This window comes from Pseudomonas sp. DCB_AW (genome assembly GCF_026240895.1).
Lineage (GTDB): Bacteria > Pseudomonadota > Gammaproteobacteria > Pseudomonadales > Pseudomonadaceae > Aquipseudomonas > Aquipseudomonas kermanshahensis.
Genome location: NZ_JAPFCE010000002.1, coordinates 57,672 through 114,169, shown reverse-complemented (window position 1 = coordinate 114,169; position 56,498 = coordinate 57,672). Strand labels below are relative to the sequence as shown.

Genomic DNA, 56,498 nt, shown 5'->3' with positions numbered 1-56,498 from the left:
GGCTCGCCCGCGAAGAGGCCCTAAGCACCACCGCAACGCCTGTGTGACCTCAAAAACAACTACAACACCAAGAGATCGCTTGCCATGACCCCCGAACGCATTGAAAGCATCGCCAACCATCCCGACTTCCAGCACCTGGTCCGGCGCAAACGTCGCCTCAACGGCACCCTGACCCTGGCCATGCTGGTGATCTACTACGGCTTCGTCCTGTTGGTGGCGTTCTCCCCCAGCACCCTCGGCCAATCGCTCAGCGGTGGCGTGACCACCGTTGGCATGCTGGTGGGCGTGCTCATGGTGCTGCTGTCGTTCGCCCTCACCGGCATCTACGTGCACCGCGCCAACAACGTGCTCGACCCGCTGAACGACAAGGTCAAGCAGGAGTGCGCGCAATGAACTGGACTGCCATTTCGATGTTCATGGTGTTCGTCTGCTTCACCCTGCTGGTAACCCGCTGGGCCGCACTGCGGACCCGCTCGGCGAGTGACTTCTATACCGCGGGCGGCGGCCTGACCGGCATGCAGAACGGTTTGGCGATCGCCGGCGACATGATCAGCGCCGCGTCCTTCCTGGGCATCTCGGCCATGATGTTCATGAACGGCTACGACGGCCTGCTCTACGCCCTGGGTGTACTGGCCGGCTGGCCAATCATCCTGTTCCTGATCGCCGAACGCCTGCGCAACTTGGGCAAGTACACGTTTGCCGACGTCGTGTCCTACCGCCTGGCGCAAACCCCAGTGCGCCTGACCTCGGCATTCGGCACCTTGGTCGTCGCGCTGATGTACCTGGTGGCCCAGATGGTCGGGGCCGGCAAGCTGATCGAGCTGCTGTTCGGCATCAGCTACCTGTACGCGGTGATGCTGGTCGGGGTGTTGATGGTCGCCTACGTGACCTTCGGCGGCATGCTGGCAACCACCTGGGTGCAGATCATCAAGGCCGTGATGCTGCTGTCCGGCACCAGCTTCATGGCGTTCATGGTGCTCAAACACTTTGGCTTCAGCACCGAAGCGATGTTTGCCAGCGCCGTGGCCGTGCATGCCAAGGGCCAGGCGATCATGGCGCCGGGTGGCTTGCTGTCGAACCCGATCGATGCGATTTCCCTGGGGCTGGGCATGATGTTCGGCACTGCCGGCCTGCCGCATATCCTGATGCGTTTCTTCACCGTCAGTGATGCCAAGGAAGCGCGCAAGAGCGTGTTCTACGCCACCGGTTTCATCGGCTACTTCTACTTGCTGCTGATCGTCATCGGCTTTGGCGCCATCGTCATGGTCGGCACCGAGCCGTCCTACCGCGATGCGGCAGGCGCGATCATCGGCGGCGGCAACATGGTCGCGGTGCACCTGGCACAGGCGGTGGGTGGCAACCTGTTCCTGGGTTTCATCTCTGCCGTGGCCTTCGCCACCATTCTTGCGGTAGTGGCAGGCCTTGCGTTGTCCGGCGCTTCGGCGGTTTCCCACGACCTCTATGCCTGCGTGGTACGCAAAGGCCAGGCCACTGAACAGGAAGAAATGCGTGTCTCGCGTATCGCCACCCTGGTGATCGGCTTGCTGGCAGTGGTGCTGGGGCTGGTGTTCGAGTCGCAGAACATCGCCTTCCTCTCCGGCCTGGTACTGGCCGTGGCCGCATCGGTCAACTTCCCGGTGCTGCTGCTCTCGATGTTCTGGAAGGGCCTGACCACCCGGGGTGCAGTGTGCGGCAGCATGGCCGGTCTGTTCTCTGCCGTGGTGCTGGTGGTACTCGGCCCGGCAGTGTGGGTCAACGTGCTGCACAACGAACAGGCGCTGTTCCCTTACAGCAACCCGGCGCTGTTCTCGATGAGCCTGGCGTTTTTCGGCGCCTGGGTGTTCTCGGTCACCGACACCTCCGCGCGTGCCAGCGAGGAGCGTGGTCGCTACTTGGCGCAGTTCATTCGCTCCATGACCGGTATCGGCGCTGCCGGCGCCAGCAAGCACTGACTTCGAGAACAACCATGTCGGGTACAACAACAATGAACCGCACTCGCTTCTCTTCCGCCGCTTGGCTTGCCACGCTCGCCCTGCCCTTGCCGGCCATGGCCGACTTCGTCAGCGACAGCCATGCACGCCTGGAAATGCGCAACCACTACATCAACCGCGACTTCCGCCAGAGCAATGCCCCGCAGGCCAAGGCCGAGGAATGGGGCCAAGGCTTTACCGCCCGCGTGGAATCCGGCTTCACCGAAGGCCCGGTGGGCTTCGGCGTGGACGCCATGGGCCAGCTGGGTGTCAAGCTCGACTCCAGCCGCGACCGCCGCAACACCGGCTTGCTGCCCTTTGGCCCGAACAGCCACGAGCCTGTCGATGACTACAGCGAGCTGGGCCTGACCGGTAAAGCACGGGTTTCCAAGAGCACCCTGCGCCTGGGCACCCTGCAGCCGATCCTGCCGGTGGTGGTGTACAACGACACCCGTCTGTTGTCTTCCACGTTCCAGGGCGGCCTGCTGACCAGCCAGGAGCTCAATGGCCTCACCGTCAACGCCGGGCGCCTCACCAAGGCCAACTTGCGCGATTCGTCCGGCCGCGATGACATGGGCTACGGCGCAGCCAGCAGCGACCACCTGGATTTCGGCGGCGGCAGCTATGCCATCACCCCACAGACCAGCGTCAGCTATTACTACGCCAAGCTTGAAGACATCTACCGCCAGCAGTTCGTCGGCCTGGTCGATACCCGTCCACTGGGCGAAGGCCTGAGCCTGCGCAGCGACCTGCGCTATTTCGACAGCCGTAACGACGGCGCCGAGCGTGCCGGCAACATCGACAACCGTAACTTCAACGCCATGTTCACCCTCGGCGTCAGGGCGCACAAGTTCACCGCCACCTGGCAACAGATGTCCGGCGACAGCGCCTTCCCCTTCGTCAACGGCGGCGACCCGTTCACGGTCAACCTGGTGACCTACAACACCTTCACCCGCGCCGGGCTCGATTCCTGGCAGGTGCGCTACGACTACGACTTCGTCGCCGTGGGCATCCCGGGCCTGAGTTTCATGACCCGCTACACCGACGGCCGCCACGCCGAGACCGCCACGGTCAGCAACGGCCGTGAGCGCGAACGCGACACTGACCTCACCTACGTCATCCAGAGCGGCCCGTTCAAAGACGTCAGCCTGCGCTGGCGCAACGTCACCTTCCGTTCCGGCAATGGCCTGACCAATGCCGTGGACGAGAACCGCCTGATCATCGGCTACACCTTGGCGCTGTGGTAACAGCGCCCTTCCCCCATTAGAACAGCATGGAGAACAGCATGTCTGACGCCCCAACCCTGCAAAGCTTCATTGCCGGTCGCTGGATCGGCCAGCACGGCGCCCAGGCCCTGCGCAGCGCCTTGAACGGTCACGTTCTGGCCTACAGCCATGAAGAGCGCCCGGATTTCGCCGAAGCCGTGGACTTCGCCCGCGCCCGTGGCCTGGCCGCCCTCATGGCCATGGACTTCCAACAGCGCGCCGCCCGCCTCAAGGCCCTGGCCTTGTACCTGGCCGAGCGCAAAGAGCAGCTGTACGCCTTGTCCCACCACAGTGGGGCCACCCGCGCCGACAGCTGGATCGACATCGAAGGCGGTAACGCCACACTGTTCGCCTATGCCGGCATCGGCAGCCGCGAACTGCCCTCCGGCAACCTGGTGCACGAAGGCCCGGCCATACCGCTGGGCAAGCAAGGCCACTTTGCCGGCAGCCATATCCTGGTGCCGCGTGCCGGGGTCGCCGTGCACATCAACGCGTTCAACTTCCCGATCTGGGGCATGCTCGAGAAGTTCGCCCCGACCTTCCTGGCTGGCATGCCGTGCATCGTCAAGCCCGCCACCTCGACCAGCTACCTGACTGAAGCCGTGGTTCGCCTGATGAATGCGTCGGGCCTGTTGCCCGACGGCAGCTTGCAGTTGGTGATCGGCAGCACCGGCGACTTGCTCGACCGCTTGCAGGGCCAGGATGTAGTGACCTTTACCGGCTCCGCCGATACTGCTGCGAAATTGCGCGTGACGCCGAACCTGATCCGCAACTCGGTACCGTTCACCGCCGAAGCGGATTCGCTGAACTGCGCGATTCTCGGCCCGGACGTGACCCCGGACAGCGAAGAGTTTGACCTGTACATCAAGGAGGTGGCCCGCGAAATGACCACCAAGGCCGGGCAGAAATGCACCGCCATCCGCCGCGCCATCGTCCCGGCCAAGCACATCGATGCCGTCGCTACCCGCCTGCGCGAGCGCCTGAGCAAGGTGGTGGTGGGTGACCCTTCAGTGGAAGGCGTGCGCATGGGCGCCCTGGCCTCGCATGACCAGCAGCGCGACGTTGGCGAGCGTGTACGCAGCCTGCTGCAGAGCTGCGACCAGCTGTTCGGCGCCAGTGACGGTTTCGCGCCGCGTGGTGAGGGTGTTGCCGAAGGCGCGTTCTTTGCGCCGACCCTGCTGCAGGCCCGCGACCCACACGGTGAAGGGGGTGCGCACGATATCGAAGCGTTCGGCCCGGTCAGCACGCTGATGGCCTACGATGACCTTGACGAAGCCCTGGCCCTGGCTGCCCGCGGCAAGGGCAGCCTGGTGGCGACCCTGGTCACTGCCGACCGCGCCGTTGCCGCCAAAGCCATCCCGGTGGCGGCTGCCTGGCACGGCCGCCTGCTGGTGCTGGACCGCGAAGCCGCGCTGGAATCCACCGGGCATGGCTCGCCGCTGCCACAACTCAAGCACGGCGGCCCCGGCCGCGCGGGTGGCGGTGAAGAGCTGGGCGGCCTGCGCGCAGTCAAGCACTATCTGCAGCGTGCGGCCGTACAAGGCTCACCGAGCATGCTCACGGCAGTAACGGGCGAGTACGTGCGCGGCGCAGAAGTGATCGAGAGCGAAGTGCACCCGTTCCGTCGCTACTTCCAGGACTTGCGTATCGGCGAGTCACTGTTAACCCACCGCCGTACGGTAACCGAGGCGGACCTGGTCAACTTCGGCTGCTTGTCGGGTGACCACTTCTACATGCACTTCGACGAGATCGCCGCCAAGGAATCGCAGTTTGGCAAGCGTATCGCCCATGGCTACTTCGTGCTGTCGGCAGCGGCGGGCCTGTTCGTATCCCCCGGCGCCGGCCCGGTGCTGGCCAACTACGGCCTGGATACCCTGCGCTTCATCAACCCCGTAGGCATTGGCGACACGATCCAGGCCCGCCTGACCTGCAAGCGCAAGATCGACCAGGGCAAGGCTAGCCCGTTGGGGCAGCCGCAAGGTGTGGTGGCGTGGGACGTTGAGGTTACCAACCAGCTGGGTGAGCTGGTGGCCAGCTATGACATTCTGACCTTGGTATTGAAGAAGATTGACTGAGTAGCCTACCTGCCAAACGATGGGCTGCCTCGCAGCCCATCGCTCATTCGTTCATCAACCCACCACGGCTGGGTCACCCACCGATTGATTGGGCTTGCTCCCGGAAATACGCCAGCTCACGGCGGTAATCCCATATCGTTCGGCCATTGGCCTGCTGACTTTCTTGATCTTTTCCCGCCCGAATTTCGGAATGATGCCGATGCCCGCATCACAGCTGGCCCAATGCCAGGCCTCGGCATTGTCCAACCGTTCCAGGCGGATGATGAAACTGCGCGGTTGGCCATGCAGTTGGTAGTCGATGATGTACAGCTGTGGACCAGGCATCGCAGGGGCCTCCTCTTCTCCATGGATGACCTTTTGATTGATCTGGGCAGTGCCAGAAAATTCAAAAAATTTGCCAACCTAGGTCAATCGCTACGGTCGCCGTCCGCCGCCATGGCTGTTCTGGCCACCCTTGCGGCCGGCTTCAGCGGCGCGTTCACGGTCGTTGGCGAAGTTGCCGCCCGACACCTTGCCGCCTTTGTGCCCGGCGCGGGAGGCTTTTTCCCGGTCGTTGGCGAAATTGCCCGAGTTGGTTTCCTTGGTGCCGCCGCGCTGGCTGGTACGTTCCTGATCACGTGCCATGTGGTATCTCCTTGCGATGGAAAGGTTGCTGGGCCGTACCTTGATTCCGAGCCAGCAAACACGGGCAATGCTCAATCGAATTGCACACGGCTGACGGGTGGCGCCAAACGTCCCCAGGCCAAATGCTTGCGTGGCGGCATTAGGCATGCACGCTCCACTGGGTGGAATCGGACTCGATCGGCAGTTCGTCGATGGCATGGATCAGCCCGCTCTCCAGTGCCTCCTCGGGCCCCAGTATCCGCGGGTAGGCCATCAGGTAACGGGGCACGTCCAGCACTTCGGCACTGCCTTCGGTTCGCTCTGCCACGATTTGAGCGTACAGCCGCAGGTCGTAATCCAGGCTCATGGCGTATTCGGCCATCCTGGCGTGGTCGACCGACCCGTGCAGCGTCCAATGGAAGGGGTGAAACAAGAATTTGCTGAACGCGCAGGCGGTGCGATGCTCGCCCGCCAGAAACAGGATGTTGCCCATCGATTCCACCGTCCCCAGGTTGTGGGTATGCAGCGGAATCGGCAGCGCCCGCAGGAAGTTGTACAAGGTAAACCCGTAGCTGCACTCCCCGCCCATGGTCGCGATGTTCAGTTGCAGCAGCTGTGCGCCCTGCTGCATGGCGCGCGAACAGGTGTTGATCAGGTTGCCGCAGGTGGATGAGTTGATCGGCCCGGTGAAATGGATGATGTGTCTGGCCATGTTTGCCTCCAGGGTTGGCGGTTCATGCCGGTGAATGGCCAATCCGTCATGGGGTGTAGTCGTCTTTTGCACCCGCTATGCGGTGGAGACGCCAACTGCGGCAAAGTTCAACTCTGCGTGCATTCCCCGTTGGTCAACCGTGCTGAACCTCACGGCCGCGCATCAGTCGCACCTTCAGAGCGACCTCTCAAAAAGCTGGCAATGAGGAAGGCAGCGTGAGCGAGATCCGTATTGGTATATCAGGTTGGCGCTATGGCCCTTGGCGCAAGGATTTCTACCCCAAAGGGCTGCGCCAGGACAATGAACTCGCGTTCGCCTCGCGGGCAGTCAACAGCATCGAGATCAATGGCTCGTTTTATAGCCTGCAGACGCCCGAACGGTATCGGGGGTGGCGTGAGGAGACGCCAGACGGCTTTGTATTCTCGGTAAAGGCACCGCGCTACATCACCCATGTACGGCGGCTCAAGGACATCGAAGCGCCGGTGGCCAATTTCTTTGCTTCCGGGCCTTTGTTGCTGGGCGACAAGCTGGGCCCGTTTCTGTGGCAGTTCCCACCCAACATGAAGTTCGACGAAGCACGCTTTGCGCGGTTTCTGGCGCTGCTGCCGCGTAACCGAAAAGCGGCGCGCGAATGCGCACAAGGGTGTGACGAGCGGCTCAAGGGCAATGGCGGAACTGACATCAAAGGCAACGCACGCTTGCGCCACGCCGTGGAAATCCGCCACGAGAGCTTTCTTTGCGAAGCCTTCGTGAAGCTGTTGCGCAAACACCGTGTGGCGCTGGTCGTGGCCGACAGTGCAGGGAAATGGCCCTATGTCGAAGATGTCACGGCCGATTTCGTCTACATGCGCCTGCACGGTGATGTGGAGCTCTACAGCAGTGGCTACACGGCGCAGGCCTTGCGCCGCTGGAAACAGCGCATTCTGCGCTGGAGCCAAGGCAGCCAGGCAGACGACGCACACACCGTGCTACCCGGCGCACCGCCCAAGCGGGCCACGCGTGATATCTACTGCTACTTCGACAACGACCAGAAGGTCCATGCGCCCTACGATGCCCGGCGCCTTCTGGAGAAGTTGAAGCTGGACTATGACCTGCTCACCGAACCCGGTGTCGACCCGGAGGTTGAGCTGTGAACAAGACCTTGCCCACACCGCGCTGCATTATCGACAACGTCACCACGGTGCAAAGGCTGACCGTGCTGACTCTCAACGTGCACAAGGGCTTCACCGCCTTCAACCGGCGTTTCATCCTGCCTGAGCTGCGCGATGCCGTGCGCGCCACCGGCGCCGACCTGGTGTTTCTTCAGGAGGTGCACGGCAGCCACCAGCAGCATGCCGAGCGCCACGCAGCCTGGCCGGAAACGCCGCAGTACGAGTTTCTGGCCGACAGCATGTGGCCGCAGTTCGCCTATGGCCGTAACGCTGTGTACCCCCATGGCGACCACGGCAATGCCTTGCTGTCGAAATTCCCCATCAGCCAGTTCGACAACCGGGATGTTTCCATCGACGGCAATGAGCAGCGTGGCCTGCTCCATTGCCGCCTGGAGGTGCCTGGGCATAAAGAGGTGCATGCAGTGTGCGTGCACTTGGGCCTGCGGGAATCACACCGCCAGCGCCAGGTGCGCCTGTTGCTCGAGCTGCTCGACAGCTTGCCGCCCGATGCGCCGGTGATCATTGCCGGCGATTTCAATGACTGGCGCCTGAAAGCGGATGTGGCGCTGTCCGAACACTTGGTCGAAGCCTTTGGCGAGCGTTTCGGCACCCCGGCGCGCAGTTTTCCGGCGCGCTTGCCGCTGCTGCGGCTTGACCGCATCTACCTGCGCAATGCCATGCCGAGCAAGGCGCAGGTGCTGTCGAAATACCCATGGTCGCACCTTTCCGACCATGCCCCCCTCACTGCGGAGATCAGCCTATGAACCGACCTTGGCTAGAGGGCAACAGCGTGCAGTTGTTGATCAATGGCGAACAGTATTACCCACGCGTGTTTGAAGCGATGGCCCAGGCGCGGGAGGAAATCCTGCTGGAGACGTTCATCATCTTCGATGACAAGGTCGGCCAGCAGTTGCAGCAGGTGCTGATAGACGCCGCGCAGCGCGGCGTGCGCGTCGAAGTGGCGGTCGATGGTTACGGCACTGCCGACCTGCCCGACACGTTCATCTCGGCCATGACCGAAGCCGGCGTCAACTTTCATGCCTTCGACCCACAGCCCCGGCTGGTGGGCATGCGCACCAACCTGTTCCGCCGCCTGCACCGCAAGATCGTGGTCATCGATGGGCAGCGCGCGTTCATCGGCGGTATCAACTACAGTGCCGATCACCTGGGCGACTACGGCCCCATGGCCAAGCAGGACTATGCCGTGGAGGTTACCGGCCCGGTGGTTGCGCAGGTGCATGCCACCAGCCGTCGCCTGATGTCCCCCGTGCTGCAGCCACCCAGTGAGGTGCGGCCTGTCACCGAGCCCACCGGGGCTATCACTGCCCTGCTGGTCGAGCGCGACAATGGCCAGCGCAGAACGGCCATCGAAGCCCAGTACCTGCAAGCTTTCCGCGCTGCCCGGCAGCGTATCGTGGTGGCCAATGCCTATTTCTTTCCGGGTTACCGGTTGCTGCGGGAGCTGCGCAATGCGGCGCGGCGTGGGGTGGACGTGACCTTGATCTTGCAAGGCCAGCCAGACATGCGCTGGGTGCGGGCCTTGTCGCGGCTGCTGTACAACTACCTGCTGCGTGACGGTGTGCACATTCATGAATACTGCCGCCGACCTTTGCATGGCAAGGTCGCGCTGGTCGATGATCAGTGGGCTACTGTCGGCTCGAGCAATCTCGACCCCTTGAGCTTGTCGTTGAACCTTGAAGCCAACCTGTTCATCCGCGATCACGGCTTCAACCAACAGTTGCACCAGCACCTGCAGTCGCTGGCCAGCGAACAGTGCAAGGCCGTCACCCTGGAGCGCATGGTGCGCGGTTACTGGTGGCGGGCGCCGCTGATTTTCCTGTGCTTCCACGCCATACGTCACTTTCCGCGCATTGCCGGCTGGTTCCCGGCGCACCGCCAGCGCCTGCGCTCGGTGCAGCCGGAGGTGGAAGCCCACGGCGATATGCATGAGGGCCAGACGTGATGGCCCGTAAACGTTGGCAAATCTGGGCCAAGCGCCTGTTCACCTTGCTCTTCCTTTTGTTGATTCCAGCCTTGCTGTTCATGCTGGCGCGCAACCTGGACTGGAACGAGGTGCGCCAGTCGCTGCTGGCCTACAAGCCTGGCACTTTAGCGATCGGGTTGGCGGTTGCGCTGTTCAGCTACCTGACGTTTGCCAGCTACGACCTGCTGGCGCGTGCCTATACAGGCCACAACCTGCCTGCCAGGCAGGTGTTGCCTGTGGCTTTCGTCTGTTATGCCTTCAACCTTAACTTCACCACCTGGGTGGGCGGCGTCGCGTTGCGTTATCGGCTGTACGGCCGGCTAGGTCTGGATACCGCGACCATCACCCGCATCCTGACCCTTGGCTTACTCACCAACTGGATGGGCTACATGCTGTTGGCGGGTACGGTATTCGCCCTGCGCCTGGTAGACCTGCCGGACAGCTGGGCAGTCGGGGCAACGGGGTTGCAACTGATCGGCTTTGGCTTGCTGGCAATCGCCATCGGCTACTTGCTGGCCTGCGGCTTTGCGAAAAAACGCACCTGGCAATGGCGTGAACACGAAGTCACCTTGCCTGGCTGGCGTCTGGCGCTGGCCCAGGTTGCCCTTGGCGCCAGCAACTGGGCGTTGATGGCCCTGCTGATCTTCTGGTTGCTGCCTGGCGAAGCCTTCTACCCGTCGATCCTCGGGATACTGCTGATCAGTTGCGTGGCGGGCGTGGTTGCGCACATCCCGGCTGGGCTTGGCGTGCTTGAGACGGTGTTTCTGGCATTGCTGCATGGCCAGATGCAACAGGGCACGCTGGTAGCGGCGTTGCTGGGGTATCGCACGCTGTATTACCTGCTTCCGCTGCTGTTGGCAGTCATCACGTACCTGATTCTGGAGAAACGCGCCAAGGCCATGCGCCAGCGTGATAATCCGGCCTAGCGCTCTACAGGGCCTCGGCGCGGGGAATTGGGGCTGCTGCGCAGCCCATCGCAGCGGTTCGGCGCCCCGACAAGCCAGCTCCTACACGGAATCTCGCTCTCCTGTAGGAGCTGGCTTGCCGGCGATGGGCCGCGCAGCGGCCCCGATCAATTAGGACTTATCCTCCTCATCAACCACATCATCGGTCCACGGCTCACCGTCCAATGGCGCCGAACGCGCCAGTTCAGCCTCATCCAACCCAAAGCCGCCGCCAATCTCGTTAGCATTGACCTGCCGCAACGACTGGTCTGCCGGCCCTTCGCCGTCACCCTCTTCAAACGGGTCGCGAGCACCGGTCTCGTCCAGCAAGGTATCCGGGCTCATGTCGTCATAAGTGACGTTGTCTTCGTGCAGGCTGTCGCTCAACGCTTCGCCACCCGTCATGCCGCTTTCTGCGACGCGCTGTGGCGGAAACGCGTGCTCATCTTCACGGGCAGGTCGTTCGTCGCCCACCCGCCCTTCGCGTTCGTCGTGACGGTCACTGAAGTCCAGCTCATGGACACTGCCCATGCGGTCTTCGGTGTCGTCGATTTCGGTAGGTGTGTAAGGCTTGGGTTCATCGGGGCTAGACATGTGCGTACTCCGTCAGTGGGCTATACACGGTCGACTGCGCCCACCACGGGAAAATTCAGAGTTTTTACGCCGCGGGCTGGGCCGCTTGTTGCGCACGGTGCAGTTCATTGGTCAGGTGCAGCCGCATCGCTGCCCGGGCGGCATCGGCGTCCTGGTGCGCGAGTGCAGCATAAATCTGCTCGCGCTCACGCACCTGTTGTGCGCGTTGCTGTTGGGTGACGTTGCTCTGCGCGCCACGCATCAAGGTATCGGCCAGGTGGCGCATGGCATCGATAAAGAAGCTGTTGCCGGTGCACAGGGCAATTTGCAGGTGAAACTCGAATACGATACGCATGCTGTCCTGGTGCAACGGCCCCACGGCATTGGCTTCGCCCAAGGCGTCGGCAATGGCCTGCAACTGGCTTGACGTAGCACGCTGCGCAGCAAGCGCGGCGCACTCCACCTCCAGGCTCAGGCGCAATTCGATGAGCGCCACCGCATCGAGGGCGCTGCCCTTCTCGTGCTGGCTGTCCTGAAAGTCGCCTGGCCGGGTGGTGTCGACCACGAACGTGCCGATGCCTCGGCGGGTTTCGACCAGGCCCTCTGCCTGCAGCCGCGACATCGCTTCGCGAACCACGGTACGGCTGACCTTGCGCGCCTCGGTAAAGGCTTGTTCGGTCGGCAACTTGGTGCCAGCCGGTAGCTCGCCGGCCAGTATGCTACGTGACAGTTCAAGCACCAGTTGCTGGGCCAGGCTGACACGTCGTTCAGGGTTGACGCGCTCCATCAGAGGATCCATTCAAAAACCAGACGATGAACGATTGTAACCGCAGTTTTACGTCAAAACGCACTATAATGCCCGCTGATCTCACAAGAGCACGATGATGTCTGACCTCACGGCTATTGCCCGAATCAAACCTCGCCGCCTGGCCGAATCGTTGGTCGAACGCTTTGCCCAACGCATGCGTGACGGCACCCTCAAACGCGGCGACAAACTGCCCACCGAAACGCAGATCATGGCCGCCGAAAGCGTCAGTCGCTCGGTAGTGCGTGATGCCTTGTCGCGCATGCAGGCGGCAGGCCTGGTCGAGACCCAGCATGGCGTCGGCACCTTCGTCCTCGACATGCCGGCCCCCGAAGGCTTCAACGTCGGGCCCGCCACCATTGTGCTGTTGTCCGACGTCCTCGACCTGCTGGAGTTCCGCCTAAGCCTGGAAGTCCAGGCTGCAGGCATGGCCGCCGAACGGGCCACGCCGCAGGCCATCGACGAGCTGGAACAAGCATTGCACGCGTTGCTGCAAGGCCCGGAAAAGTCGGGCAGTACCACCAACGCCGACTTCCAGTTCCACCTGAAGATCGCCAAAGCGGCCGGCAACCCGTACCTCATCGATATCATGAAACACCTGGGCACCAAGCTGATCCCGCGCACCCGGATGAACTCCGCCTATACCGGGCAGAGCAACCGCAGCACCTACCTGGCGGGGATCAACGCCGAACACCAGCAAATCTTCGACGCCATCGTCAGCAAGCAGGTCGATGCGGCGCGTGCGGCCATGTTCCTGCATTTGAGCAATAGCCGCATGCGCCTGCGCGAGGCGCAGAAACACCAGGCTGTCTACAGCGAGTGAGCCGCTTCAGGCGCCGGTTGCACATCCTCGAAGACCAATCCGTCGCTGGCACTGACCTGCCACGGGTTGGCACTGCCGGTTTCGCTGAAGTGGACCGTGTCGAACCGTGAGCCCTTCAAACCATCGATCTTGGCCTTGGCCGGCCCGCTGAAACGCACGCGCTCGAAGGACAGGCCTTGGTGATAAGCGCCGTGCAGGCTGTCGCCCTTGACCTCGATCGCCGCCAGTTGGGCATTCTCGACCGTGACATTGCTAACCCGCACATCGCGGAACTGGCCGGCGATGGTCGACTTCTTGTAGTCCAGCTTGGCGTTCGGGTCGTTGTAGTCGAGGGTGAAGATGAACGCCTGCTTGACCGTGTTGCGCATCGCCGAATCGCGGAACACCACATTACGCGCGCCACCGCCCATGAAGTTGGTGCTCTTCATGCGTAAGCCGGTATCGGTGCCGTCAGACACGTTATCTTCGGCCAGGATGTTCTGGATCCACGCCCCCGTGTGGCTGCCGGCCACGACCATGCCGTGGCCCTTGCGGAAGTAGTTGTTGAAGATCCACGCGTCTTCCTGGGGCTTTTGCTTGACCGCATCGGCGCCGGTGCCGGCTGCGAAGTTGACGCAGTCATCGCCGGTGTCGAAGAAGTTGTTGAACACCAATGCGCCGCGGCTGTTGGCGAATTCGATGCCATCGCCGTTGTTGGCGTCGTAGGTCTTGTGCGTGGTGTTGGCCAGCACCACGTTTTCGGTCTCCAGGTTCATGATGCCGTGATAAGCCGGGTTGAGGACCGTGAAGCCGCCATAGAACACGTTCTTGACGTTGCGCAAGGTGACCAGCGACGAGCGCATTTGGCCATAGGCGTCCTTGACGTTCATGCCTTCGGCCACGGCGCGAGCGACCTGGGCCTTGGCCAGCACGCCGTCCTGCAGGTAGCGGGTGTTGTCGCTCGGCAGGTAGAACGGCAGCGGTTGGCCACGTTCATCGACGATGTCGGCGTTGCGCTTCCAGCCATTACCATCAATGACCCCCTTGCCGACGATGCGTATGTTCTCGAATGCCTGGTGCGCACGCGGGTCACGCGGCAAGGCGTTGATCAGCGAGGCCGGGCGTACGGTGGTGGAGTACGGGTACTGGATATAGCCATCGCGGGGGTAATCTTCGGCGCGCTCGGACCCGAGCAGGGTCGCGCCCTCGGCGATTTCCAGGGTCATGTTGCTTTTGAGGTACAGCGCGCCGCTTTTGTAGGTACCTGCTGGCAGCAGCACTTTGCAGCCGACGGTACAGGCGTCGATGGCCTTCTGGATGGCGGCGGTATCGAGGGTCTGGCCGTCGCCCTTGGCGCCATAGTGGCGCACGTCGAACAGTGCCGGCACGGCGGTAGTACGTTGGACGATTACCGGGCTGTCGGCCGATTCCTTGCCGGCGTGGTCCACCGACCGCACGGTGAAGCGGTATTCAGTGTCGGGGGCCAGGCCAACTGCGGTGTAGCTGTGGATGGCGATACGGTGGTGGAAATTGCGCGTGTCCTGCTCGTAGAAGCGGTCGATATAGGGTTTGGCCGGGGACACGTGCCCGTTGTTGGCGTTGCTGCCACCGAGCAGCTTGCCATTGGCGTAGACGTGGTAATCGGCGATGTCGGCAAGGTCGGCGGGTTTCTCCCAGACCAGAATTATCTGCTGGTCGTCGTAGGCCAGCGTCGGGACCAGCACTTTGCTCGGCGCTTCGAGTGCCCAAAGGGGTGAACTGAAGCCGAGTGCCAGGACAGTCAACAGTGATCGGGTGGTCGCGGTGTTTGCATGCGGCATGGGGTTATCTTCCTTGTTATAGCGCTATGCACAGTCGTTGTAGGAGCAGCCTTGTGCTGCGAAGAGGCCATCCCAGCCAAAGAAAACGGTGGGTAATACCGGCCTCTTCGCAGCGCAAGGCTGCTCCTACACAAAGCGTGTGTCAGCTGACGTTACGTACTGATTCAGCACTGAAATCGCGGCTGGCCTGCACCAGCATGCGGGTGTAGTCGTGGCTGGCCAGGTCCTGGCTCAAGGCTTGGCTGTCCAGGCGCTCGACAATCCGCCCCTGTTGCATCACCGCGACCTTGTCGCACAAATGGCTGACCACACCCAGGTCGTGGGTCACCATCAGGTAGGTGAGTTTCTCGCGCTGACGCAGGTCCGCCAGCAGGTTGAGAATCTCTGCCTGCACCGACACATCGAGCGCCGACGTCGGCTCGTCCAGCAGCAACACCCGGGGTTCGAGAATCAGCGCCCGGGCGATCGCCACGCGCTGGCGTTGCCCGCCTGACAGCTGGTGCGGGTAGCGGTAACGGAAGCTGTCGTTCAAGCCGACCTTGACCAGGATGTCGTTGATGCGGTCATCGCGCTCGCCCAGGCCATGAATGGTCAACGGCTCGCGCAACGCGGTGTCGATGGTGTGCCGCGGGTGCAGCGAACCGTAAGGGTCCTGGAACACCATCTGCACCTTGCGAAAGTGCTCCTTGGGCAGCTTGTGCTGCAGCGGGACGCCGGCAATGCTCAGCGCCCCGCTCCAGTGCCGGTACTGCCCAGCCAGGCAGCGCAAGACCGTGGTCTTGCCCGAACCCGACTCGCCCACCAGGCCGAACGACTCGCCGTCTTCGACCGTCAGGTCGACATCGTGCAGCACCTGGTTGCAGGCGGCGCCCACACCAAAACTCAGGTTCAGCGATTGTGCTTGGATCATGCTCATGTCAGTTCCCTCAGCAGGTGAGCCACAGCGGGTCGCGTTGCAGGACCGGCAGGCGTGGGCGGCGGTTGTCCATGCTCGGCAGGGCCGCCAGCAGGCCACGGGTATAGGGGTGTTCGGCATATTGCAGGTCGCAGGCGGCCAGCGACTCGACCACCCGTCCGGCGTACATCACCAGCACTCGGTCGCAGTAATTGCGAACCAGGTTGAGGTCGTGGCTGACGAAAATCAGCCCCATCTGCTGTTCCACCACCAGTTCTTCGAGCACATTGAGCACCTGCTGGCGTACCGACACATCCAGCGCCGAGGTCGGTTCATCCGCGATGATCACCTCCGGGTTGGTGATGACCATCATGGCGATCATGATGCGCTGGCCCATGCCGCCGCTGACTTCATGCGGGTACAGGTTGTAGACCCGCTTGGGGTCACGGATATGGACCTTTTCCAGCATCAGCAAGACCCGCTCGCGGGCCTCGCTGCGGCTGGCCTTGTGGTGCGCCAGGTAGGCTTCGGCAATCTGATCGCCCACCTTGACCACCGGGTTGAGCGAGTACTTGGGGTCTTGCATGATCATCGAAATGCGCTGGCCGCGAATCTTCTGCATGGCCTTTTCGCTGGCACTGAGCAAGTCGACATCGCCGAACTGCAGGGCCTTGGCAGTGATCTGCGTGCTATTGGGGTGCAGCTTGAGCAGGCTGCGCCCGACGGTGGACTTGCCCGAACCGGACTCGCCGACAATGGCGAGCTTCTCGCGGCCCAAGGTGAACGACACATCGCGTACCGCGTGCATTTCTTTCTTGCCATTGACGAAGCGCACATTGAGCGAATCGACAGTGAGTTTGAGCGTCGACATAAAGCCTCCAGTTACTCGCTACGCGGGTCGAGAATGTCCCGCAGGCCATCGCCCAACAGGTTGAACGCCAGGCTCACCAGCATGATCGCAGCCCCCGGTACGGCCACCAGCCACCAGCATTCGAGCATGTAGCGTCGGCCGGTGGAGATCATCGCGCCCCACTCCGGCAACGGCGCCTGCGCGCCCAGGCCAAGAAAGCCCAATGCAGCCGCGGTGAGGATGATGCCGGCCATGTTCATGGTCAGGCGGATGATCACCGACGACAGGCACATCGGCACAATGTGCCGCAGGATGATCCGCGTCGACGACGCGCCCTGCAGCTCGACCGCAACGACGAAGTCAGCCTTGCGCAGCGACAGCGTTTCGGCCCGCGCCAGGCGAGCGATTGGCGGCCACGAGGTCAGCGCGATGGCGACCACGGCATGCTCCAGGCCAGGGCCGAGCGCAGCGATGAACGCCAGCGCCAGCACCAGGCTTGGGAACGAGATGAAAATATCGGTGATGCGCATGAACACGGTGTCGACGACGCCACCGAAATACCCCGACACCGTGCCGATGAACAACCCGATCGGGCCGACGATCACGGTCACCAGGGTAATGATGTACAGGGTGATACGTGAGCCATACACCAGCCGGCTGAAGATGTCGCGGCCGTACTCGTCGGTGCCGAACCAGTGCGCGGCACCGGGCGCCTGCAGGGCGTTGGCGAGGTTTTGCACGACCGGGTCATGGGTGGCGATCCACGGCGCGAAGGCGGCGACCACCACCAGCAGCAAGGCCACCAGCAGGCCAGCCAGGGTCATCGGGTTGCGCAGCAGGTGGCGCAGCACCCGCAGGCTGCTTTTGTACAGCGCATCGACACTGGACGCAGGTGTGTTGTCGGCCTGCGGCTTGTCGCTTGAAACGGTAGAAGACAGGTTGGCAATCATCGGCATGTTCTCGATGTGAAATCATGGCCACCTGGGGCGCCCGCAGACGCCCTCGGCAGTGTTCAGCGTTGCTTGTAGACGCCCAGGTATCGGGTCGCCTCGGCGTCGTCGCCGGTGAAGCCCTTGACGTCCACTGCACTGACGGCGGTGTCGGTCATCTGCGAGATCATCATGATCGGGCCGACCTGTTGGTCGTAACGCTGCTGTGCCTGGTGGTACAGGTTCAGGCGCTTGCCGGCGTCACGCTCGACCCCAGCCTGGTCGATCAGCGCATTCAGCTGTTGGTCGAAGAACGATGCGCGCCAGCCCTGGAAGTTGGGCAGCCCGGCGGCATCGCTGTTGTCGGGGTTGTAGACGAAGGTGCGCAGGCTGAAGTACGGGTGCGGGTAGCGTTCGGCCCCACGGGCCACGATCATTTCGAAGTTGCGCGCACGCATGGCGCCGTACACCTGGTTGCCGGTGCCGGTGACAATGCTGGCCTTGATGCCGCCTTCGGCCAGGGTCGATTGCATGCGCGCGGCAATGTCGATAAAGGGCGGTTCGGACAGCGTCCGCAGGGTGGTGCTGAAGCCTTGCGGGTAGCCGGCTTCGCTCAGCAACGCCTTGGCTTTGGCCACGTCGAGCCGGTAGCCAGGGTCTGGCAGGCGCGCGTCCAGGCCCAGTTGCATCGGCTGCTGGTTGAGCATGCCGTAATGCGGCATGACCTGTTCGTCGATGCCTTTGTAATCAATCAGGTAACGCACGGCTTCACGTACCTTCGGGTTGGCGAACTCAGGCTGCTTCATGCTCATCGCCACGTAGTACATGGTGCCGCGCTGCAAGGGCTGCACCTGCAACTGGTCAGAGCGCTCGACGGCTTTGATATCCGGTGCGGCCATGCCGTAGGCGAGGTCCAGGTCACCGCGTTCGAGCATCAGGCGCAGCGATTGTGACTCGGTCATGTGCCGCACCAGCACCCGCTTCATTTTCGCCGGGCCAGCCCAGTAGCCGTCAAAACGGTTCATCACCAACGCATCGTTGGCACTCCACTTGGCCAGCGTGAACGGGCCGCTACCCGCTTCATGGGTGACCAGCCAGGCGGCGCCGAGGTCGCCGTTTTTTTCGTGCTTCAGCACTTCTAGGCGGTCGACGATGACCGCACTGGGCGAGGTCGCCAGCGAGTCGATCAGCAGCAGCGGGTCGGTCGGTTGTGGCAAGTCGACCACCAGGGTCTGTGCATCGGTGGCGCGAATCAGCGCCTGGATGTTGTCGACGTTGTAGCCGTAGGCCTTCCAGGTGGTGGCCAGGCCGAAGTTGAGCTTCATCACCCGGTACAACGACCAGGCCACGTCCTCGGCGGTCAGCGGGTTGCCGGAATGGAATTTGACGTCGTTGCGCAAATGGAAGGTGATCTGCTTGCCGTCTTCGCTGATGTCCCAGCGTTCGGCCAGCTGTGGCAGGTGTTTTTCCGGGTTGCCCTGGTCGCGCTTGACCAAGGTGTCGTACAGGTTGGCGTTGACCCCGGAGGCATCCAGGCCCGGCGCATTGGCTGGGTCGATGGAAAACAGGTTGACCATGCTCATGCCGACGATCAACTGGTCGGCAGGGGTCTTGGCCTGCACGGCAGCCATCGGCGCCAGGGCCAGGATTGCACCCAGCAGGCTCATGTGCAGCGGGGGAAGTGCAGTCTTCATGTGGGCGTCCTTCTTTTTATAGTTATGCAATGTGTTCACGCAGCCCCTGGGGGCTTAGCGGGTCCTTGGGTCGAACACCTTGTACAGGGCATCGCTGATCAGGTTGAGGGCGACGAAGATCAGGCCGATCACCAGCACGCAGCCCATCACTGCGTTCATGTCACCGAGCATCAGGCTGCTGGTGAGGTATTGGCCAAAGCCCGGCCAGGCGAACACCGTCTCGATCAGCACCGCGCCTTCGAGCAGCGAGCCGTAGGCCAGCGCCACCACGGTCAGCAGTTGCACGAGGATGTTGCGAAACGCATGGCCCCACACCACCTGGCGCCGCGACAGGCCCTTGACCCGCGCCGTGATGATGTATTCCTGCGACAACTGCTCGAGCATGAAGCTGCGCGTCATGCGGCTGATATAGGCCACCGAGTTCAAGCCCAGGATCAGCCCCGGCAAGATGATGTGGCGCAAGGCACTGCTGAACGCCTCCCAGTCACGCGCCAGGGCGGTGTCGATCAGCAGCAGGCCGGTCACGTCCGGGACCATGCCGTCGTAGGCGAGGTCGATACGCCCTGCCCCGCCCGCCCAGCCGAGCCAGGCGTAGAACACCAGCAGGCCCATCATGCCCACCCAGAAAATCGGCGTGGAGTAACCGAACAAAGTGATCACCCGGGCCACATGGTCGCCCAGCTTGCCCTGGTTGCTGGCGGCAACCACACCCAGCGGCAGGCCGATGAGGATGCCGAACAGGATCGCCAGCGTGGCCAGCTCGATGGTCGCCGGGAACACCCGCTTGATGTCCTCCAGCACCGGGTGGCCGGTGAGCAGCGCATTGCCGAAATCACCGTGCAGCAAATCGTTGAGGTACAGCCCGAACTGGGTCCAGATCGGCTTGTCCAGGCCCATCGCCTGGTAGACCTGATCATAGGTGGAGCTGTCGGCGTCCGGCCCGACCACGGCCAGCACCGGGTCCAGCGGCATCACCCGACCAATGAAAAACGTCAGCGCCAACAGGCCGAGCAAGGTCACCAGGACCGTGCTGGCGCGTCGGGCAGTGGCAGACACGCGCGTGCCCAGCACAGAGGCAGTCGAAAGCAACATAACAGGCTCCTGAAAAAGCGTTCAGCAAACACCGAGGCGTAAGGGGCGCGGGCGCCCCCGTCCCGCTCATCGCGACTTGTAGACGTCTTTGTAACGGGTGGTGGCCGCGCTGTGGGCCTGATAGTTCTGCACGTCGTGGTACAGCACCACGGTGTCGGTCATCTGCGACACCGGCAGAATCGCGCCCACCTGGGCGTCCAGGGACGTCTGGATCTGCTGGTACTGGGCCAACTGCCGCGCCTTGTCCGGTTCCACTTCGGCCTGCTCGATGAGGGTGTTCAACTCAGGGCTGTAGAACGACGTGCGCCAGCCCTGGAAGTTGCTCAGCTTGGCTTCGTCACGGTTGTCCGGGTTGTACACCAGGGTGCGCAAGCTGGAATGCGGATGCCGCTCGGCACCGCCGCCGCCGCGGCCCACCAGGATGTCGAAGCTGCGTTCGCGCATGGCGCCGTAGATCTGGTTGCCGGTGCCGGTGACGATGGTGGCCTGGATGCCGGCCTGGGCCAGGGTGGCCTGCAGGCTGGAGGCAATGTTGATGAACGGGGGTTCGGTGAGCACGCGGATGGTGGTCTTGAAACCATTGGGGTAACCGGCTTCTGCCAGCAGTTTTTTCGCTTCGGCCACGTTCAGGCTATAGCCAGGGTCGTCCAGGCGTGCCGGCAGGCCTAGTGGCAGCGGGCGCTGATTGAGCTGGCCGTAATGCGGCATGACGGTCTGGTTGATGCCCTGATAGTCGATCAGCGAACGCACGGCCTTGCGCACGCGGGCGTCGTCGTAGGGTTTTTGTTTGACGCTCAGCGCCACGTAGTAGAGCGTGCCGCGCTGCACGGTCTCGGTGCGCACCTTGTCGGACTTCTCCAGCGCTTCGATGTCCGGGGCGGACATGCCCTTGGCCAGGTCCAGGTCGCCGCGTTCCACCATCAGCCGCAACGACTGCGATTCGGTCATGTTGCGCATGACGATGCGCTTGAGCTTGGCCGGGCCACCCCAATAGCCGTCGAAACGGCTCATCAGGATCACGTCGTTGGCACGCCAGTCGTTGAGGATGAATGGGCCGCTGCCAGCGGCATGGGTGGTCAGCCAGGCGGCGCCCATGTCGTCGCCCTTCTGGTGCTGCTGAACGACCTTGCGGTCGAGGATGAACGCGCTGGGCGAGGTCGCCAGGGTGTTCAGCACCAACAGCGGGTCGGTCGGCCGCGGCAGTTCGAGGACAAAGGTGTGTTCATCGCTGGCGCGCATGTATTGGGCGACGTTGCCCGCCGTGAAGCCGTAGGCCTTCCAGGTCGAGGCCAGGGCCAGGTTGAGCTTGAGGATGCGCTGCAGTGACCAGGCGACGTCCTCGGCGCTGAACGCGTTGCCGGACTGGAACTTCACGCCTTCGCGCAACTTGAAGGTGAGGGTCTTGCGGTCATCGCTGACCTGCCAGCTTTGCGCCAGCGCCGGCACCAGTTGGTCCGGTTGCTGCGCGTCCTGCACCAGCAGCATGTCGTACAGGTTGGCGTTGACCTCGGAAACGTCCAGCCCGGTGGCACCGGCTGGGTCGAGGGACAACAGGTTGATCATGCTCATGCCGACGATCAACTGGTCGGCCGGCGTCTTGGCGAAAGCAGCAGGTACCGAGGTCATTGCCAGCGATGCAGCAAGGACCCCTGCCCAGAATGTGGGGAGAACGCTCATGTGAGATTGCCTTTTTATAGTTATTGGACTCTCGGGCGGCACGCGAGGGCGCGTGCCGCCATGCACGAATCAGAAGCGTTGCAGCGTGTGGGTCTCGACGTAGTCGAAATCGATCTCTTCACCCAGGCCCGGCAGGTCCGACAGGTGCACGAAGCCGTCCTTGTCCATCGGGTCGACCAGGCGCTTGAGGTAGGCCGGTACTTCGTCGTAATCGAGGAACGGGTGCAGCAGGCCGCGCTCGTACCAGGTGCAGTTCTTGATCGCCCCGACCACGGCCAGGTTGGCTGCGCCGTTGCCGTGGATCTCGCAATCCATGCCAAATGACTCGGCCATGTGCGCCACCTTCAGGCATGGGGCGATGCCACCGACCCCGGCAACCCCGGCACGCAGGATGTCACACACATCGTTCTTGACCCAGCTGGCCCGGCTCAGGTGCTTGCCACCCAGGCTTTCCGGGCCCAGTACCGGGATGTCCAACTGGCTGGACAGCCAGGCATAGGATTCGGCGGAGTCTTCCATCATCGGCTCTTCGAACCAGGCGAAGTCGAGCTTTTCCAGGGCACGGCCGATGGTCAGGGCGTCGGTGCGGCTGTACCAGTGGTAGCCGTCGATCATCAGGGCGATGTCCGGGCCGACTGCCTCGCGCACCGCGGCGCAGGCCTTGATATCCATGCTCACGCTGGGCGCGAACGACACAGGCGGCATCCAGGTGTGCAGCTTGATCGCTTTATAGCCGCGCTTGACCAGGGTTTCGGCAAAGCGCCCGTATTCCTCAGGGGTCGACAGGCCACCTTCAAGCTCATCGCCACACATGGTCGAGCCGTACGCAGGCACCTTGTCGCGGTAGCCACCAATCAACTTGTGCACCGGCACATTGAGCTTGCGCCCGGCCCAGTCCCACAAGGCCTGCTCGACCAACGCCAGGGCGCGATCGGTCAACTGGCTGGCACTGCCGCGCTGCCAGTGGGCGAGGTCGTGCCAGATCTTCTCGCGGTCGAAGGCGTTTGCGCCGACCAGCACCTTGCGCACGAAACCGTCGAGCACGTAGGGGCGGATCAGTTCAGGGGCACCCAGTGCATAGCCTTCGTTACCGCATTCGGTGGTGATGCGCAGCAGCGCCATCTTGGCCTGGGTTACGTCACCGGGGTGGGCATGGCCGGCGCTGTCGACAGCACGGCGCGTGGGGTAGGAAAAAACCTGGACGTTTACAGCAGTGATGATCATGGACGTCTGAGCCTTCTTATTGGATTTGTGGCGGGTGAGTCACGCTCTGGAGGTCATCCTACGTCATCATACAACTTTTGAAAAGCACCCCTTAAAAACTTTCAAAAATGGCTTTTACGTATGCTTTTTTACCTCTTTTGGGATGCCGATCGCATTCCAATGGTTGCACTAAAGCCTCTATATCAGGCATTTCAAAGGCGATCCGAAAGGTCATCCGACAACCACTGAAGAAATCGTAGACAACCGAAATGTTGTACGATAACTTTGCCGCATCTGATCGCGGCGCCCTGCCCCTACCGCATCCGATCGTGACCACCCGCTTCAAAACGACCTCAACAAAAACAAGAAAAGAAGATCGAATGAACACCACACTCCGCAATCTCATTGCTGTCAGTACACTCGGCCTGTCGTTTTATGCCTGCGCAGACTCGGCCAGCATCAACTACCGCCACGGCTACACCGAAGACGACAGCATCCATTCCGACCGGATCAAGCTGAACTACCGGATGGACACTGGCCTGGGCTTCGCCGCCGAGATCAAGTACAAGACCGCCGGCGACCGCGAGGACGTGGCGTACGACAACATGGTCAACAACGGCCATGAGTTCACCGTGGACTACAACTACAAGCTGAGTCCCAAGTCGACCCTCACCCCCGCGTTCCAGATGGACAGTTCCAAGGACGCCACCACCTACAAGTTCGGTTTGAAGTACAACTACAAGATCAGCGACACCTGGTACGTCGCCACCCGTGTGCGGCACGACGCGCGCAACCTCGACCGCGACCAGATCGACCACTCCAAGGCAGACCGCGCCAAGGACAACCAGAACACCACTCGGCTCGAAGGCTGGCTCGGCTACACCCCGAAAGGGCCGTGGGCCTTCGAGTACCAGTACATTTATTTCGACACCGACTACATCCGCTACGACAACAAGAAGAGCGACTACGAGCAGAACCTGATCGTCAAGTACAAGCTCAACAAGCAGTGGGCGCCGTTCATGGAAGTGGGTGACATCAAGGTCAACGCCTACACCGACGACCGCCAGGCCCGCTGGCGCCTGGGCATCCAGTACAACTTCATGTAATGCCGCGCTGCCGGGTGCCTGCCAGGTGGCCCGGCGTTGTCGCCCAACTACCCCCCAACCACCCCTCACGCCAAGGCGCTCGCCATGACCACACCCTCCTCGCCCACCCCGGGCAAACCGTTCAACCGCCTGCTGCTGACCGGCGCCGCCGGCGGGCTCGGGCAGATCCTGCGCGAAGCCCTGCAGGCGCACGCCAACGTCGTACGGGCTTCCGATATCAATGCGATGGCGCCCGCAGCGGGCGCACATGAAGAAGTGATCAGTTGCAACCTTGCGGACAAGGCCGGTGTACTGGCGCTTGCCCAAGGCGTGGATGCCATCGTCCACTTGGGTGGGATTTCCACGGAGCGTGCGTTCGAAGAGATTCTCGACGCCAATATCCGCGGCACTTTTCATATCTATGAAGCGGCACGCAAGCACGGGATCCCACGGGTGGTGTTCGCCAGCTCCAACCACGTCACTGGGTTTTATCCGCAAGACGAGCAGGTGGATGCACAGTCTGTGCGTCGCCCAGACTGTTATTACGGGTTGTCGAAATCGTATGGCGAAGACCTCGCCACCTTCTATTTCCACCGTTACGGCATCGAGACCGTGAGCTTGCGCATCGGCTCGTCATTCCCAGAACCGCGCAACATGCGCATGCTCTCGACCTGGCTGAGCTATGCAGACCTTTCACACCTGGTAGAACGGGCCTTGCTCGCTGAAAACGTTGGCCACACCGTGGTTTATGGCGTGTCGGCCAACCGCGAGCTGTGGTGGGACAACCGCTATGCGGCGCACTTGGGCTTCAATCCGCAGGACAGCTCGGAGCGCTTTCGCGCGAAACTCGAGCAACAGCCAAAACCTACTACTGACGATGCCAGCGCGCACCTGCAAGGTGGCGCCTTCACCGTCGCCGGCCCATTCGGCGACTGACCCCGCGGTCTGCCACCCTTTAAAGCCCCTTGCACCCGAGCGGTGCAGCGGGCTCAGGCCATCAGAATGCTCACCAGCATCTGTGCAGGCCGGCTCAACTCCACGCCCTTGCGCGTGACCACTTCGTACGGCTCGCTGCGCGACTTCAGTTGCAGCGGCAGGCGCACCAGCATGCCATGGTCCAGTGCGACCTTGGCCACATCCCACGGCATCACAGCGAGCAAGCCCGGGTCCTGCAGCAGCATCGACAACGTGGTGAAGGTCGAGGACGTTTCAATCGGGTATTGCGGAAAGCTCAGGCCCGCTTCGCGGAATTCGCGCTCCAACGTCAAGCGCATGGGCATGTTGACTGGGAATACCACCCAGCGTGAACTGGCCAACTGCGCAAGGTTCAAGGTCTCGCTGCCGGCCAGGGCGTGTGCAGGGTTGGCCACCAGCACCAATTGCTCCTGGTGTTTCGGCACACTGTCGTAGGCGGCGGGCCGCGGGCTGACACTGGTCCGGCAGATCACCACGTCCAGGCGGCCCTGGTCGAGCAGGTTGAGCAGGCGGTCGCTGGTGTCCTCAACTACCGACACCGACAGGTCTGGCTGGCTTTCACGCAAGCGCGCCAACCCCTCCACCAATATCGGCACCGCCCCCATAATCGTGCCGACCGACAAACGACCCCCATGGCCCTGCAGAATACCCAGCATCTCTTCACGCAGGTGTGCCAGGTCGTTACTGATCAGGCGCGCGTAGCGCAGCACGCAACGGCCCAGGTCATTGGCCTCGAGGCCCTTGCTGGTGCGCTCGAACAGCACCGCGCCCAGGGTCGATTCAATCTCGTTGAGGGCTTTTGTCGCCCCCGGTTGGGTGATCGACATAGCCTCGGCCGCTTTATGAATCGAGCCCAGCTCATCCAGGCTGATCAATAACCGCAACTGGCGCAGGCGAAGGCGCGAGGCCATGGAACTCAGGGGTGGCAGCATAGGGGATCACTTAAAGTTATCACGGGGTCAGCAGGTCTCATTAGGCAGCAACGGCGGGGAAAATTAAAGTGACCTGCATCTTCAACAAGAACAACACAGGAACCCGCATGCGCCTGATCCAATTTGAAACCGCACCCGGCCAACGCCACGTCGGCGTGGTCGAAGGCGACCTGATCCAGGTCGTGCGTGATACCCACTCCATGCGTGAGCTGGCCTTGGCCGCGATCCGCAACCACACCAGCCTGGCCGCAGAAGTGCTCGAACGCGGCCTGGACAGCACGCAACACAGTTACAGCCAGGCCCTGAGCGACTGCCGCGTACTGCCCCCGCTGGACCACGAAGACCCAGCCCATTGCCTGATCAGCGGCACCGGCCTGACCCACCTAGGCAGTGCTGCCACCCGCGACAAGATGCACCAGCAAAAAATCGACGATGCGGCGGCGTTGACCGACACCGCGCGGATCTTCCAGTGGGGCATCGAAGGTGGCCGCCCGGCACCGGGCACCGCAGGTGTACAACCGGAGTGGTTCTACAAGGGCGACGGCTCCATTGTGGTCCGCCCTGGCCAGGCCTTGCAGCGCCCGGCCTTTGCCGAAGATGCCGGTGAAGAGCCCGAGCTGGCCGGCCTGTATGTGATCGGCGATGATGGCCAGCCCTACCGCCTGGGTTTTGCCATCGGTAACGAGTTTTCCGACCATGTGATGGAACGACGCAACTACCTGTACCTGGCTCACTCCAAATTGCGCAGTTGCGCCTTTGGCCCTGAACTGCGGGTCGGTGAGCTGCCGCGCCACCTCGATGGCATCAGCCGGATTCGTCGCGGCGACCAGGTGATCTGGGAAAAGGCCTTCCTCAGCGGTGAGGACAACATGTGCCACTCGCTGGACAACCTGGAGTATCACCACTTCAAGTACGCCCAGTTCCTGCGCCCAGGCGATGTGCACGTGCACTTCTTCGGCACGGCGACCTTGTCGTTCGCCGACCAGATCAAGCCCGCCGAGGGCGATGTGTTCGAGATCAGCCTGCCTGATTTCGGCGCCCCTTTGTGCAATGGCATTGCCGGGACGCCTTCGGCCATCTCACCTGGCGAGGTGAAGACGCTCTGAACCGACGGCGGCGCAGGGCCGCGCCGCCGCGGCATTTCATAACAATCACAACAGTGAGATGAGCATGAAACACACCCCTTACCCGGCGGCCACAGCCGCCACGGCCAGCACAGACACCGCCAAGCCGACCACCGTGCGCTGGCGGATCTTCTTGATCCTGCTGTTGCTGGCAGCGATCAACTACATCGACCGGGCGTCGCTGTCGGTGGCCCTGCCCTTGATTTCTGCCGAGTTCGAACTCACCCCAGCACTTGAAGGGTTGATCCTCAGCGCGTTCTTCTGGTCCTACGCCCTGATGCAGATCCCGGCCGGTGTGCTGCTCGACCGCTTCCAGGTGCGCAACATCATTGGTGTCGCCACCATCGGCTGGGGCGCCTTCCAGGCGCTGGGCGGCTTTGCCCACAACTGGATTACCCTGCTGGTCACCCGCATTGGCCTGGGCGTGGCCGAGTCGCCGATCATGCCGGCGGGCGCCAAACTCAACGGCGCTTGGTTGACCCCCAACGAACGTGGCCGCGGCGCCACCCTGGTCGACGGCGGCGCGCCGCTGGGCACAGCGTTTGGCGCGATCATCATCGCCGGGCTGATCACCTGGTTCGACTCCTGGCGCATCGCCTTCATCATCGCCGGTGTCGGCACTGTGGCGGCAGGCATCTGGGCCTGGTGGTACATCCGCAACCACCCCAGCGAACACCCGCAGGTCAACGCCGCCGAACTGGCCTACATCACCCAAGCCAACGACGCCGCGACCCAGGCCAACGGCAACCGCAAGGCGGTACTCAAAGAGCTGCTGAAAAGCCGCTCGGTGCTGTGCATGTTCGCCGGCTACGCCTGCTACAACAGCGTGTTCTATGGCCTGCTGACCTGGATGCCAAGCTACCTGCACCAAGCCCACAACCTGGACATCAAGGCCATGGGTGGCGCGACCTTCCTGATCTTCATGTGCGGTTTTGTCGGCGAGCTGGTGGGCGGCTGGATCTCGGACAAGTGGAAAGCCAATGGCGGCCAGCCGAACACGGTCATGCGCAGCATGTTCGCAGGCTCCGCTGCCGTCGCCGCGCTGTGCATCCTGCTGGTGGCCTACACCCCCGATGCTGCACGGGTGATCGCCCTGCTGTGCGTGGCGCTGTTCTTCATCCGCTGGTGCGGCATGTACTGGTGCCTGCCGGCCATTCTCGGCGGTAAATCCAAAGCCGGCGTTCTGGGCGGCAGCATGAACTTCTGCGGCAACATGGTTGGCGTGCTGGTACCGATCCTGATCGGCCTGATCGTGCAGTTCACCGGTTCGTACTTCTTGGCCCTGATCTTCTTCGTGGTCATGGCCTTCGGCCTGATGCTGTTCTCTGGCCTGATCGACTATCGCGAGCGCGGGCTGGCCTGAGCCACGCGCCCTATTGAGGTAACTGTCATGCAACTCATTACAACAACAGGCAGTGAACGCGCTGCCCACGCCGTGATCCGTCTCAACCCGCTCGACGACGTGCTCATCGCCCGCCAGGCCCTGCCCGAAGGGTTGCTGCTGGACGAGGGCATCACCGTTCGCCAGCCAATCCCTGCCGGGCACAAGGTGGCGGCGCGCGACATTGCGGCCGGCCAGCCGCTGCGCCGCTACGGGCAGATCATCGGCTTCGCCAGCCAGGCCATCACCGCAGGCGAGCATGTGCACGTGCATAACCTGGCAATGGGTGACTTTGCCCGTGACTACGCCTTTGGCGTCGATGCCCGTGGCGCGCAGGCGCCCAACGACGACACCTTCAGGGGGATCGTCCGGGCCGATGGCCGGGTCGCCACGCGCAACTATGTCGGCATCCTCACTTCGGTGAACTGCTCGGCCACCGTGGCCCGGGCAATCGCCGACCATTTTCGCCGTGACATTCACCCCGAAGCGTTGGCGCCGTACCCGAACGTCGACGGCGTGGTGGCCCTGACCCACGGCGTCGGTTGCGCCGTCGACCCCTCTGGCGAGGCTTTGGCCATGCTGCGCCGGACCTTGGGCGGCTATGCCGTGCATGCCAACTTCGCCTCGGTGCTGCTAATCGGCCTGGGTTGCGAAACCAACCAGATCCCTGAGCTGCTCGCCGCCCAAGGGTTGGAAAGCAGTCACACCCTGCGCACCTTCACCATCCAAGGCACCGGTGGCACCAGCAAGACCATCGCCAGCGGCATTGCCCAGGTCAAGGCGTTGCTCGCCGAAGCCAACCAGGTCGAGCGCCAGCCAGTCAGCGTGCGCCACCTTACCGTGGGCCTTCAATGCGGGGGTTCGGACGGCTACTCGGGCATCACCGCCAACCCTGCGCTGGGCAATGCCGTGGACCGGCTGGTAGCCGCAGGCGGTACCGCAATCCTGTCGGAAACACCCGAAATCTACGGTGCCGAGCACCTGCTGACGCGCCGCGCCGTAAGCCAGCAGGTTGGTGAAAAGCTGATCGCCCGCATCCAGTGGTGGGAAGCCTATTGCCAGCGCATGGGCGCCGAGCTGAACAACAACCCCTCTGCCGGGAACAAGGCCGGTGGCTTGACCACCATCCTGGAAAAATCACTGGGTGCGGTCGCCAAGGCCGGCTCCAGTGACCTGGTGGATGTGTACGAATACGCAGAGCCGGTGCGCGCCCATGGCCTGGTGTTCATGGACACCCCCGGTTATGACCCGATTTCGGCCACTGGCCAAGTCGCCGGGGGGGCCAACTTGATCGCTTTCACCACCGGCCGCGGTTCCGCCTACGGCTGTGCGCCCTCGCCGTCCATCAAGCTGGCGACCAACACGCGCCTGTGGGAAACACAGGAAGACGACATGGACGTCAACTGCGGCGGCATTGCCGACGGCAGCATGACCATCGAAGAGCGCGGCGAGCACATCTACCAGATGATGCTGCGCATCGCATCGGGGGAGCGCAGCAAGAGCGAACAGCATGGCTACGGGCAGAACGAGTTCGTGCCGTGGCAGATCGGCGCCATTACCTGACTGCTTGCCTTGATGTACCTGCCTCAACGTTTATCGGAGCCCTCATGACCCAGATCCTTGGTCACAATTACATCGGCGGCCAGCGCTCGGCGCAAGGCAATACGCTGCTCAAGAGCCTAGATGCCAGCACTGGCGAAGCGCTGCCCGGCGCATTCAGCCAAGCCACCGAAGCTGAAGTGGATGCGGCCGCAACGGCTGCTGCCGCGGCCTTCCCGGCCTACCGCAACCTGCCGGCCGAGCAACGTGCAGTGTTTCTGGAGGCGATTGCCGACGAACTCGATGCACTGGGTGACGCCTTCATCGCCACGGTATGCCGGGAAACGGCCCTGCCCGCCGGCCGAATCCAGGGGGAACGTGCCCGCACCAGCGGCCAGATGCGCCTGTTCGCCACGGTGCTGCGCCGGGGTGATTTTTACGGCGCCCGCATTGACCGCGCGCAGGCGCAGCGCCAGCCGCTGCCGCGCCCGGACATACGCCAGTACCGTATCGGGGTGGGCCCGGTTGCCGTGTTCGGGGCCAGCAACTTCCCGCTGGCGTTCTCGACCGCAGGCGGCGATACCGCATCGGCCCTGGCCGCCGGCTGCCCGGTGGTGTTCAAGGCGCACAGCGGCCACATGGCCACCGCTGAAGGTGTAGCGGATGCCATCTTGCGCGCTGCGACGCGCAGTGGCATGCCGGCGGGCGTCTTCAACATGGTCTACGGTGCGGGCGTCGGCGAGTGGCTGGTCAAGCACCCGGCCATCCAGGCCGTCGGTTTCACCGGCTCGCTCAAGGGCGGTAACGCGCTGATGCGCATGGCTGCGGAGCGGGCACAACCGATCCCGGTGTTTGCCGAGATGTCCAGCATCAACCCGGTGATCCTGCTGCCTGAAGCGCTGGCTCAGCGAGGCGCTGCACTGGCCCGCGAGCTCGCCGCGTCCGTGACCCTGGGCTGTGGCCAGTTCTGCACCAACCCAGGCTTGGTGCTGGGCATGCGCTCTGCTGCATTCAGCCATTTTGTCGAGCACCTGCAAGCACATATGGCCGAGCAAGGCGCCCAGACCATGCTCAACGCCGGCACCCTGGCCAGCTACCGCCAGGGCCTACAACACTTGCACGCGCACCCCGGCATCACCCACCTGGCCGGCGCCGAGCAAGGCGAGCGGCAGGCGCAGCCGCAACTGTTCAAGGCCGATGTCAGCCTGCTGCTGAACGGCGACCCGCTGCTGCAGGAAGAAGTGTTCGGGCCCACGACCCTGGTCATTGAAGTTGAAGATCAGGCGCAACTCAGCGCCGCCGTGCAAGCCCTGCGCGGGCAACTGACCGCCACGGTCATTGGCGAAGCAGCAGAACTGACAGGCTTCAGCTGGTTGAGTGAATTGCTCCAGGAAAAGGTGGGCCGCGTGTTGTTCAACGGCTACCCCACCGGCGTCGAGGTGTGCGATGCGATGGTCCACGGCGGCCCATACCCTGCCACCTCGGACGCCCGCGGCACCTCGGTGGGGTCGCTGGCGATCGATCGCTTCCTGCGGCCAGTGTGCTTCCAGAACTACCCTGATGCGATGCTGCCCCCTGCGTTGCAGAACGCCAATCCACTGGGTATCTGGCGCTTGATTGATGGTGAGGGTAGCCGCTCAAGCTGCTAGAGGGGCCTTGTGCCCCCCGTCGAGCCGTCAGGCGCTCGACGGGGGGAAATTTTGAACTCCCCTCACCGCACCCTCTCCCACCTGAAGAGCCCCCGCGATTCTTCAGGACCCCGCCATGGCAAAGCCCCTGCAGGAATACCAGCGCAAACGTGACTTCAATGCCTCGCCCGAGCCGAGCGGTAAACATGGCCGGGGCCGGAAGCCTCATGCCCTGCAGTTCTGCATCCAGAAGCACGACGCCAGCCACCTGCACTACGACTTCCGCCTGGAGCTCGACGGCACGCTCAAGAGCTGGGCCATCCCCAAGGGCCCGTCGCTGGACCCGAAGGTGCGGCGCTTGGCCGTGCACGTCGAAGATCACCCGCTGGACTACGCCGATTTCGAGGGCAATATCCCCGAAGGTCATTACGGCGCGGGCGATGTGATCGTCTGGGACCGTGGCATCTGGGAGCCTGAAGGTGATGCGCAGCAGGCCTACGCCAAGGGCAAGCTGCGCTTTCGCCTGCAAGGCGAGAAGCTCAACGGCGTCTGGAACCTGTTCCGCACCCACCTGGCGGGCAAAAAAGAGCAATGGATGCTGGTCAAGTCGCACGATGGCGAAGCCCGTAGCGAGGCCGATTACAGCATCGTCGAGGCCCAGCCCGACAGCGTGCTCAGCGAGCGCACCCTGGTCCCCAGGCGTAGCAAGCCTGCCGAAAAAGCGGCGCCGCGTACCCGCAAACGCAAGGCAGGCGCACAGAAGGCCCCGTTACCCGACACACTGCAACCGCAACTTGCGACCCTGGTCGACTCGCCACCCGCCGGCGACTGGTTGTACGAGGTCAAGTTCGATGGCTACCGGATTCTCGCGCGCATCGACGGCGATGACGTGCGTCTTTTTACCCGCAATGGCCACGATTGGACCGCCAAGCTGCCCCATCAGCGAGATGCACTACGCACGCTGGGCCTCGACTCGGCCTGGTTGGACGGCGAAATGGTGGTCAATGACGAACACGGCGTGGCCGACTTCCAGGCCCTGCAGAACGCCTTTGACGTGGAGGACGACCAGCACATCCTCTATTACCTGTTCGACCTGCCCTTCCTGGGCGGCGAGGACCTACGCCAGTTACCGCTGCAAGCGCGGCGCAAAACCCTGCAGCAATTGCTTGAACAGGCCGACTCGCAGTGGCTGAGGTTTTCCGAAGGTTTCGATCAGCCGGTCGACTCCCTGCTCGACAGCGCCTGCCGCATGAACCTGGAAGGCCTGATCGGCAAGCGCGCCGACAGCCCTTACACCGGGCGCCGCAGCGCCGACTGGGTCAAGCTCAAGTGCCAGCAACGCCAGGAGTTCGTGATTGTCGGCTACACCGACCCCAAGGGCAGCCGCAGCGCTTTTGGCGCCTTGCTGCTGGCCGTGCACGACGACAGCGGCGCGCTGCGCTATGCCGGCAAAGTCGGTACAGGGTTCAGTGCTGCCACCCTGGAAACCATTCATGCGCGGCTCAAACCGTTGGAAACCCCCAAGCCGATGCTGAGCAAACCGCCGACCGGCGCCGAAGCCCGGGGCGTGCACTGGCTTAAGCCGGCGTTGCTGGCCGAAGTCGCCTACGCACAGATGACCCGAGACGGCGTGGTGCGCCATGCGGTGTTCCACGGCCTGCGTGATGACAAACCCGCGACCGCGATCGACCTGGAGCACGCCATGCCTGGCAAGTCCGTGGCTAAAACCAAGGCTCAGCACAAGCCCGAGGCGTTGGGCGAACTGCGCCTGACTCACCCTGACCGCGTCATCGACGCCACCCGCGCCACCACCAAACGCCAAGTCGCCGAATACTATGCGCAGGTGAGCCAATGGATCCTGCCCCAGCTTAAAAACCGCCCCGTGGCGCTGGTACGCGCGCCCGATGGCCTCGGTGGCGAGTTGTTCTTCCAGAAAAACGCTGGCCAACTGCACATCCCCAACGTGGTCAGCTACGACAAGAAACAGGCCGGCCAGGCCGCCATGGTCATCAACCGCGCCGATACCCTGCTGGGCGCGGTGCAGATGAACATGCTCGAACTGCACACCTGGAACGCCACCGACAAGGACTTCGACAAACCGGACCGCTTCGTGCTCGACCTGGACCCGGACCCGGCGCTGCCCTGGAAGGCCATGCTGGAGGCCACGCAGCTGACCTTGACCCTGCTCGACGAACTTGGCCTGAAGGTGTTTCTGAAGACCAGTGGTGGCAAGGGCATTCACATTGTCGTGCCGCTGACCCGAAAAGCGGGCTGGGACGAGGTGAAGGACTTCAGCCATGCGATCGTCGACTACCTGGCCAACCTGTTCCCCGATCGCCTCAGCGCCGTGTCGGGGCCGAAAAACCGGGTCGGGCGGATTTTCATCGACTATCTGCGCAATGGCAAAGGCGCCACCACCGCCTGTGCCTACTCCTTGCGTGCGCGGGAGGGCCTGCCGGTGTCCGTGCCGATCTGGCGTGAAGAGCTGGCCGGGCTCAAGGGTGCCAATCAATGGCACATCGGCAACCTGCACGAGCGCCTGGCCGAGGTGGACGACCCCTGGGCCGACATGGGCAAGACCCGTCAATCGATCACTGCGCGCATGCGCAAACAGCTAGGGCTGGGCTGATGAGCATCATTCAGGACTTTGATTTGAACACCCTCGACCGCCTGTTGCGCACCTTCACCGAAAGGCCGCAGGCGCTGAACCTCGATACCCAACTGCCAGCGCTGATGCAGGCGCTGCAGGCCGACCACCTTGACCTGCTGCCCCTGCCCGGCCAGGGCAACACGCTGCGCCGCTGGCAGAGCCTGGCCCGCATTGCTGGCTGTGACATGGCCTTGGCCAAGCTCTACGAAGGCCATACCGATGCCTTGGCGATCCTGGCCGAATGTGGCGCCGCGCACCATGCGCAGGATGGCATTTGGGGTGTATGGGCGGCGGAACCGCCAGATGCCCGCGCACGTATCGTCGAGCGCCAGGGCGAGCAGGTGCGGCTTTCGGGCCGCAAGGCGTGGTGCTCGGGCGCCTTGCAAATTGACCGCGCACTGATCACGGCATGGGGCGAAGACGACCAACCGCAGCTGGTGGCCATAGAGCTGTCCCACCCCAGCCAAGGCTTGCGTATCGAACAGTGGCAGGCGGTCGGCATGGCCATTACCGCGAGCGTCGAAGTCGAGTTCAACCATACGCCTGGTATCGCCATCGGCAGGCCCGGGCAGTACCTCTCCAGACCCGGCTTTTGGCACGGTGGCGGGGGTATCGCGGCGTGCTGGTACGGCGGCGCCGAGGCCCTGGCGGACTACCTGCGCGAACACTGTCGCAACCCGCGGCCAGACCCGCACGCCGACGCGCACTTGGGGGCTGTGGACGCCGCCTTGTGCGGTGCCAGGGCGGCGCTGCGCGAGTGTGCGGGCTGGATCGACCGCCAGCCGGGCGCAGACGCCTGTTTCGAGGTGCGGCGTACCCGCGCACAGGTCGAGCAGGCCGTCGAGCACGTCATCCATCACGTGGGGCGCGCCTTGGGCGCCTCGCCGTTTTGCCGCAGCAGCCACTTTGCCCGGTTGAGTGCCGACTTGCCGGTGTTCCTGCGCCAGAGCCACGCCGAGCGTGACCTGGCCGCCCTCGGACAGCAGCTGGCTACCCTGCCGGCAGGAGCCTGGCAACTATGAATTTGATCGAGTCGAGTAGCGGTACCCCCTGGTCGGCCTGGCAGCACGCCGCGCACCTGGCCAGGGCCACCTGGATCGACCCAGAGCAACTGTGCCCGCCTGGCCGCCGGCTTGTACTGATCGCCCCGCACCCGGATGACGAAATTCTCATGGCGGGTGGTTTGCTGGCAGGCTTTCATGGGCGCGAGGACGACCTGGTGTTGGTCTCCGCTACCGATGGCGAGGGCAGCCATCCAGGCTCCAGCCACTGGACCGAGCACCGCTTGCGCAGGCAGCGGCCGCTGGAGAGCCGCCACGCCCTGCAACAGCTCGAACTTGACCTCAACCGGCTGGACTGGCGCAGGTTGCACCTGAAGGACGGCGCGCTGCCGCGGGACGAGGCCTTTCTGGTCAACCACCTGAGCCAGTTGCTCAAGCCTGACGACGTGCTGATGGCGACCTGGCGCAACGACGGCCACTGCGACCACGAGGCGGTGGGTAGGGCCGCCGCGCAAGCGGCAATGGCGCGCAAGGTGCAATTGGTGGAGGTGCCGGTCTGGGCCTGGCACTGGGCGCAACCTGACGACCCTCGCCTGCCCTGGCCACGGGCTCATCGCGTGCAGCTGGATGAAACCCGCCTGGCCCGCAAGCGCAAGGCCTTGGCCGCGCACATCAGCCAACTCGAGCCAGATGAAGGCCAACCGCCCGTGCTGCCAGCGAACTTGCAGGAGTGCCTGCTACAGCCTTTCGAATTGGTGTTCTTGTAAAGGGAGTTGTCATGAGCCTCGACGCACAGTATTTCGCCGACCTGTACGCCAGCAGCGAAGACCCTTGGGCCTTTCGCACCCGCTGGTACGAAAAGCGCAAACGCGAGCTGGTCATGGCCAGCCTGCCCCGCCAATGCTATGAGCGCGTGTTCGAGCCTGCGTGCGCCAATGGCGAGCTGAGTGCCTTGCTGGCCGAGCGGTGTGCAGACTTGTTGTGCCAGGACTTGAACCCAACTGCCGTAGGCCTCGCGCGGGAACGCTTGGCCGGGGTCAGCCACGCCTCGGTCGAACTCGGCAGGCTTCCGGGTGATTGGCCCGGTGGTCGCTTTGACCTGATCGTGCTGAGTGAGCTGGGTTACTACCTTGATACCACCGATTGGTTGCAAGTGATCGAACAGTCAGCCACTAGCCTCAGCGACGACGGCGGCCTGCTGGCCTGCCACTGGAAACACCCGATCGCGGGCTGCCCCCAGGACGGGCGTGAAGTGCATCGCATGCTGGGCAAGCATCTGCCGCTGTACCCCGTCTATCGCCATGAAGAAGCGGACTTTCTGCTCGAGTACTGGTCTTGCCAGCCCAGCGTGGTCGACCTTGACGAGACCTGCCCATGATTGCCGTGGTCATACCCGCCCACAACGAAGCGCGCCGCCTGGGTCGTTGCCTCAAGTCCGTGCGGGCGGCTGCAGACCAGGCTGAGTTGGCGGGCTATCGGGTCGAAATACTGGTGGTGCTGGACCGCTGCAGCGATGGTAGTGCGGCGGTTGCCAGGCGGCACCAGGTGCAGACACTGGAAGTGCACGCAGGCAATGTTGGCATGGCGCGCAGTGCCGGCGCGGCACAGATGATCGAACAGGGCGCCAGCTGGCTGGCCTGTACCGATGCCGACAGCCAGGTGCCGCCGCATTGGTTGCTGTCGCAACTGGCGTGTGGTGCGGACGTGGTCTGTGGCACCGTGCATGTGGAGCGCTGGCAGCCCTGGCAGAAAGCCGCGCTGCGCCGGTTGTACCTGAGCCATTACCAGGCGCGAGAGGGGCACCGGCATATCCACGGCGCCAACCTTGGGGTCAGTGCACAGGCGTATTTGCGTATCGGGGGGTTCCAGCCGTTGCCGGCGCATGAAGATGTACAGCTGGTGCGCGACCTGGAGGCGCACGGTGCGCAGATCTCCTGGACGGCACGGCATAGTGTGGCGACCAGCAGCCGACGCGACAGCCGCGCGCGGGAAGGATTTGGGGATTTTCTGGCAGGCCTTGAAGCCTCCCCGTTCTGAATCGCCGGCTTATGGAGATCCTTTTGTGGGAGCGGGCTTGCCCCGCGATGGAGTGCGAAGCGCTCCTGTACCCGATATCGACTAGCGTCAAAGTCGCCGCGAATTCAGGCTTTGCTGCCGCGTTGCGGCAGATCGCGGGGCAAGCCCGCACAACGATGGATGACCATACTTTTCGTACAAAACTAGTGTGGTGTTTCAGAAGTACCACTGAAAATTACTGGCCCAGTGCCCGAGCCGTACGGGCGACTGAGGCAAGGATGTTCTCAGCCTTTTAATGCCACCGAAATGGCTTCGGGTTTTGGTTGTAGGTTTCCATGTAGTACTCGATCGACGCCTCAAGATCCTTGACGCTAACATGTGCCAGGCGCTTGATCCACTTCCCGCTCAGCATTGAGAAAAACCGCTCAACCAGATTCATCCATGACGCCGAAGTCGGCGTGAGATGGATGTTGTAGCGCGCCTCGCCGCATTTTCGGTTTTGAGTGTTGCGTAGCTGTTCATGATCAGGTGAATCGGCATCTCAGCAGAGACTGATGCGTCGATTTCCCTCAGGAAAGCGAGGAATTCGGTGCATCGATGCTGGCGCTTCAGCCGGCCGATGACTTCACCGGTTGCCACACCCAGTGAGGCGAATTTCAGTTCAAAGCTTGGATCTGACTCTTCTCATCGACGCACAGCTCAAGCGCTCTCTCGGGCGGGTTTAAGTACAACCTAACGATGTCGTGCACCTTGTCGACAAACAGCGGATCAATAGCGTTGGCGCCAGCGTGACACGACATCCCCTCGTTGCCTGATTCGCCTCCGCATAGACAAGGATTATCTCGGCGCGCAGGCGTGCATCTTGGGCGCCCTTGCGGAGCTTTACCGACATAACAGCTCCGCTTTTTCGGTTTCAGAAAGGGTAATAACGGTTGCTGGTCGGCCCATGTCGATACACAACTCTTGATGAGTGAGCGTCTATAGAGCATAACCAACATCTTCAATGATACTTCTGAAACACCACACTAGATCGAAATCCCGCGCTTCGGCCTTGTGGGGTTGCTAGGCTTGGTTTCATCCAAATATTTTGCCCATCTGATGAGCTTGTTAGAATCGCCCGGCTCGAGTTCTAAGTTGTTGTTGAACCCATGCTCAAGTACACTTTGCACACGCACCAGGACGCTGTCTTTTTGTATATGCGCTAAATATTCGCCTGAAGGATGCTGAGCTGTACGCTGAAACTCATCAAAACGGGTAGCTATTCCCTTATGTTTTGATAAAATAGCGCCTGATTCAGGGTGCATCCAAGGCCCCGAAATGGCTTCCATGCGTGAGTAGAATTTTACGTGGGTCTTTAGATGTGGGCTTGATTTTAATACTTCATCTGCGGATTTATATTGTATAAGCTTATGATGGTACTCCATACGCCCACCCTCAACCCTAGGTGTCGGTTCCAATCTAAACGAAGATTTTTGCTTGACCGTAAAATAGTCACTTGGAATTAATTCCGGGTTGTCTTTTAATATACGCTTCGCCAGGTTTTGCAGCGTTGGCACCCTCCCTGTGGTATCCATATAGTTCACAGGATCTCCTAGGCAATACGCATAGCAATTTATCCCGCCGCGTAAAAATGGGCTAAAATCGTCGGGCGATGTAAATCGCATGATAGTAGGCAAGTAAAGTCTTTTTCCTTTACCTAAATGATAGCCGTCATTCAACTTATCCCGCATTTCTCCATTAAACTTTAGCATGGACGATTCAGGCCGAGATCCGCCCCATCCATAGGGGGGATAGCTTAATAAAAAAACCATGTGTGGTTCCTGGCTGTAAGGTTTGAGCCTTCATTTTAACCACTCACCAACAATATGCGACTAGCAAATATATCAGGTGCGAGTCAGCGATGGTTCTGCGTGAAGATATTTTCCATTTCTAGCGGGCCGTGAGCGGGAGTTAGAATATGGCGGCGTAACTTTTCGCGTGCTTGTCGAAGCGCGTCACTATGATTGTCTGGCCACCGCAACTGCGGCCTAGAGCGTGATCGGCAGGCTCGTCAGGTCCCCTTTTTTCCCGGCGCCAGCAGAGGCTCGGGTTGCGCGTACAGCGGTTGCAAGCGTTTAAGCATCAAAGGCTTTTTGTACAGAGCCTAGGCAAAAATCTGGGGCCGCTCCGACAGAGCTGCTAAACAGATGGAAGATCTGATCAAGAAACCTTGCGGGTCCCCTTGGTAGGTTTCTTCTTCCCAGTAGCCCCACCCTTGCCCCCCAAACTGCGCTTGAGCAACTCGGTAAGGTCGATGATGTCGGCACTTTTCTCCGCACTGCCGCCCTCGCCCTTTTCGACCACGCTGATCTTGCCTTTACTGGCCTTCTCTTCCACCAGGTCCATGATCGTCTGGCGAAACGCATCGTGGTATTCATCCGGCTGCCACGGCCCGCTCATGTCCTCCACCAGCCGCTTGGCCATGTCCAGTTCACGCTTGTCTACCTTGGTGTCGGTCACGCTCTTGTCCAGTTCCAGCGTCTCCAGCCCTCGCACTTCCTCTGGCCAGCGCAAGGTGATCATCACCAGTGCATCGTCCAGCGGGCGCAGCAGCGTCAGGTGCTGACGGGTATGCAACACCACCGTGGCCAAGGCCACCTTGCCGGTACTCGCCAGGGTTTCGCGCAGCAGCGCGTAAACCTTGCCGCCACGGCGGTCGGGGGCCAGGTAATACGGGGTATCGAAGTGCTGAAGGGGGATTTCGCTGGCGTCGACGAACGAGAAAATATCTATGGTCTGGGTGGCTTCAGGCCGGGCTGTGCGGATCTCCTCCTCGCTGATCACCACATAGCGGCCTTTTTCATACTCCACACCTTTGACGATGTGCTCCTTGTCGATTTCTTTGCCTGTGACCTTGTTGACCCGCTTGTACCCGACCGGCTCCATGCTGCGTTTGTCGAGCCAGTCGAAGTCCACCCGCTCGGTGCGCACAGCGGTATTGAGCGAGACAGGGATGTGCACCAGCCCAAAGCTGATCGCGCCTTTCCAGATTGCCCTAGCCATCGTTAATCACCTCCCGCCAGGCCCCGCGTCTATCGGGGCTTCTACTGGAAGTGACTGCGGCGCGCCGGGAAGGTTTAGTCAGGCTGCCCTGCGGCGGGCAGCGCCGTTGGATTAGCTGAACAGCACACGCTTGAAGGCTTCGGCGGCCAGGTGCACCTGCACCGACCAGTCGTCTGCCGCGTCGCTGCCGGCATCGTCTGAAATGTACTTGAGGCAGACGAACGGAATGCCTTCGTCACGCGCGATCAGGGCCAGCACATAGGCTTCCATGTCGACGATATCGTAAGGTGCCTCGCCGTGGCTGACTTCGAAACTGTCACCACTGCCGCAGGTGCCTAGGGCGAGCCCGGGGATTTCCTCGCCGTGTTCCAGCAGCACTGGGATGTCAGACAGCGGTGTCTCGTAGCGGGCGAAGCCCAATGGCGTAACGTCCATGTCGCGCTGCACGAAACGGGTACAGCACACCACCTCGCCCTTGCCATAGCGCTGGCTGCCGGCAGAGCCCAGGTTGACGATCAACTTGGGCTTGCGCTGGGCAATGGCCTTGGTCAGTGCGATGGCGGCATTGACCTTGCCGATGCCGGTGAACACGGTGTTCACATCGGCAAACACAGTGCCCGCCTCTGCCTCGAGGGCGAAGACAAAAAGCGTGTCGGTCGGGGTGATCTGGGGAAATTGCTTGATCAGCATCATGGCGCAGGACGTTCCGAGTGGCTGCAAAGGGCGCGGCCATTTTCGGTCAACCCTGTGTAATTGCAACCCCAGCCGTTGGCAATGCTGCGTTTCCTTGCGTCACCACCTGCTCGACCACGGCCTGTAAAGCGTGTGCTGCGCTTTGCCCATCGGCGTGGGCGCGCGCCAGGCAGTGCAATTGCCGATCCGCGCTGGTGCCCTCGCGCAGAATGCCGTGGGCATGCTGGAAGGCGCGTTCGGCGTCGACAGTGTCGACCGGAAACTGGCCCTGCAACTGCCCAAGCCAGCCTTGCGCCGTGACCGGCTGCAGCGCATCGGCACCGATGAATTGACCATGGCGCCCATAGCGCATGGCTCGCCAGTAGTTTTCCTGTGCGACCCAGCGCAGTTCGCGATTGAAGGGGCTACGTTCATGCCTTGGCTGCAGGTTGTGCTCGACCAAGTGGCGAAAGACGCCGGCAATGCTCAATGCGTCCTCAAGGCAAGGGCAACCATCGCAGATACGCAACTCGACTGTCGGAAAGCGCTGCGAAGGCCTGATCGCCCACCAGAAATCACCCTTTTCTGCCAGTGAGCCTGTCCTTTGCAGCAAGGCTCGGTAGCGCTCGTAGGCGGGCCAATCAGCTAATGGCTCTGGCAGCCCCATGTGCGGCCACTCGCCACAAATGACCCGCCGGTAGCTCATGTAGCCGGTCGCCTGGCCCAGCCATAAGGGTGACGATGTGCTGAGCACTAGTAGCAACGGCAACCAGGGCACCAGGCGATTGATCAGTTGCATGCGATCGCAGTCAGCCGGTACGCCTACGTGCACGTGCAACCCGTTGAGCAGGCTGCGCCGTGCCACATGCCGGTAGTCGTCGAACAGCTGACGGTAGTGTGCCGAGGCTGCCGGCTTATGCCGTAACCAAGGTGCATTGGGGTGGCTGGCTGCGCCATACAGGCCCATACCCTGCGCCGCCAGCACGTCGGTCAGCCGCTGCCGCGCATGCACGAAGAATTCCCGAGCCTCGTACAGGTTCGAAAACACCGGCGAGGCGACTTCTATCTGGCTGCGGAACATCTCCTGCACAAAGTACGGCCCCACTGCCTCTCGGCAGTGCCTTGCCAGGCTGGGCGCCGGCAACGCTGGGACTTTGCCGGTGGCAAGGTCCACCAACAAATACTCCTCTTCGATGCCGAACGTGCAAGGCCGCGGCATAGGCCTTCAGCCGTTGCGAGTGACAGTGAGCGCTACGGCGGCAATACGCTCCACGTGTTCATACCCGGGCTCGGCCAGTTGCTCGCCGAACACATCGGGGTCGATTTCCCGGTAGACCCAAGACCACTCCGGGCCCGCCAGGCGTAAACGAACAGCTTCAAGCAAGGCATCGCGGCCTTCGACGATCGCAACACCGGTGTAGAGCAACAAGGTGCCCCGCGCACTCAAGCGCTCCAGCGCCTGCTCGACGATACGCAGCGACAACGCTTCGCCCAGCGCCCCACCGCCGTGGCGGTAGGTGCGCGCGCTGAGGTCGAGCATGTAGGGGGGATTGGCGACAATCAGGTCGAAAGGCCCGGTTATGCCATCGAGCAGGTCACCGGCGGCCACCGACACGTTGTTGATACCTGCCAATGCGGCATTGATGGCGGTATAGCGTAGCGCAAGCGGATTGATGTCCACCGCGCTGACCTGCGCATGCTGGGCGGCGCGCGCGATGATCAAGGCGCCCACGCCGGTACCGCAACCGATGTCGACCGCATGCTCCACCCGAGACAAGCGGTGTTGCAGGTGATCGTGGATGACCTGGGCAAAGCGGTAACTGTCGGGGCCGAAGAAGACTGCGTCACTGGCGTGGGTCGGGTAAGCCGAATGGACCAGCAGCAGGTCGTCCAGGCTTGACCAGCGCACCGTGCTGGCCATCAGCTCGCCGCGTCGCGTCAGCACCTGCGCGCACTCCAGCTGGTGTAGTAGGTCAGCAGGCATCAGCGAAGGCGCGAAGGGGCGGCTCCAGCCGAATACGTCGCGCACGTTCGTCGAATGCCTGGCGCCATCGCGGGCATTGTTGCGGGCATGGGTGGCCGGGCTGACGCAGGTGAAGCGGTAGCCGTCAGCTCGCAGGCGCTTGCCTAGTTGCAGCAAGGCCTCATCTGCCTGGCCTTGAGCCGAGTCGAGCACCATCAATGGCATCCCTCTTGAATCAGGCCGGTTGCGCGGGCGAAGGCTTGAGTAGCCTGCAAACCTTCCGGCAACGCGTGACGGTTACCGGAGATCCGCTCCATAAGGGTAGCAAGCCCTTCTGGGGCGATGCTGGCGATCGGTACTTCGCTCAAAGCTGAAGGTGTATCCCAACTGCCAGGCACGACGCGGCGGGTCGTGGCCTGCCAATCGTCAGCGATCCAGTCATGCCATAACTGCTTCTCGTACGCTGTGAATACCCCAAACATGGCCGCCGTTGGCCCTTCAATCAGCTTCCACCAGCGGCTGTTCGCCGGGTCCTCGCCGCGGCGAATCCAGCCCTGGGCCTGCAGGGCACTCACAAAGGCCGGGATGGCCCCAGGCTCGGCTAGCCATTGATTGATGGTGCGTTGCTGCAAACGGCAATGATCGGAGTGCATGAACTGACCATACTGGCGCTTGCACTCCAAGGCCGCGAACAGCTGCGCTTGAAGGTCAAACTGGCTGACCAGGGTGGCAGCCGCGATGCCCAGGTCGTTCAGGCGGTAACCCCGCCGCACCCGCTGATAGAACGCCTGTGGGTCTTCTGCGGGGCACAGTTGGTGCAACGCCTGGATAGACAACTGCGCGTGACCACTGGCAGCGTTGTCGATGGTCACGTGCAACTGGAAGTAGTGGCCATCGATACCCAGCTCCGCCAGCTCGTAGGTGGTGATCAGCAAATGCAGCGGCGGTTGTTCGTAGCCAAGGTTGTAGCCCAGCACTTCGGGCAGAAATTCGTCGCAGTTCTGCCCCAAGGCCAGTTGCACGGCACCTTGCAGATAACGGTCGTGATCCAGTGGCGGCAGTTCCAGGCAGCCGAGGCGGCTGAGCAGCCGTTGGTAGATCAACACATGGTTACAGCGTGGGTCGCCATTGCCCAGCTCTTCCAGGTAGGTGCGGATCAGCCCGTGGTAACGCGGGTCTTGCCAATGCTGCAGCGTGCCGTGCAACCAGGCCCCGTCCACGGCCTTGGTCGGCGCAATTTGCTGGAGGAACCACAACGCATGGGCGCGGTTGCTGAAAAACTGGCGTGGCCCACCTTGATGGCGCTGCTGGAGGTATTCGGCATAGGCCTTGGCCACCTCAGCGGCATGCTGCGCGCTCCAGGCAGGCAGCTGTGAAGGGTTGGCCGGCAGGTCGTCGGGGGACTGCTCGACGCGGGCGATCTGTTCATTAAGCCACGCAGCGCTGGTGGCGTCGTGGCCTTGCAATAGGGTCTGGTACCGGTGCTGCAGGCTATGGCTTGCGGTCATAGACCTTTCATGAGTAACGGTCTTGCAGGTCATCACCGTCATGCCGTGCGCCTCTGAATGCAGTGCCAGGTCGCCCTGGCACTGCGGATCCCTCGGTTACAAACGACGGTTACGAACGACCGCCTTTGCGGCTGGTGTCGTGAGGCATGTTGCCCCCCGAAGACTGGCCGCCTTTACGCCCGGCTTCGGACGCTTTTTCACGGTCGTTGGCGAAGTTGCCTGGGTTCTTGCTGCCGCCTTGGCTGCCTTCCTTGCCTTGGGTGCCGGTGCGGCTGTTCTCTTTGTTAGCCATGGTCTTCAAGCCTCGTATGACTTCAGGATGCACGGCGCTGGGCCGTACATAGCTTCGGAGTTCGGCGATATCGAGGGATTCGTTTTATTGCCGCACGTTCGGACCGGTGGCGTTAAATAAGGGAAGGTTACGTATTTGGTGCGCCAAGCGACCGCCCGCCTCACTCGGCATCGGGTGCATCGAGCCGCGCCTGGCGGCGACCCAGCCAGGCGCCGGTGCCGGCCCAGCCCAACGCGATCGCCGCGCCAATCAGCATCGCCAACTGCGGGTGCTCCGCGATCACATCCAGTGCCCTCTTGAGCCAGCCGCTGAGGGCGTCACCGCCGCGGTGACCACGGTGTCGATGAAGTTCTTGGCTTTGTACTTGTCTTCTGCCGACAAAACGGTGAAGAGCATCTCCCGCCCTGGCCGGACCAGCGCATATTCACCGGCCCGGCGCACCACCATCACCACCACGAAGGCGGCGAACACCGGGGCAACTGCCAGCCAGACAAAGCCTGCGGCCATGATCAACGGCACCGCCACCAGCAATACGCCCACGCCCATCCTTCGCGCCAGGCGCCCGGTCAGAAACACCTGCGTAAGTATCGCCAAGGCCTGGACCACGGTGTCGATCAGGCCGAACACTTGGGTTTGCCGGGTGCGGTCGGTGAAAGTCTCGCTGACGATACGCGCCTGTTCGAAGTACAGGAACGTGCTGACACTGGCCAGCAGCACCACGAACAGCGCGATGCCCAACAGGTAAGGAGCGCGCAGCACGGCAGTAGCCCCCGCGAACGGGTTGCCACCCAACGGCTTGGACGTCGAGCGCTGCAGATGGGCCGGCAGCGGATGACGGTCTCGCCAGCGCTGCAAAAACAAGGCAGCGCCGGTGCTGCCTAGCAAACATAGCCCGGCCAGTACCAGCAGGCCTGCATGCCCCAGCGGGCCCACCAGCAAGGTACCCAGGATCGGCCCGCAGAGGCCGCCCAGGCTGGCACCCGCTGCCAGCAGGCCAAACAACCGTTTGCCTTGTTCGGTGGCAAACAGGTCAGCAAGCACGCTCCAGGCCAGCGAAATGGTCAGCAAGTTGAACACCGACAGCCAGATATAGAACGCGCGCGCAGTCCATACATCGTCCGGGGCCCGGGCAAACAGCACCGCGAACAGCAACAGGTTGCTGGTGAAGAACCCGTAGGTCCAGGGCAGGATTTGCCGCCGCCGCACCTTGGATGCCAGCCAGCCGAACAGCGGCAGGCATGCCAGGGTGGCGACGAAGGTGCCGGTGAACAGCCACTGCAGGTTATCCACGCCACCGGCCACACCCATGGTCTCGCGCACCGGGCGCAGCATGAAGTAGCCGGTGAACAGCAAGTAGAACAACAACAGGCCGGCAACCACCGCCGGCCCTTCGCCCGGTTGAATGTTCAGCCCTTGGTCCAGACGCCGCCGCCAGCCTTGCATGGTGTCAGCCGAACTGTTCGATCAGCGCCTGTTGCTGCGCCTGGCTGAGCAATGGCGTATGCCCGGCCTTGAGCTGATCGAGCTGGCGATCAGGGCGGCTGGTGGCGGGAATGACCGTGGTCACTGCCGGGTGGCTGATGGCGAACTTCAGAAACAGCTGTGCCCAGCTGCCGATACCTACTTCCGACGCCCAGCCTGGCAACGGTTGGTCCTTGACCCGGGCAAACAACCGGCCGTCATCGAACGCCCGGTTGATCAGCACCGCGACGCCCTTGTCTTGGCACAATGGCAGCAGCTCACGCGCGGCCTGTGGGGCGTTGACCGAGTAGTTGATCTGAATGAAGTCGAGCGGTTCGCTACGTACGATCCTGGCCACTTCATCCTGGCCGCTGTTCAGGTAATGGGTGATACCGACGTAGCGGGTCTTGCCCTGCTGCTTGAGTTCACGGGCGTAGGGCAGTTGGGTCTGCCAATCGCGCAGGTTGTGGATCTGCAGCAAGTCGACTTTGTCGGTGCGCAAGCTGCGCAGGCTGCCTTGCCACTGCGCTTGTGCGTCGGCCTGGCTGTCGGCGGCGATCTTGGTGGCTAGAAAGCACTGCTTGTGCCAGCCCCCCTCTTCCAGCAACTGGCCCAGAATGCTGTCGGCCCCCCCGTAGTTGGGCGAGGTGTCGATGACACTGCCGCCACCTTCGAAGAAGGCCCTGAGCACCGCGCCGAGCTGTTGGTACTGAGGCGAGCCGGCCTCGACCTCGAAACTGCCAGAGGTACCGGCACCGATGACCGGCAAGGCCTCGCCGGTGGAAGGGATAGTGCGCGTCAGCAGGCCACTCGCCGCCCTTGCGTGCAGCCAAGGGCTTGCGGCCAGCAACCCCAAGGCTGCACCGGCGCGTAGGACATCACGACGTGCATACATGGAAAAGCCCCCGTGATGAACCGGAAACTTTCAAGGCTAGCCGCTCTACCCCGCCTCGGCGAGTGATTCTGTATCTGGATGTTAGCGATCAGGCCTGCAACAGCAGGCGCAGGTCCAGGCCGGTTTCACCCATCGGCGGGCACCAGTAATAACCACCGGTCAGTGGCCGGCTGAAACGGTAGAGGCCGTCGATGATGCCGTCTTCCAGGCCGCTCATGCGCCGCAGTTGCACTTCGAAGGCATCGAAGCTGTGGCCCAGCGCCACGAAGGCAAGGCCAGCACCACGGGCGTCAGCCCAGGCGACCGAGCGACGGACCATGAACGCCTCAGGTTCGAAGCTTTCCTGGGCGGTGCGTTTGACGTGCGCGGACGCCGGAGCGTCGTCAAGCTCTTCGTTGTCGCTGAGGCGGCGGCCGATGATGTTGTCCTGGTCCGCCTGGGGCAGCGACTTGAAGTACTCCAAGTCATGCTTCCACAGTTGGAACGCGGCAAAGCTGGAACCGTTGAGGCCAGGGGGTGCGTCGTCAACGATGGCGGCTTGCACGGCCTCTTCGTCCACCGGGTTCTCGGTGCCGTCTTCATAGCCGGTCAGGTCGTGGCCACCCCGGTGCAAAAAGCCATCGACGCTGTCTGCCAGGCGCAACGCCGGAGCCAGCGCGTGTTCTAGGGCCTGGGCCCGCAGCAGCAGGTCGCCACGCTCGTTACCCCGCAGCCACAGCCACAGGGCGTGCTGGGTGCTAGGGTTCTCCACGGCGGCGTCCAGCAGCGGGAAGGCACGCAAACCCGGCACGTCACGGCCCAGGGCCTTGGCCAGGGTCGCGCCGACGCCCAGGATCAACTGTTGGCCGTCGACCTGCGGCAGCAAGGCGTCGAGTGCGGCGGGCAGCGCTTCGGGCGAGTGCAGCGTGAAGAACAGGTGGCGGGCATGGGCCGGCACCGGCGTGGCAAGCAGACCTTGCTGAAACGGCATGACAGGCTAATCCTCGGTAAAAGCGCGCATGCTACTGCGCCGGGACGCCCATCGCAACGCGGCATGCAGACGCTGCGCACGGTGCACTCGGTAACAAAAGGTTACCAAGAGGTGGCGCTTTGCAATTAGCTATCACTACAGTGCCACCTACACTCCTCGGAATCCTTTGTGCGACTCCCTGATCCGAGAGCCCCTTCATGACTGCCTCGCCCCTGCTCACTGCATTTCTGCCCCTGGCCCTGGGCATCATCATGCTCGGCCTTGGGCTGTCGCTGACCCTGGCCGATTTCGCCCGTGTGGTGAAGTACCCCAAGCCTGTGGTGATTGGCCTGGTCTGCCAGATCCTGTTGCTGCCGCTGGTGTGCTTCCTGATCGCCAACGGCTTTGGCCTGGAGTCCGCCCTGGCGGTGGGGCTGATGCTGCTGGCGGCGTCGCCGGGGGGGACCACGGCCAATCTGTTCAGCCACCTGGCCCACGGCGATGTGGCATTGAACATCACCTTGACGGCGGTCAACTCGTTGATTGCGATCCTCACCATGCCGCTGCTGGTGAACTTGTCGCTGGGCTGGTTCATGGCCTCGGACCAGGCCATCCCGCTGCAGTTTGCCAAGGTGTTGCAGGTGTTCGCGATTGTCCTGCTGCCGGTGGCGCTGGGCATGTTGATCCGCCACTTTGCCCCGCGCTTTGCCGCACGCATGGAAAAGCCGATGAAGCTGGTGGCGGCGCTGTTTCTGGCCTTCACCATCATCCTCGCGCTGGCCAAAGACTGGCAGACGGTGGTCGAGTACGCCCCCGTGGTAGGCCTGGCTGCCCTGTTGTTCAACGTGCTGAGCCTGGCCGTAGGTTACTGGGTGCCCCGGCTGTTGAAGATTCCCAAGCGCCAGGCCATCGCCATCGGCATGGAAATCGGCATCCACAACGGTACCCTGGCGATCGCGCTGGCCTTGAGCCCTTCGTTGCTGAACAACGCCACCATGGCGGTGCCGGCAGCGCTTTACAGCCTGATCATGTTCTTCACGGCGGCAGGGTTTGGCTGGTGGGTGAGCCGCGGGCACGTGGCAGAAACCGTTGAGGCTGAGGGCAACGCGGTCAACTGACCGCAGTGACGGTCAGGGCCGCTCGCGTCGGTCGCGCAACTGGCGCTTGAGCACCGCAAGGGGCGGAGCGTAGAAAAAGCCGAACGACACGCTGCCTTGCCGGCCTTTGACCGCATGGTGAAGCCGATGGGCGCGATGCAGGCGCTTGAGGTAGCGGCTGACTGGCCGCGGCTTTTTCGGCCAGTGGCGATGAAAGAAGCCGTCGTGGGCCAGCACATACAACAGGCCGTACCCCGCCACGCCCCCACCCACCCACTGCAAGGGGGCGTACCCGGCTTTACCCAGCGCCACCAGGCCGGCGGCGATCAGCCCCAGCGCAAGCAGGTAAATGTCATTGGTCTCGAGCATGCCCAGGTGTGGCTCATGGTGCGAGCGGTGCAGCCACCAGCCCCAGCCATGCATGATGTACTTGTGCGCCAGTGTGCCGACACCCTCCATGGCCACCAGTGTGCCGAGCAGCACGGCGAGATTGAACAGCATGTAACGGGTCCGGGTGATCGCAAGGGAAGGCGCAAGGTTACCGACTACCCGCCTATTTTTCCATGCAGGCGTGACGGGCTGTAGGCACTTTCCTGATGAAGCCCTTGTCATGTTTTTACCCTTGACCTCGCCTATCTCGGGGCGTAAGGTCCGCGACGCAATTTCGCATCCCCAAACAGGAGTCCTGCATTGGACAGTAGCCCCAGTCGCTTGCGACAGGCCCACTTGGCGAGCTAGTCCGGCAGTGCCCTGCCACTGTCTAGCCGCCATGGCTTGATGGTGGATTTCTTCAGCCCCCGTGGCTGCAGCTTCCTCTTTTCTTCCCTTCTGTGGTCCTGCGCATTTTCTGGTTATTCAACCACGCCAACACCAGATGGCGTTCATGCGGGCGTTTGCCCGTGGAAGAGGTTTGCTATGGATTGGAAAGTCTTTCTGCTGCGCGTCAGCATCGCCCTGCTGCTGGGTGCCCTGATCGGCGCCGAGCGTCAACTGCGTCAACGCCTCACTGGCTTGCGTACCAATGCGCTGGTCAGTACCGGCGCTTGCCTGTTCGTACTGATGACCCAGGCCGTACCGGGCATGGCCCCTAACGATGCCTCGCGCGTGGCCGCTTATGTGGTGTCGGGGATCGGCTTTCTCGGGGGCGGCGTGATCATGCGCGACGGTTTCAACGTGCGCGGCCTGAACACTGCCGCCACGCTGTGGTGCACGGCCGCCGTTGGCGTATTGTGCAGCCTTGGGCTGCTGCTGGAAGCGACACTGGGCAGCCTGGCCGTGTTGTGCGCCAACATCCTGCTGCGCGACATCGCCCAGCGCCTGGACCGCCAGGACATTGTCCCGGCCACTGAAGTGGAGCAGCGTTTCGAAGTGCGGGTTGTGTGCCGTGCCGAGGATGAAATCCAGGTTCGCAGCCTGATGCTGCACAGCCTCGGCGACCCGGAGCTGCGCCTGCAATCGCTGCACAGCGAGGACTTGCCCAACCCGGCACGCCTCGAAGTACGCGCCGAACTGCTGGGCAACCCGCACGCACCGGCGCAGCTGGAACGGCTGGTCAGCCGGGTGAGCCTGGAAAAAGGTGTAAGCTCGGTGCGCTGGCAGTTGCAGCCGCAAGAGGTGGCGGCAGACTGACGCCCACCCATCCCACGGTTTGCAGGACCCGACTGTGCATATACGCCCTACCCTCACCCGCGATATCCCCTGGCTGGCCGAGGTCGAGCGTTCAGCCGCCCAGGCTTTCGCCCAACTGCCGGCGCTGGCGTGGCTGGCACAAGGCGAAGTACTGGACAGCACAGCGCATCAAGGATTCGTCGATGCAGGCGCAAGCTGGCTGGCGGAGGGTGACGCCGGGCAGATCCTAGGCTTTGTGTGCGCACGGCGGGAGCATCAGGCATTGCACATTCATGAAATTTCCGTGCGCCGGGAGGCTCAAGGGCAAGGGATCGGGCGCCTGCTGCTGAATCAACTGGTCGATGCGGCGCAAGCCGCCGGCGTTCGGGAACTGACCTTGACCACCTTTGTCGACGTGCCCTGGAATGCACCTTTCTATGCACGCTTTGGGTTTGAAACTATTGATGAAGGCCTGCTGTGCTCGCGGCTGGGTAACATCCTGGCCAACGAGCGTGCCCACGGGTTTGTCGGGCGTTGTGCAATGCGCATGAGCATCGGTTGAACAGCGCCTGCCTTGCTCGCCCTTAATGGGCGATCATGGGTCTACACCTGCCGCGGCATTGTTCGCCACGCAGTAACCGTCCCGCCCCTGTCCCTTGGCCTGGTACAACGCGCTATCTGCCGCCGCCATCAGTCGCTCGGGCGTCATGGTTTGCCGAGCTGGGTCGCCGATCGCGATTCCGGCACTGAACGACACCCGCCCCAATGGGCTGCCGCCATGCTCGATCACATGGCGACGCAGCATATGCTGTATTTCCTGCACGACAAGCTCGGCACCCGGCGCATCGGTGTCGGGCATTAATAGCGTGAACTCCTCGCCACCAAAGCGCACCGCCAGGTCAGCCGGGCGCTTCAGCGCCTGTTGCAGCAGCTCGGCGAAACGCCGCAGGCACTGGTCGCCGGCAAGGTGCCCGTAACGGTCGTTGTAAGCCTTGAAGTAGTCGAGGTCGAGCATCACCAGCGCTACTGGGTAACCTTGCCGTCGAGCCCGCCGCACCTCGGGCTCGAACACCGCATCCAGCCGGCGGCGGTTGCCAAGGCCGGTCAGGCTGTCGGTCAAGGCCAGGGATTTCAGCGTCTGGTGCGCCTGGTGCAGTGCGCGCTCTATCACAATGCGTTCGCGCAGTTGGCGCAACACTACCCCGCCGAACGCTGCCAACCCCACCAACAACAGCAACAATACGGCCACTGATTTGATCGCGTCGTGCCGCCAGGGCGCGACAATGGATTCCCGCGACAGGCCAGCCTCTACCACCAACGGGTAACTCGACAGCGCCCGGTAGGCATATAGGCGAGGTGTGCCATCGACTACCGCCACTGCCTCGACCAGCCCTTCATCGGCATAGGGCAAGTGGTTGCGAAAGACTTCGCTTTTGGCCAATGTGCGCCCAACGACCCTCGAAACGAACGGGCGACGGACCAGAATCGTGCCGTCACGCTTGGCCAGTACCAGCGCGCCACGCTCGTCGATCTTGAAATCGCCGTAGTAGCGCACGAACCAGTCCACTTTGATCGTGCCCAACAGCACCCCGGCAAAATGCCCGTCGGGGTATTCCAGGCGCCGCGAGATGGGAATGATCAAGTCGCCGGTCGAGCGGCTGCGCACCACCGAACCGATGCGTACCTGCCGGTCACGATGATTGCGGTGGTAAACGAAATAGTCGCGGTCAGCATTGTTGAGGTTGGGCGGTAGGGTCGCCTGGTCGGTAACCAGCCAGCGGCCATCCGCGCCGTACACGAACAGCCCGTGCAGCTGCGGCATGAGCGCTTTTTGTCGCGCGAGCAACGCCTGCAGGCGCGGGCGGTTCATATGCTCAAAGCCATCGCCCTCCAGGCGCTCGGCCAAGGACGCGCTAACGACATCCACTTGGCGAATAGCGTCCTCGGCGTGTTGCGCCGTCGCCCGAGCCAGGTTGGTCACCATGTTTTCGGCATTGCTGAACGCGTGACGGTAATCACGCCAGATACGCCAACCTTCCACCATCACGAAGGCCAGCATCACCACCACCATGAATGCCAGGACCTGGCGGAACAATGCCACGGCGCGGCCCTCGCCCGCTACCGCGAGGTGCCCATCGTCATCCTGTTTCCTGGCTGCGCACATCCTATTCCCTTGTCGTCTCGCGTTCGCCGCTTATGACTATAGTTCAGCGCTGCTTACGCGAAGCCAGCTCGATCCACACCGGTGCATGGTCGCTGGCCTTAGGTTCGTTGCGTACCCAGGCATCCACGCCTGCGGTCTTGAGGTAAGGCGCAAGCTCAGGGTTGAGCAACACATGATCGATACGCAACCCGGCGTTACGCTGCCAGTGATTGCGAAAATAGTCCCAGAAGGTATAAACCCGCTCGTCAGGGTGCAGGTGGCGCAGCGCATCTGTCCAGCCCTGGTTGAGCAAACGCTGGTAGCAATCGCGGGTCTCAGGTTGCAGCAGCGCGTCCTTGAGCCAGGAGCGCGGGTTATAGATGTCGAAATCGGTGGGGACGACGTTGAAATCGCCGGCTAACACTGCCGGGTGCCCGCTCTTTTGCAAACTGGCCGCATGGTCGATCAGGCAGTGGAACCAGCGCAGTTTGTAGTCGAACTTAGGCCCGGGTTGCGGGTTGCCGTTGGGCAGGTAGAGGCAGCCGATGATCAGCCCCTGCACGGCTGCCTCCAGGTAGCGGCTCTGGGCGTCATCCTCCATGCCGGGTAGGCCGCGGCGCACTTCGAGTGGCTCACTGCCACGCGCGAGAATGGCAACGCCGTTCCACGAAGGCTGCCCTTGGTACAAACACCCGTAGCCCACTGCTTCAAGCGCTTCACGCGGGAACTGCTGGTCGGGCGCTTTCAGCTCTTGCAGGCAGGCAATGTCAGGCTTCTCTCGCTCTAGCCAGGCGATCAATGCCGGCAATCGGCTGCGAATGCCGTTGATATTGAAGGTGGCGATCTTTAGCGCTTTCATGCGTCAGGGTCGTCGACATGCGCCTGTACTGCATCTTCGAGCGCGTTGATGTGCGCCTGGTCGGCCAAGGCCTTCAGCTGCAACCAGTCATCCCAGTCGATGGCGCCGTCATCACGCAGGGCTTCGGCGGTGCGCACCAGTTCATGATGATAGGCATCTGGCGATTCGCGGCGGTAACTGATGTCGTCGTACTGCGCGTACCAGGCCTCAAGCTCGGGAATGCTGCGTTCGATGCTCATGTACGTGGCTCCTCGCTACCCGCTTTGAATGTGTGAGCGCAGGTCTTGGCCAACGTTCAACCACGCTGAGAAAGCAGAGGACAGAAAGGCGGTGCTGAACAACTACCGTGGAGAAAAAGCTGTGGCAAAGCGTCGATAATGTGACTACTACGGACTTCTGCGCTCAGCGCTACTATCGCTCCTCACGGGTGTGCCACAGTCGCAGCAGACACTTCAACACCATCAGCGCGGTACTGACAACGGTTTATCGGTGCTGAGGCTGTCAGCCCAGGCCTGAACAGCTTGGTGGTCAAATGCTCGACCCGCGTCAACATCAGCCAAGGCTTCTCGGGTTAGGCGACTACGCTCTTCTTCTTGGAATATCCAGGCGGACAGCGCCTGCTTGACGATCCAATTTTTGGAGCGATCAAGACGCTCTGCCATTAAATCGACTTTTTGGGCGAGTTGCTCAGGGACGTGAGCCGTGACAGTGCGGGTTTTAGCAGTGTTTGCCATGATAGGGCTGCTCCTGATCGTTACACGACTCACGTTGATAATAATGAGTTGTGCCCGACAAAGCACTGTCAGGTGCTCAACTGCGCTCGACAAGCGCTCAATGCCTCATCGCGCTCTAGCAGCTCATCCTCCAGACGCTGCACTTGGCGCACCTGTTCGGCATACAGCTCGCGCCTGTCTTCCAGGTTTTGCGTTTGCACATCCAGCTGCCGCCGCATTTCCTCGGTCGCCCCTTGGGCTTGAGCCAAAATCGTTCGCAGGCCCTGAATCTGCGCGTCCCGCTGTTCAAGCAATTCGTCCCGTGCCTTGCGTTCGCTGGTGGCTTGGCGATGCTCGCCGAGCAAGCGCTCGTTATCACGGTGCAGGCGGGTCAGTTCGTCCTGCTTGACCATCATGCCCTGCTGCAGTTGCCTTACTTCTACTTGCAGCTGTTGCAGTTGCGCCTCGTGGCGGCGCTGGTCCTGCTCGCGCTGTTCGCGGCTGGCGCTGCGGTAGTGTTCCAGGGCATCGCGGGCGTGGCGGTGTTTGTCTTCGAGTGACCTCACCTGCTCTTCCTTGTCGTTCAGGCGCAATTGCAGCTCGCCCAATGACTGGTTGAGGCTGGCACTGCGCAGTTGCTCAGCCTGCAAGGTGCTTTGCGTGGACAGCAGTTTCTCCGATTCGGCAACCAGTGCCGCGTCCTGGATCTTTTGCTGTTGATGCGCCGCAGCCAGCGCTTCTTGGGTTAGCTGCAATTGTGCTTCGAGCTGTTCGCGTTGCTGGGTGAAAACGCTTTCGGCCTCTTCGATGCGTATATCCGCCTCTTCCTGTAGCTGTGTTGCCAACTGCCCGACAAACCGCCCAAGCGTATCGCTCAACCCAGGGGCGCCCGCCGTGGCCACGGTTTGCTGGCCATTGAGCTCCTTCAGGTAGCGATGAATCGTGCTTTTCGAGCCGGTGTTGCCCAGCTCGATACGTACCGCATCGATGCTGGGGTTCTCCCCGCGGGCGATCAGCGCCTGACGCGCTTGCTGCACTACCACCTTGTTGATACCGCCCCGGGCCATGCGTGCTCCTACGATTTTGTACTGGAATACGTAATATGTAATTACGTAATAATTTTGACCGGTCAGCACCTCTAATTCAAGTGCTATCTAACATGAAATAATCACGGCTTATCGCATGTGAAGGGCTGAATAAGCGGTTTTTGACTGGGAAACGCGTACACGAAGCGCAGAAAGCAAAACGCCCCGCCTGGCAAAAGCCAGCGGGGCGTTGCATTTGAAGCGTGCAGCGGTGTCAGGCCAGGCGTTCGACCTGCGCCGGCGTGCGCCGCATCAGCACCTTGCCGTTGCGCACCGACACCAGCGCATGCCCCTGGCTGCGCACCATCTCGTAGTCATCCGGCGCCGACAGCAGCAGCAGGTTCGCCGGCCGCCCCACCTCGATGCCATAACGCTCCCCCAGGTTGAGCGTGCGGGCGCTGTTGTCGGTGATCAGGTCCAGGCAGCGTTGCAAGTCTTCATAGCCGAGCATGTGGCAGATGTGCAGCCCGGCCTCAAGAATGCGCAAGATGTTGCCATTGCCCAACGGGTACCACGGGTCGACGATCGAGTCCTGGCCAAAGCACACGTTCATACCTGCCCGGTCGATCTCCGCCACGCGGGTCACGCCGCGGCGCTTGGGGTAGCTGTCGAAGCGCCCTTGCAGGTGAATGCTCTCGGTCGGGCACGAGACGAAGTTGATGCCCGACAACTTGAGCAAACGGAACAGCTTGTAGCAGTAGGCGTTATCGTAGGAGCCCATGGCCACGGTGTGGCTGGCCGTGACCCGGGCGCCCATGTCGCGCACCCGCGCTTCTTCGGCCAGCACTTCGAGAAAGCGCGACTGCGGGTCGTCGGTTTCGTCGCAGTGCACGTCC

The 56,498-nt window shown here is 62.4% G+C and carries 53 protein-coding genes and 2 pseudogenes (1 of these 55 only partly in view); 23 read left to right on the top strand and 32 right to left on the bottom strand.

The window, feature by feature from the left end; translation table 11 throughout:
* Positions 1 to 84 precede the first annotated feature (84 nt).
* From OO306_RS02410 to paaZ, 4 genes are read left to right on the top strand one after another with little or no spacing between them, the layout of a single operon-like run.
* Positions 85 to 393 (top strand): DUF485 domain-containing protein, encoded by a 309-nt coding sequence (locus OO306_RS02410; protein ID WP_027593240.1) that lies wholly within the window; start codon positions 85 to 87, stop codon positions 391 to 393.
* On the top strand, positions 390 to 1,952 hold the full coding sequence (locus OO306_RS02405; protein WP_323055820.1) for a cation acetate symporter: 1,563 nt from the start codon (positions 390 to 392) through the stop codon (positions 1,950 to 1,952). Before OO306_RS02410 ends, OO306_RS02405 begins: the two co-directional genes overlap by 4 nt.
* Positions 1,953 to 1,984: 32 nt before the next feature.
* On the top strand, positions 1,985 to 3,217 hold the full coding sequence (locus OO306_RS02400; protein ID WP_265967556.1) for an OprD family porin: 1,233 nt from the start codon (positions 1,985 to 1,987) through the stop codon (positions 3,215 to 3,217).
* 38 nt (positions 3,218 to 3,255) lie between these two features.
* Entirely contained in the window at positions 3,256 to 5,310 is a 2,055-nt protein-coding gene (gene paaZ, locus OO306_RS02395) for a phenylacetic acid degradation bifunctional protein PaaZ (protein WP_265967555.1), read from the top strand.
* Positions 5,311 to 5,364: 54 nt separating this feature from the next.
* Here the strand turns inward: paaZ and OO306_RS02390 are convergent, their stop codons facing one another.
* From OO306_RS02390 to OO306_RS02380, 3 genes are all read right to left on the bottom strand, one after another.
* Positions 5,365 to 5,634, bottom strand: coding sequence for a DUF6555 family protein (locus OO306_RS02390; RefSeq protein WP_027593236.1), 270 nt, complete (start codon positions 5,632 to 5,634; stop codon positions 5,365 to 5,367).
* A gap of 90 nt (positions 5,635 to 5,724) precedes the next feature.
* A complete protein-coding gene (locus tag OO306_RS02385; RefSeq protein ID WP_027593235.1) occupies positions 5,725 to 5,934 on the bottom strand; it encodes a general stress protein in 210 nt (69 codons plus the stop codon).
* A 139-nt stretch (positions 5,935 to 6,073) separates the two neighbouring features.
* Complete coding sequence (locus OO306_RS02380) at positions 6,074 to 6,625, bottom strand: ATP-dependent Clp protease proteolytic subunit (RefSeq protein WP_027593234.1); 552 nt, start codon at positions 6,623 to 6,625, stop codon at positions 6,074 to 6,076.
* A 215-nt stretch (positions 6,626 to 6,840) separates the two neighbouring features.
* Between OO306_RS02380 and OO306_RS02375 the strand changes: the two genes are divergently transcribed.
* From OO306_RS02375 to OO306_RS02360, 4 genes are read left to right on the top strand one after another with little or no spacing between them, the layout of a single operon-like run.
* Positions 6,841 to 7,758 carry a DUF72 domain-containing protein gene (locus tag OO306_RS02375; RefSeq protein WP_265967554.1) on the top strand — a complete coding sequence of 306 codons (918 nt, stop codon included), beginning with the start codon at positions 6,841 to 6,843 and terminating at the stop codon, positions 7,756 to 7,758.
* Positions 7,755 to 8,540: an endonuclease/exonuclease/phosphatase family protein gene (locus tag OO306_RS02370; protein WP_027593232.1), complete on the top strand. Its 786-nt coding sequence runs from the start codon at positions 7,755 to 7,757 to the stop codon at positions 8,538 to 8,540. The genes OO306_RS02375 and OO306_RS02370 overlap by 4 nt, the downstream gene beginning before the upstream one ends.
* Positions 8,537 to 9,739: a cardiolipin synthase ClsB gene (clsB, locus tag OO306_RS02365; protein WP_027593231.1), complete on the top strand. Its 1,203-nt coding sequence runs from the start codon at positions 8,537 to 8,539 to the stop codon at positions 9,737 to 9,739. Before OO306_RS02370 ends, clsB begins: the two co-directional genes overlap by 4 nt.
* Complete coding sequence (locus OO306_RS02360; protein ID WP_027593230.1) at positions 9,739 to 10,686, top strand: lysylphosphatidylglycerol synthase domain-containing protein; 948 nt, start codon at positions 9,739 to 9,741, stop codon at positions 10,684 to 10,686. Before clsB ends, OO306_RS02360 begins: the two co-directional genes overlap by 1 nt.
* Before the next feature lie 150 nt (positions 10,687 to 10,836).
* On the opposite strand, the gene OO306_RS02355 is transcribed toward OO306_RS02360, so the two are convergent.
* Together OO306_RS02355 and OO306_RS02350 are read right to left on the bottom strand one after the other, a co-directional pair.
* A complete protein-coding gene (locus OO306_RS02355; RefSeq protein WP_265967553.1) occupies positions 10,837 to 11,298 on the bottom strand; it encodes a phosphotransferase system, HPr-related protein in 462 nt (153 codons plus the stop codon).
* 64 nt (positions 11,299 to 11,362) lie between these two features.
* Entirely contained in the window at positions 11,363 to 12,064 is a 702-nt protein-coding gene (locus tag OO306_RS02350; RefSeq protein ID WP_265967552.1) for a FadR/GntR family transcriptional regulator, read from the bottom strand.
* Between the two features lie 97 nt (positions 12,065 to 12,161).
* On the opposite strand from OO306_RS02350, the gene OO306_RS02345 reads away from it, so the two are divergent.
* On the top strand, positions 12,162 to 12,905 hold the full coding sequence (locus tag OO306_RS02345) for a FadR/GntR family transcriptional regulator (protein ID WP_099429352.1): 744 nt from the start codon (positions 12,162 to 12,164) through the stop codon (positions 12,903 to 12,905).
* Here OO306_RS02345 and OO306_RS02340 read toward each other — a convergent pair.
* The 8 genes from OO306_RS02340 to OO306_RS02305 all read right to left on the bottom strand — a co-directional run bounded on the left by OO306_RS02340 (position 12,893) and on the right by OO306_RS02305 (position 23,065).
* On the bottom strand, positions 12,893 to 14,704 hold the full coding sequence (locus tag OO306_RS02340) for a glycoside hydrolase family 28 protein (protein ID WP_265967551.1): 1,812 nt from the start codon (positions 14,702 to 14,704) through the stop codon (positions 12,893 to 12,895). The genes OO306_RS02345 and OO306_RS02340 overlap by 13 nt on opposite strands.
* 142 nt (positions 14,705 to 14,846) lie before the next feature.
* On the bottom strand, positions 14,847 to 15,620 hold the full coding sequence (locus OO306_RS02335; protein WP_027593225.1) for an ABC transporter ATP-binding protein: 774 nt from the start codon (positions 15,618 to 15,620) through the stop codon (positions 14,847 to 14,849).
* 10 nt (positions 15,621 to 15,630) lie between these two features.
* A complete protein-coding gene (locus OO306_RS02330; protein WP_099429354.1) occupies positions 15,631 to 16,470 on the bottom strand; it encodes an ABC transporter ATP-binding protein in 840 nt (279 codons plus the stop codon).
* Between the two features lie 11 nt (positions 16,471 to 16,481).
* Complete coding sequence (locus tag OO306_RS02325; RefSeq protein ID WP_033694009.1) at positions 16,482 to 17,399, bottom strand: ABC transporter permease; 918 nt, start codon at positions 17,397 to 17,399, stop codon at positions 16,482 to 16,484.
* Between the two features lie 62 nt (positions 17,400 to 17,461).
* The gene (locus OO306_RS02320) at positions 17,462 to 19,072 is read right to left on the bottom strand and encodes an ABC transporter substrate-binding protein (RefSeq protein ID WP_027593222.1); all 1,611 of its coding nucleotides are present in this window, start codon (positions 19,070 to 19,072) and stop codon (positions 17,462 to 17,464) included.
* 54 nt (positions 19,073 to 19,126) lie between these two features.
* Positions 19,127 to 20,164: an ABC transporter permease gene (locus OO306_RS02315; protein ID WP_027593221.1), complete on the bottom strand. Its 1,038-nt coding sequence runs from the start codon at positions 20,162 to 20,164 to the stop codon at positions 19,127 to 19,129.
* A 66-nt stretch (positions 20,165 to 20,230) separates the two neighbouring features.
* Entirely contained in the window at positions 20,231 to 21,841 is a 1,611-nt protein-coding gene (locus tag OO306_RS02310; RefSeq protein WP_027593220.1) for an ABC transporter substrate-binding protein, read from the bottom strand.
* A gap of 69 nt (positions 21,842 to 21,910) precedes the next feature.
* Positions 21,911 to 23,065, bottom strand: a complete 1,155-nt coding sequence (locus OO306_RS02305; protein ID WP_085272840.1) for a mandelate racemase family protein — start codon at positions 23,063 to 23,065, stop codon at positions 21,911 to 21,913.
* 359 nt (positions 23,066 to 23,424) lie between these two features.
* Between OO306_RS02305 and OO306_RS02300 the strand changes: the two genes are divergently transcribed.
* Complete coding sequence (locus OO306_RS02300) at positions 23,425 to 24,150, top strand: oligogalacturonate-specific porin KdgM family protein (protein ID WP_027593218.1); 726 nt, start codon at positions 23,425 to 23,427, stop codon at positions 24,148 to 24,150.
* Between the two features lie 84 nt (positions 24,151 to 24,234).
* Positions 24,235 to 25,065: an NAD(P)-dependent oxidoreductase gene (locus tag OO306_RS02295; protein WP_265967550.1), complete on the top strand. Its 831-nt coding sequence runs from the start codon at positions 24,235 to 24,237 to the stop codon at positions 25,063 to 25,065.
* A gap of 53 nt (positions 25,066 to 25,118) precedes the next feature.
* On the opposite strand, the gene OO306_RS02290 is transcribed toward OO306_RS02295, so the two are convergent.
* The gene (locus OO306_RS02290; RefSeq protein ID WP_099429358.1) at positions 25,119 to 26,036 is read right to left on the bottom strand and encodes a LysR family transcriptional regulator; all 918 of its coding nucleotides are present in this window, start codon (positions 26,034 to 26,036) and stop codon (positions 25,119 to 25,121) included.
* Positions 26,037 to 26,143: 107 nt separating this feature from the next.
* Here OO306_RS02290 and araD1 point away from each other — a divergent pair, with 107 nt between their 5' ends.
* The 9 genes from araD1 to OO306_RS02245 all read left to right on the top strand — a co-directional run bounded on the left by araD1 (position 26,144) and on the right by OO306_RS02245 (position 37,396).
* Entirely contained in the window at positions 26,144 to 27,142 is a 999-nt protein-coding gene (gene araD1, locus OO306_RS02285; protein WP_099429359.1) for an AraD1 family protein, read from the top strand.
* 64 nt (positions 27,143 to 27,206) lie between these two features.
* Positions 27,207 to 28,523 (top strand): MFS transporter, encoded by a 1,317-nt coding sequence (locus OO306_RS02280; protein WP_172960359.1) that lies wholly within the window; start codon positions 27,207 to 27,209, stop codon positions 28,521 to 28,523.
* Positions 28,524 to 28,550: 27 nt separating this feature from the next.
* Complete coding sequence (locus tag OO306_RS02275) at positions 28,551 to 30,104, top strand: UxaA family hydrolase (protein ID WP_265967549.1); 1,554 nt, start codon at positions 28,551 to 28,553, stop codon at positions 30,102 to 30,104.
* 44 nt (positions 30,105 to 30,148) lie between these two features.
* On the top strand, positions 30,149 to 31,729 hold the full coding sequence (locus tag OO306_RS02270; protein ID WP_265967548.1) for an aldehyde dehydrogenase (NADP(+)): 1,581 nt from the start codon (positions 30,149 to 30,151) through the stop codon (positions 31,727 to 31,729).
* 115 nt (positions 31,730 to 31,844) lie between these two features.
* Positions 31,845 to 34,337 carry a DNA ligase D gene (ligD, locus tag OO306_RS02265; protein ID WP_265967547.1) on the top strand — a complete coding sequence of 831 codons (2,493 nt, stop codon included), beginning with the start codon at positions 31,845 to 31,847 and terminating at the stop codon, positions 34,335 to 34,337.
* Entirely contained in the window at positions 34,337 to 35,380 is a 1,044-nt protein-coding gene (locus tag OO306_RS02260) for an acyl-CoA dehydrogenase family protein (RefSeq protein WP_027593210.1), read from the top strand. Before ligD ends, OO306_RS02260 begins: the two co-directional genes overlap by 1 nt.
* Complete coding sequence (locus OO306_RS02255; protein WP_265967546.1) at positions 35,377 to 36,126, top strand: PIG-L deacetylase family protein; 750 nt, start codon at positions 35,377 to 35,379, stop codon at positions 36,124 to 36,126. The genes OO306_RS02260 and OO306_RS02255 overlap by 4 nt, the downstream gene beginning before the upstream one ends.
* Positions 36,127 to 36,137: 11 nt before the next feature.
* Positions 36,138 to 36,737, top strand: coding sequence for a bifunctional 2-polyprenyl-6-hydroxyphenol methylase/3-demethylubiquinol 3-O-methyltransferase UbiG (locus tag OO306_RS02250; protein WP_265967545.1), 600 nt, complete (start codon positions 36,138 to 36,140; stop codon positions 36,735 to 36,737).
* Complete coding sequence (locus OO306_RS02245; RefSeq protein WP_265967544.1) at positions 36,734 to 37,396, top strand: glycosyltransferase family 2 protein; 663 nt, start codon at positions 36,734 to 36,736, stop codon at positions 37,394 to 37,396. Before OO306_RS02250 ends, OO306_RS02245 begins: the two co-directional genes overlap by 4 nt.
* A gap of 271 nt (positions 37,397 to 37,667) precedes the next feature.
* On the opposite strand, the pseudogene OO306_RS02240 reads toward OO306_RS02245, so the two are convergent.
* The 11 genes and pseudogenes from OO306_RS02240 to OO306_RS02190 all read right to left on the bottom strand — a co-directional run bounded on the left by OO306_RS02240 (position 37,668) and on the right by OO306_RS02190 (position 48,178).
* A pseudogene (locus OO306_RS02240) lies at positions 37,668 to 38,323 on the bottom strand (hypothetical protein).
* A 77-nt stretch (positions 38,324 to 38,400) separates the two neighbouring features.
* On the bottom strand, positions 38,401 to 39,186 hold the full coding sequence (locus OO306_RS02235; protein WP_265967543.1) for an RHS repeat-associated core domain-containing protein: 786 nt from the start codon (positions 39,184 to 39,186) through the stop codon (positions 38,401 to 38,403).
* Positions 39,187 to 39,574: 388 nt separating this feature from the next.
* The gene (locus OO306_RS02230) at positions 39,575 to 40,417 is read right to left on the bottom strand and encodes a Ku protein (RefSeq protein WP_265967542.1); all 843 of its coding nucleotides are present in this window, start codon (positions 40,415 to 40,417) and stop codon (positions 39,575 to 39,577) included.
* A gap of 111 nt (positions 40,418 to 40,528) precedes the next feature.
* Positions 40,529 to 41,110: a nucleosidase gene (locus OO306_RS02225; RefSeq protein WP_027593205.1), complete on the bottom strand. Its 582-nt coding sequence runs from the start codon at positions 41,108 to 41,110 to the stop codon at positions 40,529 to 40,531.
* A 46-nt stretch (positions 41,111 to 41,156) separates the two neighbouring features.
* Entirely contained in the window at positions 41,157 to 42,308 is a 1,152-nt protein-coding gene (locus OO306_RS02220; RefSeq protein ID WP_265967541.1) for a carboxylate-amine ligase, read from the bottom strand.
* Between the two features lie 6 nt (positions 42,309 to 42,314).
* Positions 42,315 to 43,268: a class I SAM-dependent methyltransferase gene (locus OO306_RS02215; protein WP_265967540.1), complete on the bottom strand. Its 954-nt coding sequence runs from the start codon at positions 43,266 to 43,268 to the stop codon at positions 42,315 to 42,317.
* Positions 43,268 to 44,602 carry an iron-containing redox enzyme family protein gene (locus OO306_RS02210; RefSeq protein WP_265967539.1) on the bottom strand — a complete coding sequence of 445 codons (1,335 nt, stop codon included), beginning with the start codon at positions 44,600 to 44,602 and terminating at the stop codon, positions 43,268 to 43,270. The genes OO306_RS02215 and OO306_RS02210 overlap by 1 nt, the downstream gene beginning before the upstream one ends.
* Positions 44,603 to 44,669: 67 nt before the next feature.
* Positions 44,670 to 44,852, bottom strand: a complete 183-nt coding sequence (locus tag OO306_RS02205; protein WP_033697949.1) for a general stress protein — start codon at positions 44,850 to 44,852, stop codon at positions 44,670 to 44,672.
* Between the two features lie 160 nt (positions 44,853 to 45,012).
* Positions 45,013 to 46,295, bottom strand: a pseudogene (locus OO306_RS02200) (NTP/NDP exchange transporter).
* 4 nt (positions 46,296 to 46,299) lie between these two features.
* Complete coding sequence (locus tag OO306_RS02195) at positions 46,300 to 47,208, bottom strand: aldo/keto reductase (protein ID WP_265967538.1); 909 nt, start codon at positions 47,206 to 47,208, stop codon at positions 46,300 to 46,302.
* Positions 47,209 to 47,296: 88 nt separating this feature from the next.
* Positions 47,297 to 48,178 (bottom strand): Dyp-type peroxidase, encoded by an 882-nt coding sequence (locus tag OO306_RS02190; protein WP_265967537.1) that lies wholly within the window; start codon positions 48,176 to 48,178, stop codon positions 47,297 to 47,299.
* Positions 48,179 to 48,375: 197 nt separating this feature from the next.
* Here OO306_RS02190 and OO306_RS02185 point away from each other — a divergent pair, with 197 nt between their 5' ends.
* Complete coding sequence (locus tag OO306_RS02185) at positions 48,376 to 49,275, top strand: bile acid:sodium symporter family protein (RefSeq protein ID WP_027593198.1); 900 nt, start codon at positions 48,376 to 48,378, stop codon at positions 49,273 to 49,275.
* A gap of 12 nt (positions 49,276 to 49,287) precedes the next feature.
* On the opposite strand, the gene OO306_RS02180 is transcribed toward OO306_RS02185, so the two are convergent.
* On the bottom strand, positions 49,288 to 49,755 hold the full coding sequence (locus OO306_RS02180) for a sterol desaturase family protein (RefSeq protein ID WP_027593197.1): 468 nt from the start codon (positions 49,753 to 49,755) through the stop codon (positions 49,288 to 49,290).
* Between the two features lie 414 nt (positions 49,756 to 50,169).
* Between OO306_RS02180 and OO306_RS02175 the strand changes: the two genes are divergently transcribed.
* Entirely contained in the window at positions 50,170 to 50,883 is a 714-nt protein-coding gene (locus OO306_RS02175) for an MgtC/SapB family protein (protein ID WP_265967536.1), read from the top strand.
* A gap of 34 nt (positions 50,884 to 50,917) precedes the next feature.
* On the top strand, positions 50,918 to 51,424 hold the full coding sequence (locus OO306_RS02170) for a GNAT family N-acetyltransferase (RefSeq protein ID WP_265967535.1): 507 nt from the start codon (positions 50,918 to 50,920) through the stop codon (positions 51,422 to 51,424).
* Between the two features lie 33 nt (positions 51,425 to 51,457).
* On the opposite strand, the gene OO306_RS02165 is transcribed toward OO306_RS02170, so the two are convergent.
* The 6 genes from OO306_RS02165 to codA form a co-directional block, all read right to left on the bottom strand.
* Positions 51,458 to 53,026 carry a sensor domain-containing diguanylate cyclase gene (locus OO306_RS02165; protein ID WP_265967534.1) on the bottom strand — a complete coding sequence of 523 codons (1,569 nt, stop codon included), beginning with the start codon at positions 53,024 to 53,026 and terminating at the stop codon, positions 51,458 to 51,460.
* Between the two features lie 43 nt (positions 53,027 to 53,069).
* Positions 53,070 to 53,864: an exodeoxyribonuclease III gene (gene xth / locus OO306_RS02160; RefSeq protein WP_265967533.1), complete on the bottom strand. Its 795-nt coding sequence runs from the start codon at positions 53,862 to 53,864 to the stop codon at positions 53,070 to 53,072.
* The gene (locus tag OO306_RS02155) at positions 53,861 to 54,103 is read right to left on the bottom strand and encodes a hypothetical protein (RefSeq protein WP_099429376.1); all 243 of its coding nucleotides are present in this window, start codon (positions 54,101 to 54,103) and stop codon (positions 53,861 to 53,863) included. Before OO306_RS02155 ends, xth begins: the two co-directional genes overlap by 4 nt.
* Positions 54,104 to 54,325: 222 nt before the next feature.
* A complete protein-coding gene (locus tag OO306_RS02150) occupies positions 54,326 to 54,598 on the bottom strand; it encodes a CopG family ribbon-helix-helix protein (RefSeq protein ID WP_099429377.1) in 273 nt (90 codons plus the stop codon).
* Between the two features lie 68 nt (positions 54,599 to 54,666).
* Positions 54,667 to 55,644, bottom strand: coding sequence for a DNA-binding protein (locus tag OO306_RS02145; RefSeq protein WP_265967532.1), 978 nt, complete (start codon positions 55,642 to 55,644; stop codon positions 54,667 to 54,669).
* Between the two features lie 232 nt (positions 55,645 to 55,876).
* A protein-coding gene (codA, locus tag OO306_RS02140) for a cytosine deaminase (protein WP_027593188.1) crosses the window boundary here: on the bottom strand, positions 55,877 to 56,498 show its 3' portion. Its footprint extends 620 nt past the window's final position; 622 of the gene's 1,242 nt are visible here — the last part of the coding sequence; its start codon lies off the right edge, out of view — the gene reads right to left on this strand; the stop codon is at positions 55,877 to 55,879.

Coding starts and splice junctions, on each gene's coding strand:
- OO306_RS02340 (WP_265967551.1), bottom strand. CDS start 14,704: ATGCCGCATGCAAACACCGCGACCACCCGATCACTGTTGACTGTCCTG.
- OO306_RS02300 (WP_027593218.1), top strand. CDS start 23,425: ATGAACACCACACTCCGCAATCTCATTGCTGTCAGTACACTCGGCCTG.
- OO306_RS02205 (WP_033697949.1), bottom strand. CDS start 44,852: ATGGCTAACAAAGAGAACAGCCGCACCGGCACCCAAGGCAAGGAAGGC.
- OO306_RS02165 (WP_265967534.1), bottom strand. CDS start 53,026: ATGTGCGCAGCCAGGAAACAGGATGACGATGGGCACCTCGCGGTAGCG.
- OO306_RS02175 (WP_265967536.1), top strand. CDS start 50,170: ATGGATTGGAAAGTCTTTCTGCTGCGCGTCAGCATCGCCCTGCTGCTG.
- OO306_RS02180 (WP_027593197.1), bottom strand. CDS start 49,755: ATGCTGTTCAATCTCGCCGTGCTGCTCGGCACACTGGTGGCCATGGAG.
- OO306_RS02315 (WP_027593221.1), bottom strand. CDS start 20,164: ATGTTGCTTTCGACTGCCTCTGTGCTGGGCACGCGCGTGTCTGCCACT.
- OO306_RS02235 (WP_265967543.1), bottom strand. CDS start 39,186: ATGGTTTTTTTATTAAGCTATCCCCCCTATGGATGGGGCGGATCTCGG.
- OO306_RS02145 (WP_265967532.1), bottom strand. CDS start 55,644: ATGGCCCGGGGCGGTATCAACAAGGTGGTAGTGCAGCAAGCGCGTCAG.
- OO306_RS02245 (WP_265967544.1), top strand. CDS start 36,734: ATGATTGCCGTGGTCATACCCGCCCACAACGAAGCGCGCCGCCTGGGT.
- OO306_RS02290 (WP_099429358.1), bottom strand. CDS start 26,036: ATGCTGCCACCCCTGAGTTCCATGGCCTCGCGCCTTCGCCTGCGCCAG.
- OO306_RS02220 (WP_265967541.1), bottom strand. CDS start 42,308: ATGCCGCGGCCTTGCACGTTCGGCATCGAAGAGGAGTATTTGTTGGTG.
- OO306_RS02250 (WP_265967545.1), top strand. CDS start 36,138: ATGAGCCTCGACGCACAGTATTTCGCCGACCTGTACGCCAGCAGCGAA.
- paaZ (WP_265967555.1), top strand. CDS start 3,256: ATGTCTGACGCCCCAACCCTGCAAAGCTTCATTGCCGGTCGCTGGATC.
- OO306_RS02210 (WP_265967539.1), bottom strand. CDS start 44,602: ATGACGGTGATGACCTGCAAGACCGTTACTCATGAAAGGTCTATGACC.
- OO306_RS02305 (WP_085272840.1), bottom strand. CDS start 23,065: ATGATCATCACTGCTGTAAACGTCCAGGTTTTTTCCTACCCCACGCGC.
- OO306_RS02405 (WP_323055820.1), top strand. CDS start 390: ATGAACTGGACTGCCATTTCGATGTTCATGGTGTTCGTCTGCTTCACC.
- OO306_RS02360 (WP_027593230.1), top strand. CDS start 9,739: ATGGCCCGTAAACGTTGGCAAATCTGGGCCAAGCGCCTGTTCACCTTG.
- ligD (WP_265967547.1), top strand. CDS start 31,845: ATGGCAAAGCCCCTGCAGGAATACCAGCGCAAACGTGACTTCAATGCC.
- OO306_RS02270 (WP_265967548.1), top strand. CDS start 30,149: ATGACCCAGATCCTTGGTCACAATTACATCGGCGGCCAGCGCTCGGCG.
- OO306_RS02400 (WP_265967556.1), top strand. CDS start 1,985: ATGAACCGCACTCGCTTCTCTTCCGCCGCTTGGCTTGCCACGCTCGCC.
- OO306_RS02295 (WP_265967550.1), top strand. CDS start 24,235: ATGACCACACCCTCCTCGCCCACCCCGGGCAAACCGTTCAACCGCCTG.
- xth (WP_265967533.1), bottom strand. CDS start 53,864: ATGAAAGCGCTAAAGATCGCCACCTTCAATATCAACGGCATTCGCAGC.
- OO306_RS02330 (WP_099429354.1), bottom strand. CDS start 16,470: ATGTCGACGCTCAAACTCACTGTCGATTCGCTCAATGTGCGCTTCGTC.
- OO306_RS02255 (WP_265967546.1), top strand. CDS start 35,377: ATGAATTTGATCGAGTCGAGTAGCGGTACCCCCTGGTCGGCCTGGCAG.
- OO306_RS02195 (WP_265967538.1), bottom strand. CDS start 47,208: ATGTATGCACGTCGTGATGTCCTACGCGCCGGTGCAGCCTTGGGGTTG.
- OO306_RS02350 (WP_265967552.1), bottom strand. CDS start 12,064: ATGGAGCGCGTCAACCCTGAACGACGTGTCAGCCTGGCCCAGCAACTG.
- OO306_RS02230 (WP_265967542.1), bottom strand. CDS start 40,417: ATGGCTAGGGCAATCTGGAAAGGCGCGATCAGCTTTGGGCTGGTGCAC.
- araD1 (WP_099429359.1), top strand. CDS start 26,144: ATGCGCCTGATCCAATTTGAAACCGCACCCGGCCAACGCCACGTCGGC.
- OO306_RS02260 (WP_027593210.1), top strand. CDS start 34,337: ATGAGCATCATTCAGGACTTTGATTTGAACACCCTCGACCGCCTGTTG.
- OO306_RS02335 (WP_027593225.1), bottom strand. CDS start 15,620: ATGAGCATGATCCAAGCACAATCGCTGAACCTGAGTTTTGGTGTGGGC.
- OO306_RS02320 (WP_027593222.1), bottom strand. CDS start 19,072: ATGAAGACTGCACTTCCCCCGCTGCACATGAGCCTGCTGGGTGCAATC.
- OO306_RS02155 (WP_099429376.1), bottom strand. CDS start 54,103: ATGAGCATCGAACGCAGCATTCCCGAGCTTGAGGCCTGGTACGCGCAG.
- OO306_RS02310 (WP_027593220.1), bottom strand. CDS start 21,841: ATGAGCGTTCTCCCCACATTCTGGGCAGGGGTCCTTGCTGCATCGCTG.
- OO306_RS02150 (WP_099429377.1), bottom strand. CDS start 54,598: ATGGCAAACACTGCTAAAACCCGCACTGTCACGGCTCACGTCCCTGAG.
- OO306_RS02355 (WP_265967553.1), bottom strand. CDS start 11,298: ATGTCTAGCCCCGATGAACCCAAGCCTTACACACCTACCGAAATCGAC.
- OO306_RS02185 (WP_027593198.1), top strand. CDS start 48,376: ATGACTGCCTCGCCCCTGCTCACTGCATTTCTGCCCCTGGCCCTGGGC.
- clsB (WP_027593231.1), top strand. CDS start 8,537: ATGAACCGACCTTGGCTAGAGGGCAACAGCGTGCAGTTGTTGATCAAT.
- OO306_RS02190 (WP_265967537.1), bottom strand. CDS start 48,178: ATGCCGTTTCAGCAAGGTCTGCTTGCCACGCCGGTGCCGGCCCATGCC.
- OO306_RS02345 (WP_099429352.1), top strand. CDS start 12,162: ATGTCTGACCTCACGGCTATTGCCCGAATCAAACCTCGCCGCCTGGCC.
- OO306_RS02225 (WP_027593205.1), bottom strand. CDS start 41,110: ATGATGCTGATCAAGCAATTTCCCCAGATCACCCCGACCGACACGCTT.
- OO306_RS02410 (WP_027593240.1), top strand. CDS start 85: ATGACCCCCGAACGCATTGAAAGCATCGCCAACCATCCCGACTTCCAG.
- OO306_RS02325 (WP_033694009.1), bottom strand. CDS start 17,399: ATGATTGCCAACCTGTCTTCTACCGTTTCAAGCGACAAGCCGCAGGCC.
- OO306_RS02385 (WP_027593235.1), bottom strand. CDS start 5,934: ATGGCACGTGATCAGGAACGTACCAGCCAGCGCGGCGGCACCAAGGAA.
- OO306_RS02390 (WP_027593236.1), bottom strand. CDS start 5,634: ATGCCTGGTCCACAGCTGTACATCATCGACTACCAACTGCATGGCCAA.
- OO306_RS02215 (WP_265967540.1), bottom strand. CDS start 43,268: ATGGTGCTCGACTCGGCTCAAGGCCAGGCAGATGAGGCCTTGCTGCAA.
- OO306_RS02275 (WP_265967549.1), top strand. CDS start 28,551: ATGCAACTCATTACAACAACAGGCAGTGAACGCGCTGCCCACGCCGTG.
- OO306_RS02280 (WP_172960359.1), top strand. CDS start 27,207: ATGAAACACACCCCTTACCCGGCGGCCACAGCCGCCACGGCCAGCACA.
- OO306_RS02380 (WP_027593234.1), bottom strand. CDS start 6,625: ATGGCCAGACACATCATCCATTTCACCGGGCCGATCAACTCATCCACC.